48 protein-coding genes, 2 tRNA genes and 1 pseudogene (2 of these 51 cut by a window edge) are annotated in these 57,671 nt (G+C 58.9%); 13 read left to right on the top strand and 38 right to left on the bottom strand.

From position 1 onward, the window contains the following. The 7 genes from ACI5GA_RS19365 to ACI5GA_RS19335 form a co-directional block, all read right to left on the bottom strand. Window positions 1–492: the 5' portion of an ABC transporter ATP-binding protein gene (locus tag ACI5GA_RS19365; RefSeq protein ID WP_404636483.1), read on the bottom strand. Its footprint begins 225 nt before the window's first position; only the first 492 of its 717 coding nucleotides appear in the window; it begins with the start codon at window positions 490–492; the stop codon falls past the left edge of the window. After that, a complete protein-coding gene (locus ACI5GA_RS19360) occupies window positions 489–1,364 on the bottom strand; it encodes an ABC transporter ATP-binding protein (protein ID WP_404636482.1) in 876 nt (291 codons plus the stop codon). Before ACI5GA_RS19360 ends, ACI5GA_RS19365 begins: the two co-directional genes overlap by 4 nt. Next, the gene (gene livM / locus ACI5GA_RS19355) at window positions 1,364–2,659 is read right to left on the bottom strand and encodes a high-affinity branched-chain amino acid ABC transporter permease LivM (protein ID WP_404636481.1); all 1,296 of its coding nucleotides are present in this window, start codon (window positions 2,657–2,659) and stop codon (window positions 1,364–1,366) included. The genes ACI5GA_RS19360 and livM overlap by 1 nt, the downstream gene beginning before the upstream one ends. 2 nt (window positions 2,660–2,661) lie before the next feature. Beyond that, the gene (locus ACI5GA_RS19350; protein WP_404636480.1) at window positions 2,662–3,576 is read right to left on the bottom strand and encodes an ABC transporter permease subunit; all 915 of its coding nucleotides are present in this window, start codon (window positions 3,574–3,576) and stop codon (window positions 2,662–2,664) included. Between the two features lie 184 nt (window positions 3,577–3,760). After that, window positions 3,761–4,894 (bottom strand): ABC transporter substrate-binding protein, encoded by a 1,134-nt coding sequence (locus ACI5GA_RS19345; RefSeq protein WP_404636479.1) that lies wholly within the window; start codon window positions 4,892–4,894, stop codon window positions 3,761–3,763. A 357-nt stretch (window positions 4,895–5,251) separates the two neighbouring features. Beyond that, window positions 5,252–6,535: an NAD(P)/FAD-dependent oxidoreductase gene (locus ACI5GA_RS19340; protein WP_421423850.1), complete on the bottom strand. Its 1,284-nt coding sequence runs from the start codon at window positions 6,533–6,535 to the stop codon at window positions 5,252–5,254. A 192-nt stretch (window positions 6,536–6,727) separates the two neighbouring features. After that, window positions 6,728–8,218: an aldehyde dehydrogenase family protein gene (locus tag ACI5GA_RS19335; protein WP_404636477.1), complete on the bottom strand. Its 1,491-nt coding sequence runs from the start codon at window positions 8,216–8,218 to the stop codon at window positions 6,728–6,730. A 163-nt stretch (window positions 8,219–8,381) separates the two neighbouring features. Between ACI5GA_RS19335 and ACI5GA_RS19330 the strand changes: the two genes are divergently transcribed. The 4 genes from ACI5GA_RS19330 (at window position 8,382) to ACI5GA_RS19315 (ending at window position 12,975) form a co-directional block, all read left to right on the top strand. Then, entirely contained in the window at window positions 8,382–9,287 is a 906-nt protein-coding gene (locus ACI5GA_RS19330; protein ID WP_421423849.1) for a LysR family transcriptional regulator, read from the top strand. 361 nt (window positions 9,288–9,648) lie between these two features. After that, window positions 9,649–10,848: a nicotinate phosphoribosyltransferase gene (gene pncB, locus ACI5GA_RS19325; protein ID WP_404636475.1), complete on the top strand. Its 1,200-nt coding sequence runs from the start codon at window positions 9,649–9,651 to the stop codon at window positions 10,846–10,848. A gap of 63 nt (window positions 10,849–10,911) precedes the next feature. Then, window positions 10,912–11,739, top strand: a complete 828-nt coding sequence (gene nadE / locus ACI5GA_RS19320; RefSeq protein WP_404636474.1) for an ammonia-dependent NAD(+) synthetase — start codon at window positions 10,912–10,914, stop codon at window positions 11,737–11,739. A gap of 219 nt (window positions 11,740–11,958) precedes the next feature. Continuing rightward, the gene (locus ACI5GA_RS19315; RefSeq protein WP_404636473.1) at window positions 11,959–12,975 is read left to right on the top strand and encodes a DUF1338 domain-containing protein; all 1,017 of its coding nucleotides are present in this window, start codon (window positions 11,959–11,961) and stop codon (window positions 12,973–12,975) included. A 153-nt stretch (window positions 12,976–13,128) separates the two neighbouring features. Here ACI5GA_RS19315 and azu read toward each other — a convergent pair whose 3' ends face one another. Continuing rightward, window positions 13,129–13,575 carry an azurin gene (gene azu / locus ACI5GA_RS19310; protein WP_404636472.1) on the bottom strand — a complete coding sequence of 149 codons (447 nt, stop codon included), beginning with the start codon at window positions 13,573–13,575 and terminating at the stop codon, window positions 13,129–13,131. A gap of 193 nt (window positions 13,576–13,768) precedes the next feature. On the opposite strand from azu, the gene ACI5GA_RS19305 reads away from it, so the two are divergent. Further along, complete coding sequence (locus ACI5GA_RS19305; RefSeq protein ID WP_404636471.1) at window positions 13,769–13,894, top strand: hypothetical protein; 126 nt, start codon at window positions 13,769–13,771, stop codon at window positions 13,892–13,894. Here the strand turns inward: ACI5GA_RS19305 and ACI5GA_RS19300 are convergent. The 5 genes from ACI5GA_RS19300 to ACI5GA_RS19280 all read right to left on the bottom strand — a co-directional run bounded on the left by ACI5GA_RS19300 (window position 13,875) and on the right by ACI5GA_RS19280 (window position 22,649). Continuing rightward, entirely contained in the window at window positions 13,875–14,771 is an 897-nt protein-coding gene (locus ACI5GA_RS19300; RefSeq protein WP_421423848.1) for a transglutaminase family protein, read from the bottom strand. The two genes, ACI5GA_RS19305 and ACI5GA_RS19300, sit on opposite strands and share 20 nt — an antisense overlap. Beyond that, window positions 14,771–17,272 carry a circularly permuted type 2 ATP-grasp protein gene (locus ACI5GA_RS19295; RefSeq protein ID WP_404636469.1) on the bottom strand — a complete coding sequence of 834 codons (2,502 nt, stop codon included), beginning with the start codon at window positions 17,270–17,272 and terminating at the stop codon, window positions 14,771–14,773. The genes ACI5GA_RS19300 and ACI5GA_RS19295 overlap by 1 nt, the downstream gene beginning before the upstream one ends. A 135-nt stretch (window positions 17,273–17,407) precedes the next feature. After that, window positions 17,408–20,698 (bottom strand): DUF2126 domain-containing protein, encoded by a 3,291-nt coding sequence (locus ACI5GA_RS19290; protein ID WP_421423847.1) that lies wholly within the window; start codon window positions 20,696–20,698, stop codon window positions 17,408–17,410. Window positions 20,699–20,905: 207 nt separating this feature from the next. Next, on the bottom strand, window positions 20,906–21,736 hold the full coding sequence (locus tag ACI5GA_RS19285) for a hypothetical protein (protein WP_421423846.1): 831 nt from the start codon (window positions 21,734–21,736) through the stop codon (window positions 20,906–20,908). Next, the gene (locus ACI5GA_RS19280; protein ID WP_421423845.1) at window positions 21,729–22,649 is read right to left on the bottom strand and encodes an NAD synthetase; all 921 of its coding nucleotides are present in this window, start codon (window positions 22,647–22,649) and stop codon (window positions 21,729–21,731) included. Before ACI5GA_RS19280 ends, ACI5GA_RS19285 begins: the two co-directional genes overlap by 8 nt. 184 nt (window positions 22,650–22,833) lie before the next feature. Between ACI5GA_RS19280 and ACI5GA_RS19275 the strand changes: the two genes are divergently transcribed. After that, a complete protein-coding gene (locus tag ACI5GA_RS19275) occupies window positions 22,834–23,322 on the top strand; it encodes an Hcp family type VI secretion system effector (RefSeq protein WP_421423844.1) in 489 nt (162 codons plus the stop codon). Window positions 23,323–23,373: 51 nt separating this feature from the next. Here the strand turns inward: ACI5GA_RS19275 and ACI5GA_RS19270 are convergent, their stop codons facing one another. The 8 genes from ACI5GA_RS19270 to rnr all read right to left on the bottom strand — a co-directional run bounded on the left by ACI5GA_RS19270 (window position 23,374) and on the right by rnr (window position 33,146). Further along, a complete protein-coding gene (locus ACI5GA_RS19270; RefSeq protein WP_421423843.1) occupies window positions 23,374–25,680 on the bottom strand; it encodes a YgiQ family radical SAM protein in 2,307 nt (768 codons plus the stop codon). 129 nt (window positions 25,681–25,809) lie between these two features. Next, window positions 25,810–27,207: a replicative DNA helicase gene (gene dnaB, locus ACI5GA_RS19265; protein ID WP_404636462.1), complete on the bottom strand. Its 1,398-nt coding sequence runs from the start codon at window positions 27,205–27,207 to the stop codon at window positions 25,810–25,812. Window positions 27,208–27,367: 160 nt separating this feature from the next. Then, complete coding sequence (gene rplI / locus ACI5GA_RS19260) at window positions 27,368–27,814, bottom strand: 50S ribosomal protein L9 (RefSeq protein ID WP_108239442.1); 447 nt, start codon at window positions 27,812–27,814, stop codon at window positions 27,368–27,370. Between the two features lie 20 nt (window positions 27,815–27,834). Continuing rightward, complete coding sequence (locus ACI5GA_RS19255) at window positions 27,835–28,731, bottom strand: hypothetical protein (RefSeq protein WP_421423842.1); 897 nt, start codon at window positions 28,729–28,731, stop codon at window positions 27,835–27,837. A gap of 41 nt (window positions 28,732–28,772) precedes the next feature. Beyond that, a complete protein-coding gene (gene rpsR, locus ACI5GA_RS19250; RefSeq protein WP_037015707.1) occupies window positions 28,773–29,003 on the bottom strand; it encodes a 30S ribosomal protein S18 in 231 nt (76 codons plus the stop codon). Between the two features lie 28 nt (window positions 29,004–29,031). Beyond that, entirely contained in the window at window positions 29,032–29,454 is a 423-nt protein-coding gene (gene rpsF / locus ACI5GA_RS19245) for a 30S ribosomal protein S6 (RefSeq protein ID WP_108239440.1), read from the bottom strand. A gap of 336 nt (window positions 29,455–29,790) precedes the next feature. Next, window positions 29,791–30,549 carry a 23S rRNA (guanosine(2251)-2'-O)-methyltransferase RlmB gene (rlmB, locus tag ACI5GA_RS19240; RefSeq protein ID WP_421423841.1) on the bottom strand — a complete coding sequence of 253 codons (759 nt, stop codon included), beginning with the start codon at window positions 30,547–30,549 and terminating at the stop codon, window positions 29,791–29,793. Then, window positions 30,546–33,146 carry a ribonuclease R gene (rnr, locus tag ACI5GA_RS19235; protein WP_421423840.1) on the bottom strand — a complete coding sequence of 867 codons (2,601 nt, stop codon included), beginning with the start codon at window positions 33,144–33,146 and terminating at the stop codon, window positions 30,546–30,548. Before rnr ends, rlmB begins: the two co-directional genes overlap by 4 nt. A 216-nt stretch (window positions 33,147–33,362) precedes the next feature. Between rnr and ACI5GA_RS19230 the strand changes: the two genes are divergently transcribed. Further along, window positions 33,363–33,449, top strand: a tRNA-Leu gene (locus ACI5GA_RS19230). Between the two features lie 220 nt (window positions 33,450–33,669). Beyond that, window positions 33,670–33,756, top strand: a tRNA-Leu gene (locus tag ACI5GA_RS19225). 155 nt (window positions 33,757–33,911) lie between these two features. Here the strand turns inward: ACI5GA_RS19225 and ACI5GA_RS19220 are convergent. From ACI5GA_RS19220 to ACI5GA_RS19160, 13 genes and pseudogenes are all read right to left on the bottom strand, one after another. Next, window positions 33,912–34,616 (bottom strand): methyl-accepting chemotaxis protein, encoded by a 705-nt coding sequence (locus tag ACI5GA_RS19220; RefSeq protein ID WP_404636563.1) that lies wholly within the window; start codon window positions 34,614–34,616, stop codon window positions 33,912–33,914. A gap of 201 nt (window positions 34,617–34,817) precedes the next feature. Then, a pseudogene (locus tag ACI5GA_RS19215) lies at window positions 34,818–35,030 on the bottom strand (methyl-accepting chemotaxis protein); the annotation flags it as partial. Between the two features lie 967 nt (window positions 35,031–35,997). Next, entirely contained in the window at window positions 35,998–37,290 is a 1,293-nt protein-coding gene (locus ACI5GA_RS19210) for an adenylosuccinate synthase (protein WP_404636458.1), read from the bottom strand. A 55-nt stretch (window positions 37,291–37,345) separates the two neighbouring features. Continuing rightward, entirely contained in the window at window positions 37,346–38,533 is a 1,188-nt protein-coding gene (locus tag ACI5GA_RS19205; protein ID WP_404636457.1) for an ATP phosphoribosyltransferase regulatory subunit, read from the bottom strand. Window positions 38,534–38,814: 281 nt separating this feature from the next. Continuing rightward, the gene (hflC, locus tag ACI5GA_RS19200; protein ID WP_404636456.1) at window positions 38,815–39,684 is read right to left on the bottom strand and encodes a protease modulator HflC; all 870 of its coding nucleotides are present in this window, start codon (window positions 39,682–39,684) and stop codon (window positions 38,815–38,817) included. After that, complete coding sequence (gene hflK / locus ACI5GA_RS19195; protein WP_404636455.1) at window positions 39,684–40,859, bottom strand: FtsH protease activity modulator HflK; 1,176 nt, start codon at window positions 40,857–40,859, stop codon at window positions 39,684–39,686. The genes hflC and hflK overlap by 1 nt, the downstream gene beginning before the upstream one ends. A gap of 96 nt (window positions 40,860–40,955) precedes the next feature. Further along, window positions 40,956–42,257 (bottom strand): ribosome rescue GTPase HflX, encoded by a 1,302-nt coding sequence (gene hflX, locus ACI5GA_RS19190; protein ID WP_421423839.1) that lies wholly within the window; start codon window positions 42,255–42,257, stop codon window positions 40,956–40,958. A 12-nt stretch (window positions 42,258–42,269) separates the two neighbouring features. Then, window positions 42,270–42,530 carry an RNA chaperone Hfq gene (gene hfq / locus ACI5GA_RS19185; RefSeq protein ID WP_404636453.1) on the bottom strand — a complete coding sequence of 87 codons (261 nt, stop codon included), beginning with the start codon at window positions 42,528–42,530 and terminating at the stop codon, window positions 42,270–42,272. 90 nt (window positions 42,531–42,620) lie between these two features. Further along, complete coding sequence (miaA, locus tag ACI5GA_RS19180; protein WP_404636452.1) at window positions 42,621–43,592, bottom strand: tRNA (adenosine(37)-N6)-dimethylallyltransferase MiaA; 972 nt, start codon at window positions 43,590–43,592, stop codon at window positions 42,621–42,623. Then, window positions 43,592–45,550, bottom strand: a complete 1,959-nt coding sequence (gene mutL / locus ACI5GA_RS19175) for a DNA mismatch repair endonuclease MutL (protein ID WP_404636562.1) — start codon at window positions 45,548–45,550, stop codon at window positions 43,592–43,594. The genes miaA and mutL overlap by 1 nt, the downstream gene beginning before the upstream one ends. Before the next feature lie 38 nt (window positions 45,551–45,588). Beyond that, on the bottom strand, window positions 45,589–47,028 hold the full coding sequence (locus tag ACI5GA_RS19170; protein ID WP_421423838.1) for an N-acetylmuramoyl-L-alanine amidase: 1,440 nt from the start codon (window positions 47,026–47,028) through the stop codon (window positions 45,589–45,591). A 2-nt stretch (window positions 47,029–47,030) separates the two neighbouring features. Further along, entirely contained in the window at window positions 47,031–47,501 is a 471-nt protein-coding gene (gene tsaE, locus ACI5GA_RS19165) for a tRNA (adenosine(37)-N6)-threonylcarbamoyltransferase complex ATPase subunit type 1 TsaE (protein WP_404636450.1), read from the bottom strand. Further along, complete coding sequence (locus tag ACI5GA_RS19160; protein WP_421423837.1) at window positions 47,489–48,985, bottom strand: NAD(P)H-hydrate dehydratase; 1,497 nt, start codon at window positions 48,983–48,985, stop codon at window positions 47,489–47,491. The genes tsaE and ACI5GA_RS19160 overlap by 13 nt, the downstream gene beginning before the upstream one ends. A gap of 62 nt (window positions 48,986–49,047) precedes the next feature. On the opposite strand from ACI5GA_RS19160, the gene queG reads away from it, so the two are divergent. Further along, window positions 49,048–50,145, top strand: coding sequence for a tRNA epoxyqueuosine(34) reductase QueG (gene queG, locus ACI5GA_RS19155; protein ID WP_421423836.1), 1,098 nt, complete (start codon window positions 49,048–49,050; stop codon window positions 50,143–50,145). Between the two features lie 40 nt (window positions 50,146–50,185). Here the strand turns inward: queG and ACI5GA_RS19150 are convergent, their stop codons facing one another. Then, window positions 50,186–50,797, bottom strand: coding sequence for a trimeric intracellular cation channel family protein (locus ACI5GA_RS19150; protein WP_404636447.1), 612 nt, complete (start codon window positions 50,795–50,797; stop codon window positions 50,186–50,188). 9 nt (window positions 50,798–50,806) lie between these two features. Beyond that, window positions 50,807–51,343, bottom strand: coding sequence for an oligoribonuclease (gene orn / locus ACI5GA_RS19145; protein WP_404636446.1), 537 nt, complete (start codon window positions 51,341–51,343; stop codon window positions 50,807–50,809). A gap of 112 nt (window positions 51,344–51,455) precedes the next feature. Here orn and rsgA point away from each other — a divergent pair, with 112 nt between their 5' ends. Continuing rightward, window positions 51,456–52,487, top strand: a complete 1,032-nt coding sequence (gene rsgA, locus ACI5GA_RS19140) for a small ribosomal subunit biogenesis GTPase RsgA (RefSeq protein WP_404636445.1) — start codon at window positions 51,456–51,458, stop codon at window positions 52,485–52,487. 193 nt (window positions 52,488–52,680) lie between these two features. Here rsgA and motB read toward each other — a convergent pair whose 3' ends face one another. After that, on the bottom strand, window positions 52,681–53,706 hold the full coding sequence (motB, locus tag ACI5GA_RS19135; RefSeq protein WP_404636444.1) for a flagellar motor protein MotB: 1,026 nt from the start codon (window positions 53,704–53,706) through the stop codon (window positions 52,681–52,683). Between the two features lie 3 nt (window positions 53,707–53,709). Beyond that, on the bottom strand, window positions 53,710–54,561 hold the full coding sequence (gene motA, locus ACI5GA_RS19130; RefSeq protein WP_404636443.1) for a flagellar motor stator protein MotA: 852 nt from the start codon (window positions 54,559–54,561) through the stop codon (window positions 53,710–53,712). Window positions 54,562–54,772: 211 nt separating this feature from the next. On the opposite strand from motA, the gene ACI5GA_RS19125 reads away from it, so the two are divergent. The 3 genes in view from ACI5GA_RS19125 to asd are tightly spaced (at most 47 nt apart) and all read left to right on the top strand, a layout consistent with a single transcriptional unit that may run on beyond the window. Beyond that, window positions 54,773–56,308: an HDOD domain-containing protein gene (locus ACI5GA_RS19125; protein ID WP_421423835.1), complete on the top strand. Its 1,536-nt coding sequence runs from the start codon at window positions 54,773–54,775 to the stop codon at window positions 56,306–56,308. 47 nt (window positions 56,309–56,355) lie between these two features. Further along, on the top strand, window positions 56,356–57,171 hold the full coding sequence (rhdA, locus tag ACI5GA_RS19120) for a thiosulfate sulfurtransferase (protein WP_421423834.1): 816 nt from the start codon (window positions 56,356–56,358) through the stop codon (window positions 57,169–57,171). A gap of 45 nt (window positions 57,172–57,216) precedes the next feature. Then, window positions 57,217–57,671: the 5' portion of an archaetidylserine decarboxylase gene (gene asd, locus ACI5GA_RS19115; protein ID WP_404636561.1), read on the top strand. Its footprint extends 415 nt past the window's final position; only the first 455 of its 870 coding nucleotides appear in the window; it begins with the start codon at window positions 57,217–57,219; its stop codon lies off the right edge, out of view.

Genomic DNA, 57,671 nt, shown 5'->3' with positions numbered 1-57,671 from the left:
CGGCTCGTCCAGCAGCAACAGCTTGGGACGGCTCATCAGGGCGCGGGCGATGGCGAGCATTTGTTGCTCGCCACCGGACATGGTCATTGCCCGCTGGTTGCGACGCTCCTTGAGGCGCGGAAACAGGTCGAACATGCGCTGCATGTCTTCGCTGGCGTACTTATCCCCAATCGGGATGGTGCCCATCATCAGGTTTTCTTCCACCGACATGTCAGGGAACACGCGGCGGCCTTCCGGCGACTGCGCAATGCCGTTGGAGGCGATGTAGTGCGACGACTTCTGGGTGATGTCGGTGCCCTGATAGATGATCTGCCCGCTAGCGGCTCGGGGCTGGCCGAAGATCGACATCAGCAGCGTGGATTTGCCCGCGCCGTTGGAGCCGATCAGGCTGACGGTTTCACCTTCGTTGATTTCCAGTGAGACCTTTTTCAGGGCCTGAATCGGCCCGTAGTACACGTCGATCTCTTTCATTTCGAGGATCGGCTTACTCATACCAACTCCTCTTCATCAGCACCCAGGTACGCGGCGATCACTTTCGGATCGTTGCGGATCTGCTCCGGCTTGCCCTTGGCAATCACGTTGCCATGGTCGAGCACGACGATATCGTCAGAAATGCCCATGACCATGCCCATGTCGTGCTCGATCAGCACGATGGTCATGTCGTGTTCGTCTCGCAGGTGGCGAATCATGCCGCTCAGCGCTTCGGTTTCCTGTGGGTTGAGGCCTGCGGCGGGCTCGTCCAGGCAGATCACCTGCGGACGGGTGCACATGGCGCGAGCGATTTCCAGACGGCGCTGCTGGCCGTAGGAAAGTTCACCAGCCAGGCGGTTGGCGCAGTCCACCAGATCGACCACTTCCAGCCAGTAGAAGGCCGTGTTCATGGCGTCTTCTTCGGCCTTGCGATAGCCCTTGGTGTTGAGGATGCCCGCGATCATGTTGCGGTTGACCCACATGTGCTGGGCCACCAGCAGGTTTTCGACGACGGACATTTCTTTGAACAGGCGAATGTTCTGGAACGTTCGCGCCAGACCTGCGCGGTTCACCAAGTGCGTGCCGCCAAACATTTTGTAGTACAGGCGGCTGCCGAAGCTTTTCGGCGAAGCGAAGTCGCTGACGCGGAACTGCTCGCCAAGCAGTTTGATCACGTTGGTTTTCTTGCCACGGGCGTTCAGCTCGATCTTGCCGCCGGTGGCTTTATAGAAGCCGGTCAGGCAGTTGAACACGGTGGTCTTGCCTGCGCCGTTCGGGCCGATCAGGGCGAATATCGAGTTGCGGCGCACTTCAAGGCTGACGTCGCTGAGGGCTTTGATGCCGCCAAAGTGCATCATCAGGTTTTCGACGGACAGAACGATTTCGTCGCTCATCACGCGCCCTCCACTTTGGCCAGCACGCCTTTGCGTGGTTGTACGCCGGTACGGCTGATGCGGATCAGGCCGCGAGGGCGCCAGATCATCATCAACACCATCAGGATGCCGAACAGCAATACGCGGTATTCGGCAAAGCTGCGCAGCATTTCCGGGGCGACGGTCAGCACGAACGCTGCGATCACCACGCCCACAGTCGAGCCCATGCCGCCCAATACAACAATGGCGAGGATCAACGCGGATTCAAAGAAGGTGAACGACGTCGGGTTGACGAAGCCTTGGTAGCTGGCGAAGAACACCCCCGCCAGACCTGCGGTCGATGCACCGATGGTGAACGCCGAGAGCTTGACCAGTACGTGGTTCAGGCCCATGGAGCGGCAGGCAATTTCGTCTTCACGCAGGGCTTCCCAGGCGCGACCGACCGGCATGCGGGTCAGGCGGTGCTTGATGTACAGCACGGCCAGCACGACGAGGAACAGCACGGCGTAGATAAAGATGAATTTCAGGTCCGGGTTGTATTCGAAGCCGAAATACTCGTGGATCGGAACGCCGCCATCTTTGGCACGACGGCCGAATTCCAAACCGAAGAAGGTCGGCGAAGGCACGGCCACACCGTTCGGACCACCGGTGAACGACAGCCAGTTATTGAGCACCAGACGAATGATTTCACCGAAGCCCAACGTCACGATGGCCAGATAGTCGCCGTGCATACGCAGGACCGGGAAGCCCAGAATGCAACCGGCAAACGCCGCTGCAATCGCCGCCAGCGGCAGCGCGGACCAGAAGCCCAGGCCCAGATACTGATAACCCAGTGCCAGGCCGTAGGCACCGATGGCGTAGAACGCCACGTAACCCAGATCGAGCAGACCGGCCAGACCGACCACGATGTTCAGGCCAAGGCCCAGCAGCACGTAGATCAGGCCAAGGATCACCACGGTCAGCACGTACTTGTCAGCGAACACCGGGAAGATCACCGCGATCAGGATCATCAGCGGAATGATGAAGCGCAGGCGTGTCTTGTAACCCGGCGGCAGTACATGCACGCCAGAACCCGGGCTTTCGAAGCTCTGAGCGATGGCCAGGCCTTTCGGGGTTTGCAGGAACAGGCTCATGAGGAAGCGACCGACCACCACCACGCCAACCAGCGCGGCAACGCGGCCTGGTTGCATGTTGAAGCCGTAGCCATCCAGCACGATGCCGACGATGGGACCGAACACGATCAGCGCCAGCAACCCGGCCAGCACGGCGTCGATCACGCTTTGTTTGATATCGATGGGTTTGACAGGAGCAGACATGGTTACACCTTCGCCACGAGTGGGCGACCCAGCAGGCCTTGAGGACGGAAGATCAGAATCACGACCAGCAGGCCAAAACTGAACACGTCTTTGTAGTCGGAGTTGATCAGACCGGAGAATTGCGACTCGGCCACCCCCAGGATCAATCCACCGAGCATGGCGCCCGGCAACGAACCGATGCCGCCCAGCACCGCAGCGGTGAAGGCTTTGATGCCGATGACGAACCCGGCGAAGAAGTCGAAGGTGCCGTAGTTCATGGTGATCAGCACGCCCGCCAGTGCTGCCATGGCCGCGCCGATGACGAACACGTAGGAAATGATCCGGTCAGTGTTGATACCCAGGATCGACGCCATTTTGCGGTCTTGCTGAGTAGCGCGGCACATACGGCCCAGCTTGGTGTACTTGATGATGTAGGTCAGCACGCCCATGCCGATGAAGGCCGCCACGAGAATGAAGATCTTGGTGTAGGTGATCTGCACGAAGCCTGAGCCGACGTCGAAGCGCATGGCGCCTTCGAGCAGGGTCGGTACGCCTTGCTGGCGTGGGCCTTGGGCGATCTGCGCGTAGTTTTGCAGGATCAGGGAAATACCGATGGCACTGATCAGCGGTGCCAGCCGGGTCGAGTTACGCAGCGGTTTGTAGGCCACGCGCTCGATGACGAAGCCGTATACGCCGGTCACCACGATGGTGAAGATCAGCGTGCCAAGAATCAGGAAAGGGAAAGATTGGATACCGAAAAAAGACAGCACGGCTAGGCCGATGGCTGCGAGGTAGGCGGAGATCATATACACGTCGCCGTGGGCGAAGTTGATCATGCCAATGATGCCGTAAACCATCGTGTAACCGATGGCGATCAGGCCGTAAACCGACCCGAGGGTCAGGCCGTTGACCATTTGCTGCAGGAAAATACCATCCATCACGCACGCTCACGAACTTGAAGGCCAACCTGGTGCGGACCGGCTACCCCCTCGTGAGGAGCAGCGGGACGCACACGATGGCAACAGAAGAAATCCGGCGCCGCGCGAGACAGCGCCGATTACCGGGTGAAGCGGCTCTGAGGTTCCAAGCCCGCAGCGCCGCCCATCCGACTAGAGGCTCAACTCACTTCTGCTTTTCGAGCTGGTGATATTTGCCGTCCTTGTCCCACTGATAGACCACGTAGTCGGAGACCTTCAGGTCGCCTTTGGCGTCCCAGGCTTTCTCGCCCATGACGGTTTTGACCGGGTGGGCTTTCAGGAACTTGGCAGCGTCTTCGCCTTTGTTCGACTTGGCGCCGTTGAAGCCAGCGGCCAAGGCCTGAACCGAAGCGTACGCGTACAGGGTGTAACCTTCAGGCTCGTAACCGGACTTGCGGAACTCTTCGACCACTGCCTTGCTGTCAGGCAGCAGGCGCGGGTCGGCGCCGAAGGTCATGTACACGCCGTCGACGTATTGCGCGCCGCCAGCGGTGGTCACCAGTTCGTCGGTCACAACGCCGTCGTCGGACATGAACTTGACGTCCTTCAGGCCTTGCTCACGCAGTTGGCGAACCAGAGGACCGGCTTCCGGGTGCAGGCCGCCGAAGTAGACAACGTCGGCGCCCACGGAACGGATTTTGGTGACCAGGGCGCTGAAGTCTTTCTCGCCGCGGGTCAGACCTTCTTCCAGCACGGGCTTCACGCCACGGGCGGTCAGCTGTTTGGCGGTGGCATCAGCCAGGCCTTTGCCGTAGGTGTCTTTGTCGTTGATTACGGCGACTTTCTTGCCTTTCAGCACGTCGACGATGTAGTCACCCGCCACGACGCCTTGCTGGTCGTCACGGCCGCACATACGGAACATGGCGCTCAGGCCGCGTTCGGTAACGGTCGGGTTGGTGGAACCTGGGGTGATCGCGATGATACCGGCTTCGTCATAGACTTCCGAAGCGGGGATGGTGGAGGAAGAGCAGAAGTGGCCAACGACGCCAGCGACTTTCTCTTGAGACATCTTGTTGGCGACGGCTACGGCCTGTTTCGGCTCGCACGCGTCATCGCCCTGAACCAGAACGATCTTCTCGCCGTTCACACCGCCCGCAGCGTTGATGGCATCAGCCGCTGCCTGAGCGCCTTTCATGTACTGCAGGCCGAACGAGGCGTTGGCGCCGGTCATCGGGCCTGCAACGCCGATCTTGACGTCAGCCTGCGCAAAAGTAGCCGCACCCATTGCAGTAGCGACTGCGAGTGCCAGAAAGCCTTTCCTGTAAAACGTCTGCGACATGAGTTGGTGCTCCTAGGTTTTTTAATTAGCACTGCGACCACAGAGATGCTCTGAGCAAGGGGCGTGCCATCGGTTTTTTATTCTGAAAAAAGTCGTCGTTTTGTTGTTATCCGACTGATTCGGGCCCTTTTTTACTGGGCGTGCAACCGTCTAAACCGCGCAAGGTGCAACCCTGCGACCTATAAAGAGCAACCCTCCTGAATAAAATGCGCAACCACGCCAACCTGACCTGTACAACCCTGTTGTTACAGCCTGCGTCACCGAACTGCACACCGCCGGTGCGGGGTCGCTACGGGACGCACCATTTCAGGTTAGTGGATGCGCGAAAAAGCGCTGATTTATGACAGACATTTCGCCTCAGATCACAATTCTGAGGCACTGCCCTGCATGGTATAGCGAAAAGCCAGCCTCATATAAAGAGCTGCGCAAACCAATGGCCGAGAGCGGCTGCATAGGTGCAAACGGAATCGGCAGTACGCTCGCGTTACCGCTGCACAGGTAATCAGCGAACGCCTTGCCCACCACTGTGCCCGTCGTATTGCCACGGCCGTTATACCCGGTCACCGCGACCAGTCCTGGTGCAGGTTCGAACATGCGTAGCAGATGATCGGGCGTAAACGCGATGCAACCGGTCCAGGTGCACTCCCATTCAACCTTTCTCAGATACGGGAAATAGTGCTGCTGCACGCGATCCGCCCAGGCTTTGAGGAACCATGCCGGCTTCTGATTGCCGTTGCCCAGACTGCCCAGCAACAAGCGGCCATCAGCATCGCGACGAATGCTGCTCAGTACCTGGCGGGTGTCCCACGAGCCTTGGCCACCGGGCAAAATTTGCTGCGCAGCCTCTTCGGTGAGCGGTGCCGAAGCGACCTGATAGTAGTAGCCGGGGAAGAAGTTGCGGCGCAGTTCGGTCCATTCGCCTTCGGTGTAGGCGTTGGAGGCGATGACCACCTGATCGGCGATGACCGAGCCGTTTTCGGTGATCACGCACCAGCGCTGGCCCTGACGTTCGAGGCGTTTGACCGGCGAATGATCGAAACGCTGACCACCGAGTTTCGTGACGGCAGCAGCGAGGCCACTGGTGTAAGCCATCGGGTTGATGGTGCCCGCACGATGGTCGAGCAAGGCAGAAGTAATCTCCTTGGTGCCGGTCGCTTCCTGACAGGCCTTGCCGGTGAGCAACTCAATCGGTGCGCCACGGCGTTTCCACTGTTCTTCACGACTGCGCAAATCCAGCTCGCCTTTGGCGTTGTGCGCCATGTGCAGCGTGCCTTTGCGCGTGGCCTGGCAGTCGATGCCGTATTTTTCGATCAGGCTGAACACCAATGACGGCGCGTTGCCGAGCATGGTGTTGAGCTGGCTGCCGATTTTCTCGCCGAAACCGGCTTCGATCTCGTCGGGAGGAATCCACAGCCCGGCGTTGACCAATCCCACGTTACGCCCCGAACCGCCCTGCCCAGTGCGATGGGCTTCGACGATGGCGACTGTCTTGCCCTGCTCCAGCAGGTGAATCGCCGCCGACAACCCCGTGATGCCTGCGCCGATCACGCACACATCGACGGTCACCTCCCCTTTCAACGCTGGCGCCTCAGGCCTCTGCGGCGTCAGCGTTTCCCACAGACATTCTTCGCGTAGCGGCATCGCAAAACCTCGGAAAGGACAAACGATGATTCAAGTTATACCGATCGTTACTGATCGTTCCCATGCTCCGCGTGGGAACGCCGTTGGTGGCGCTCTGCGTCACACAAAAACGGACGCAGAGCGTCCATCAAGGCATGCCCACGCAGAGCGTGGGCACGATCATCACAAAGGAACAGCGCTTACCTTACGGCATCAATCAAACGTAATCCCCTGCGCCAACGGCAGCTCGCGGGAGTAGTTCACGGTCGCCGTCTGGCGACGCATGTAGCCTTTCCACGAATCCGAACCGGATTCACGGCCACCGCCGGTTTCCTTCTCGCCACCGAACGCGCCGCCAATCTCTGCACCGCTCGGGCCAATATTGACGTTGGCGATGCCGCAGTCGCTGCCCAATGCCGAAATGAACTGCTCAGCCTCACGCACATCGGTGGTGAAAATGCACGACGACAAACCTTGCGGCACATCGTTGTTCAGGCGCACGGCCTCGCTGAATTCGTCGTAACCGACCACGTACAGAATCGGCGCGAAGGTCTCGCTACGCACCACATCGCTTTGCTCCGGCATCTCGACGATCGCAGGCGACACATAGAACGCATTCGGGAATTTGTCAGCCAGTTGGCGCTTGCCGCCGAACACCTTGCCGCCTTCGCTTTGGGCCTGCTCCAGCGCTTCCTGCATGTTTTCGAAGCTTTGTTTGTCGATCAGCGGGCCGACCAGGTTGCCTTCCAGCGGATGGCCGATGCGCACTTTGGCGTAGGCCGCTTTCAAGCGCTCGACGAACTCGGCCTTGACCGAGTTGTGTGCGATCAAACGGCGGAGCGTGGTGCAACGCTGACCCGCCGTGCCGACGGCGCTGAACAACACAGCGCGAACGGCCAGGTCCAGATCGGCACTCGGCGCCAGAATCATCGCGTTGTTGCCGCCCAGTTCCAGAATGCTGCGAGCGAAACGCGCGGCGATCTTCGGCGCCACTTCACGACCCATGCGGGTGCTGCCGGTGGCGCTGACCAAGGCAACGCGAGCGTCGTCGACCAGCGCCTCGCCTGCATCGCGACCGCCCACTACGCACTGCGCAAGGAACTGCGGGGCATCCGCAAATTCAGCCGCCACGCGGTCGAACAACGCCTGACAGGCCAGCGCGGTCAGCGGGGTCTTTTCCGAAGGCTTCCAGATCACCGAGTTGCCGCACACCAGCGCCAGCGCGGTGTTCCACGACCAGACGGCCACCGGGAAGTTGAACGCGCTGATCACGCCCACGACACCCAGCGGGTGCCAGGTTTCACGCATGTGGTGACCCGGACGCTCGGAAGCGATGGTCAGGCCGTACATCTGGCGCGACAAGCCAACAGCGAAGTCGCAGATGTCGATCATCTCCTGCACTTCACCCAGACCTTCCTGAGTGATTTTCCCGGCTTCCCACGACACCAGTTCGCCCAGATCGGCCTTGTGCTTGCGCAGCGCTTCGCCGAACAGACGAATCAGCTCGCCACGACGCGGCGCGGGCACTTTGCGCCATGCCTCGAACGCGTGCTCGGCGCGGGTGATGCGTTGCTCGACTTCAGCGGCACTTTCCCAGTTCACCGAAGCGACCTGGCTGCCATCGATCGGGGTATGAACAGGCTTGTCGCCCTTCTGATAAAGCGCAGGGTCGACACCGAGGCGAGTGAGCAGGTCGTTAAGCATGATTTCTCCTGGATTCTGTGGAATCGAAAAGCGCGAACGCGGAATGCTGAAATTCAGTTCTTTCGTCAGCTTCTAGTAATAGCTGGCGTTGCGTCGCGCAACAAACGACGATTAAGCGAGATATCATTCCGTTTTTTCATGCTGATGCTGAGCACGTCTGAATATGCTGAACCGACGCCACCTGCCGTCCATCACCGCCCTGCAATGTTTCGAAGCAGTGACCCGACACCTGAGCTTCACCCGCGCCGCCGAAGAGCTGAACCTGACCCAAAGCGCCGTCAGCAAACAGGTGGCGCAGCTTGAGGAATTGGTCCAGCACCTGTTGTTCAGACGCGTGCGTCGTAGGCTGCAACTTACGCCCGCCGGGGCGTTGTATCTGGGAGAGGTGCGAAAAGTCCTCACGCAGATGGAGATGTCCACCCACTTTCTACGTTCCTACGGCGGTGAAACTGAGGTCCTACGCGTGTCGACGCCTTCGACCTTCGGCGCCCGCTGGCTGGTCCCGCGCCTGAAAGGCTGGCGTCTGCGCCATCCGCACATCCATCTGGACCTGGTAAACGAGCAGGAAAGCGACGATCTGGCGCAAAGCCGCTGCGATCTGTCGTTCTATTTCGGCCAAGGCGCGCGTCCCGGTGCAGAGAGCGTGAAACTGTTTGGCGAAGAACTGGTGCCCGTGTGTGCGCCGGACATCCTCCCGGAAAAGCCCTTTACCCACCCCACGCAACTCACCGACTTGGTGTTGCTGCAATGCGCCCATCGCCCTCAAGGCTGGCACGAGTGGTTCGAGAGTCAGGGCTACCAGACCGAACACAGCTACCATGGCCCGCGTTTCGAGACGTTCTACATGTGCATTCGCGCCGCGCAGGTCGGTTGTGGCGTGGCGCTGCTGCCGCGCTTTCTGGTGGAGGAAGAACTGGCCGACGGCAAGCTGGTCATTCCATGGGCTCATGCACTGCCCAGCCACGACGCCTACTACCTGGCCTATCCGGAGCATGCCGCGGAGGTGCCCAAGATTCGGGTGTTCGTGGAGTGGATGTTGGAGCAGTTGGATAACCCAACGCCGCAGTAAATGATCTGAATCACGATCACCCTGTGGGAGATTCCATGTTGCGTGGCCAAACACAAGTCCATGGTTAGACACACATCAATGTGGGAACCGGCTTGCTGGCGAAAGGGATGCGTCATTCAGCGTAACGGTAACTGGCGTGCCGCATTCGCCAGCAACCGGCTCCAACAATCGACGGTTGAGCCATCGGCGCTGAAACATTTCTGCCCCAACCCCGCGTCGACTGGCATTATGTCGCTCTTCGTCAATAACAAACCGGACGTAGTGGCATGGAGCCAATACCAGGCGCTACCGCAAGGTTGTATGCGACACCTATTTTTTCATGGGCCGCAACGTGGCGGCCTCTGCTGGCTGGAGCGACACAATGAGTGAGAGCGCTTTCGCAGATCGCATCGTTCAGAACCTGCTCGATACCGACCTCTACAAACTGAGCATGATGCAGGCAGTGCTGCACAACTACCCCAACGTCGACGTTGAGTGGGAGTTCCGCTGCCGAAACAGTGAAGACTTGCGGCCGTACCTGACGGAAATTCGCCATCAGATCGAGCAATTGTGCGACCTGTCCCTGAGCGTCGAAGAAACCGGATTTCTGGAACGTATCAACTTCATGAAGCCGGATTTTCTGCGCTTCCTAGGCCTGTTCCGCTTCAACCTGCGTTACGTCTACACCGGCATCGAAAACGATGAGCTGTGCATTCGCCTGTCCGGCCCTTGGCTGCACGTGATCCTGTTCGAAGTGCCGATCCTTGCCATCGTCAGCGAAGTCCGAAACCGCCATCGCAACCCGGACACCCTGCTGATCCAGGCCCGCGACCAGCTCTATCGCAAGTTCGACTGGCTGCATGAGGCCGCGACACCCGAGGAGTTGGCCGAATTGAAAGTCGCGGATTTCGGCACCCGTCGGCGGTTCTCGTACGCGGTTCAGGAAGATGTCGTGTCCGTGCTGAAAAAGGATTTCCCCGGTCAGTTCGTGGGCACCAGCAACGTCCACCTGGCACGCAAATTCGACCTCAAACCCCTTGGCACCATGGCCCACGAATGGATCATGGCGCACCAGCAACTGGGACCTCGACTGATCGACAGTCAGATTGCCGCCCTCGATTGCTGGGTCCGGGAATACCGTGGTCTGCTGGGCATCGCGCTGACCGACTGCATCACCACCGACGCTTTCCTTGGCGACTTCGACCTGTTCTTCGCCAAGCTGTTCGACGGCTTGCGCCATGACTCAGGCGATCCCGTGCAGTGGGCCGAAAAGTGCATCACCCACTACCAGAAACTGGGCATCGACCCGATGAGCAAGACGCTGGTGTTCTCCGACGGTCTGAACCTGCCCAAGGCGCTGGACATCTTCCGTGCCTTGCGCGGTCGCATCAATGTCAGCTTCGGCATCGGCACCAACCTGACCGCCGACGTACCGGGCGTTCAGCCGATGAGCATCGTGCTTAAAATGACCGCTTGCGCCGGTCAGCCCGTCGCCAAGATTTCCGACGAGCCCGGCAAGACCCAGTGCAAGGACCCGGAATTCGTGTCCTACCTGCGTCACGTATTCAAGGTGCCAGCCTGAAACGAGCACCGTAGCGCCTCACTTTTTTACATGCCTCTTTTTCTTCTTCATAAGGAGTCAATCATGCAAGCCGTACAACTCGAGATCGCCAGGGAGCTCAAGGTCCAGCCGCCCTTCGCCAATCAGGGTGAGCTTGAAACCGAGGTTGCGCGCCGAATCCAGTTCATCAAGGACTGCCTGCAAAACGCCCGTCTGAAAGTGCTGGTACTGGGCATCAGCGGCGGTGTGGACTCGCTGACCGCTGGCCTGCTGGCGCAGCGTGCCGTGAAGGAATTGCGCGAGAGTACTGGCGACAACGCCTACCAGTTCATCGCCGTACGCCTGCCGTACCACATTCAGCACGATGAGCACGAAGCCACCGCTTCGGTAGACTTCATCAACCCGGACGAGCGCCACACCGTAGACATCGCGCCGTCGGTCAAAGGCCTGGTCGAGCAGGTGAAAGCATTCGAAGGTCAGTCCGATTCGGCTGTGGACTTCGTCAAAGGCAACGTCAAGGCACGCACGCGCATGGTCGCGCAATACACCATCGCGGGCGTTCGTGGTGGTTTGGTGATTGGCACTGACCACGCGGCGGAAGCCGTGATGGGCTTCTTCACCAAGTTCGGTGACGGCGCCTGCGACTTGGCGCCATTGAGCGGCCTGGTGAAAAATCAGGTTCGCGCCATCGCCCGCAGCTTCGGCGCGCCAGAGTTTCTGGTCGAGAAAATTCCGACTGCTGACCTGGAAGATCTGGTGCCGGGCAAGCCCGACGAAGCCTCTCACGGCGTAACCTACGTCGAGATCGACGCCTTCCTGCACGGCCAGCCGCTGCGTCAGGAAGCGTTCGACATCATTGTGAACACCTACCGCAAAACCCAGCACAAGCGCGACCTTCCCTACGCCCCTTGATGCTCGCTCTTCGTAGGAGCGCGCTTGCCCGCGATGAGGGAATGTCAGATACAAGCAGGTGTCTGACGGATTGCATTCGCGGGCAAGCGCGCGCCTACAAAATCACGTTTGGCGTCGTTCAATAGAAAACGGAATGAATCCGCAGTTTTTTTTCGCTTGTCCCACCCGCCCAACGGGGCTTACATAGCGTCCTGACTTTCTCGCTCAGAGCCGCTACCCATGACCGCATTCCAAGGCCTCTTCTCCCTCGTCGCGTCCACCGTCGGCCAGCCCGCTGCCGAATGGCTTGAACGCCGTGTCGACGTCCCGCAGGCGCTGCAGAACTTCTCCTGGTCAAACGACGCGATCCATCGCGTCTGGCTCGCAGAAGCACTGAACCTGTGCCTGTTCCACAAGTTGGTAGAAGCGGTGCCGGATGGCCTGCGCTATGTCGATGAACAGTTCGAATCTGGCCGTAAAGTGGTGTTCGATCATGGCGCCATTCGCACCGTCGATTGGGCAGAGAACGGCGAGCTGCCGCGGGGGCGTCTGGCCTTCTCTCGTCTGCTGGAGCCTCTGGGCTTCACCGACGTCCGCACTTATCCACTGACCAAGCTGAACATGACCGGCTGGGGCTATCGTCAAATGGACCTGCCGGAAGACATCGCGCAGTTCTTCGTCTCTGAGCTGCATCCGGGGCGTTTGAGCCAGGCGTTCCAGAACGCAGTCGGCCGCGTGGTGGCGTCGAGTCGTGATCCGTTGAGCGCCGAGGACTTGAGCATCCTCAAACGTCTGCACACCACCCGCCATTGCAGCCTGGAAGAGGCCACGCGGCTGCTGCCGGGGCTGTATCGCGCGTTCGGTCGTCAGCATGGTGTTGTGCAGGAAGCGGACTATCGCCAATTGCTCAGCGAAAGCGCAGAGATGGCGTGGATTTCCACCGAGGGCAACAGCTTCAACCACCTGACGGACCGGGTCGATCATCTGGAAGCTACGGTGGAGGAACAGATTCGTCGCGAGCGCCCGATGAAGGACAGCATTGAGGTATCAGCGTCGGGCCGTGTGATGCAGACGGCCTACAAGGCCTGCATCGTAAGCCGGGAATTGCTGGACGCAGAGGGCGTGGCCAGAGCGCATCAGGTGCCAGGGTCGTTCGTGGAGTTCATTCAGCGCAAGATCGACCCGGAAAACGGCAAGCTCGATCTGAATTTCGACAGCAGCAATGCGCAGGGGATTTTCAAGATGACGGCGTCTTGATCGCGCAGGCCCTTACAAACCTTCGACGCAGCTCTCACGGCTAGACCTCCGTCATGGTGGGAGCCGGCTTGCTGGCGAAAGCGGTGTGTCATTCAACGCATCGGTGTCTGACTTGACGCTTTCGCCAGCAAGCCGGCCCCCACAACTGTACGCTTACTTCAGGGTAACGACGCCCTTCATCATGCTGATATGACCTGGGAACGAGCAGAAGAAACCATACTTCTGCGCCGGGTCCAGCTTCGACACATCGATCTTCAGCGAAGCTTTCTCACCCGCACCGATGATCTTGGTGTGGGCGATGATGCGTGCATCGCCTTCTTTCAGATAATCCTTGTCGATGCCAACGCTCAGGCCGTCGGTGGCGATGGGCTGCATGTCAGCCTCTTTACTGATCACCAGGTTATGACCCATGACATTCTTCGGCAGGCTGCCGGAGTGCTCCAGGTTGACGGTGAATTCCTTGCAGCTCTTGTCGATTTCGATGGCTTTGGTGTTGAAAGACATCTGATCGGTGGAGTCCACCGTCACCGAGCATTCAGCGGCCAACAGATGCCCGCTGGCCAGGGTCAGCAGGGATGCAGCAACGAGCTTGCGAATCATGTACGAGTCTCCTGAATGGGGTTGCTCTTGTTTTTTGTATACAAAGAGTGCCTCAACTTTAAACAAGTTATCAACCACAGATTATGAAACATGTCTGGGTGGCCTCTATCAGGGCCATGGAGACAATCAAGCAGCGAGCGCTACAGTGCCGCTTTAAGATCAGCTTGTCACTTACTCGTTCAGGATGACCGCCATGAACCTCAACGCCCTCTTCCGTAGTTTGCTCGCGGCCTATGCTTGTGGCGCCAGCGGCAGTTACGACAGTGCCACTCAGGATTACAGCGACTATCGCCGCGCTGTCACTCCGACAGCGGCATGACCGTCACCCGTACTTCCGGGTCATGATTGCCGCCACCGAGGATCACGCCGCGCAGCGGCGAGACGTCGGAAAAGTCACGCCCCCACGCGAGACTGATGTGCTCCAGAGCAGGCTGGATGTTGTTGGTGGGGTCGAAATCCACCCAGCCCAGCGTCGGACAAAACACTGACACCCAGGCGTGAGAGGCATCGGCGCCGATCAGTCGTGGCTGGCCGGGTGGCGGCTGAGTCAGCAGATAGCCGCTGACATAACGCGCTGCCAACCCGCGAGAGCGCAGGCAAGCGAGCATCAGATGGGCGAAGTCCTGGCAGACGCCCCGACGGCGCTCCAGCACTTCCACCAAGGGTGTGGCCACTTGCGTCGCTTCACCATCGAAGGTGAATTCGTCGAAGATTTTTTCCATCAACGCCTGCGCGCAAAGCAGCAGCGGTTTTCCGATCGGGAAACAGTCAGCGGAAAATTCCACGAACGACTGCTTCAGATGCACGTAAGGCGATTCGAAGCGGTAACGGCAAGCGTCGAGAATGTCTGGCGACATCTTCGAAGCGCTGTACGTCAGGGTGCTACGGGCGAGGTCCCACGGCATCGACTGTTGGAACTCCAGCACTGGGCGCGCCAGCACTTCAATCAGCAACCGTGCGTTGACCTGCAACTCATCGTGAGGGCGCTCGAACGCCAACCGGGTCAGCGGGTTACCGAACACGTCCTGCTCGTCGCGCCGAGTGGTCGGCTCCGGGCTGATTTCCAGTCGCTGTTCGATACAGCGCTGCCAAGGACTGACCCTCGGCCACAAATGCGCCAGTTGCTGCGCCAGAGAGACCGGGCTGTCGTACTTGTAGTGGGTATCGTGAAGAATTTCGTAATGGGCGCTGTTCATCAGACGGACACCGTGCGCTGGCTGACATCATCGACATGGGCAAAGTGGCGCAGAGACAGGCGATCAGACACCTGCCCGCTGATCTCGCCCACGCTTTGCAACAGGTCCGCCAGCCCGTGCAGCGCGGACTTGACGCTGCTCTCGCCAAACAGTCCGTTTTCCAGACAACCCAGATCGAAGGTGGCCAGACGCTGGGTCAGCAACGTAAGGCTGTTTTCGTGGGGCACGCCAAAATCGTCGTTCAAACGCCTGACAGAGCGCCTGACCACTTTGAGCTGAAACAGCACCGCATGGGGGTTTTGCTCGTCGAGCAACAGCAGGTCGAGCACCGGGATCAACTGCGGCAACGCCAGATAACGCGAGCGGTAGGTGATGCTGCTGTTACCCAACTCCAACAGCCAGTCCAGCGCATCCTGATCAAACACGGCATCGCTGCGCAGAAACGCCGCCAGGCTGGCACTCAGAAACTGCAAACGCTCGATGCGTCGACCAATCATCAGGAAACGCCAACCGTCGTCGCGGGTCATGTCGTCCAGCGCAAAGCCTGACAAGGCCGCCAACGACATCACCAGCCGGTTGAGAAAATCCAGCAACTCGCCGAAGTCTGGCGTGTCGGTATCCAGATTCGCCGCTTCACGCTGCAATTCCACCAATGCCTGCCAGTTTTCTCGCGACAGCTTGCCGCGCACTTGCGACGCCGCCCACTGCAAGCGTTGCAGGTTCGAGCGCAGGCTGAACGGCCACTCTTCACCCAACAGTGCATCGAGCAGGCGCTCGTGCAATTCGCGAGGCTCGTCTTCGTCCTCTCTGGGCACCAGATTCAGGCGTTCCCCCAATTCCACGGCCGCTTGCAGCGCCATTGGATCATCGCCATCGACATAGCGGGCGAGCATGATCCGCAGCAAGCGGGCGCTGTCGTCGCAACGTTCGCAATAGCGACCAAACCAGAACAGGTTTTCCACCACCCGCGACGGCAGATAAGGATCGCGGCGAATCAGGTCATGGACGCCGAGCGAATGGCGATTGCGCCAAGGCTCGCTGCCCACTGTGCGTTCGCCGAGAATCCAGGTGTCCTTACTCGCACCACCGCGTTGCATCGACACCACATCGGCGTCGGCCTCTGCGGCCACGCGGGTCAGGCCGCCCGGTAAAACACGATAACCATCGGCGGCGGCGACGGCATACACCCGCATGCCGATGGCACGCGGCTGCAATTGCGCCTGTTCACCCTGCCAAACCGGCGCATGGGACAGTTGCGCCAACTCCTGCGCGACGTAAGCGTAAGGCCGCGCCTGCATACGAGCGGCCAGCGCCTGACGCTGTTCTTCGTTCAAATCACGGCCGAAAACCGGCGCAAAACTCTGCGAAGGAAACGCGGGTTTGATCAGCAATTCAGGCATCTTTTCCAATGCCTGAGCGAGCACCGGAGGTTCGCCGCACCACCAAGTCGCAATCGACGGCAGGATCAGTTCTTCGCCAAACAGGTACTCATTGATTTTCGGCAGAAAGCCCAACAGGCCCGGCGACTCCAACACACCACTGCCCAGTGCGTTAGCCACCACAACACGCCCTTGGCGAACCGCTTCCAGCAGGCCCGGCACGCCGAGCGCGGAATCGGTGCGCAGCTCCAGTGGATCGCAGAAGTCATCATCGAGGCGACGCATGATCGCGTGCACACGGCGCAGGCCACTGAGGGTTTTCAAATAAACCGTGGCGTCGCGCACCGTGAGGTCGCTGCCCTCTACCAATGGATAGCCCAACTGCCCCGCAAGGTAGAGGTGTTCAAAATAGCTTTCGTTGAAACGGCCCGGCGTCAACAGCACGATTAACGGCACCTCCATGCCACTCGGCGCCTGACGGGCGAGGGTTTCCTGCAAGGAGCGGAAGAATCCGGACAGGTGCTGCACCTCCAGATCGCGATACAACTCGGGAAACGCCCGAGACACGATCAGGCGGTTTTCCAGGGCGTAACCGGCACCCGACGGCGCCTGCGTACGGTCTGCTGTAACCCACCAACGGCCATCGGGGGTGCGCGCCAAGTCCACGGCGTACACATGCAAAAAGGTGTTTTCTGGCGGCGTGACGCCCTGACACGGCCAAAGAAAATTGTTGTGCCCGAACACCAGTTCAGCAGGAAGCAGGCCCTCGGCAATCAGTTTTTGCGGGCCGTATAGGTCGGCGAGCACTGCATTGAGCAAACGGGCTCGTTGGGCAATACCGGCGGCGACCTGCTGCCATTCCTCGACCGGAATCAAATGCGGCAGCAAATCCAGCTCCCACGGGCGATCCGCACCCTTGGGGTCGGCGTACACATTGTACGTCACGCCATTTTCTTGAATCTGCCGAGCCAGCAGCGCCTGACGCTGAATCAACTGCGCAGGCGTGCTGCGTTGCAAATGCTCATAGAAACGCTGCCAATGGGGCCGGACAGCGCCGCTGGCGTCGAGCATTTCGTGATAACTACCCGCAGAGAGCGGATATCGGTCAAGCAGGTCGGGCATGGAAGGCTCGGCAGACAACTAAAGGAGTCAGATTAGCGCAGACAAAGTGACACGCAGTGGCTCGCTTCCCTGCGGCCACTTTTCTCGCCAGAAGGCCTGACGCATCGCATCAGGCCGTCTGTCCGGGCCGTACCTCTATCGATGCAGACGCAAATCCAGCGTCATGGGCATTTCATCGTTGATGGACAGCGCAGGCACCGCCAGTTTGCCGGGGGTATGGCCGACGCGGAAGAACCGCGCCAGACGTCGACTTTCGGCTTCGTTGGCGTTCACCGGCAGGGTTTCGTAATTGCGACCACCAGGATGGGCGACATGATACTCGCAGCCACCCAGTGAACGCTGCATCCAGGTATCAACGATGTCGAAAACCAGCGGCGCGTGCACCGGAATCGTCGGCTGCAACGCGTTGTACGGCTGCCATGCGCGATAACGCACGCCTGCAACGAACTCACCAATACGGCCAGTGGGTTGCAGCGGAACGGGTACGCCGTTGCAGGTCAACACGTAGCGCTGAGGCGGCAGGCCGCTGACTTTCAACTGCAAACGCTCCAGCGACGAGTCCACGTAACGGACCGCACCGCCCCCCGATCCCTCTTCGCCCAGCACATGCCAAGGCTCCAGCGCCTGACGCAGCTCCAGCTCAATACCGCTGACCGCGTAATCGCCCACCTTCGGAAAGCGGAACTCCAGATGCGCCGCGAACCACTCGGCGCGAACCGGATACCCGGCAGCGTTGAGTTCGACGATCACATCGGCAAAGTCCTGCTCAATGAAGTGCGGCAGCATAAAGCGGTCGTGCAGTTCATTCCCCCAGCGCGCCAGCTTGGCCGGGGCATAAGGCTCACGCCAGAAACGGGCGACCAGTGCACGCAGCAACAACTGCTGCGCCAGGCTCATCTGCGCATGAGGAGGCATCTCGAAAGCGCGCAGTTCCAGCAGGCCCAGACGCCCTGTCGCACCATCCGGCGAATACAGTTTGTCGATGCAGAACTCGGCGCGATGGGTGTTACCCGTGACGTCGATCAACAGGTTGCGCAGCAAGCGATCAACCAGCCAAGGCGGACATTCTTCGCCCGGTTCGGGCATTTGTGAGAAGGCGATCTCAAGCTCATACAACGAGTCATTGCGAGCCTCATCGACACGCGGCGCCTGCGAGGTCGGACCAATGAACAGGCCGGAAAACAGATACGACAGCGAGGGGTGGTTGTGCCAGTAACTCAACAGACTGCGCAGCAAATCGGGCCTGCGCAGAAATGGCGAGTCCCCTGGCGTCGCGCCGCCAAGCACGAAGTGGTTCCCCCCGCCGGTGCCGGTATGGCGCCCGTCGATCATGAATTTTTCGGTGGTCAGGCGTGTCAATCGAGCCTGTTCGTACAGAAACTCGGTGCGCTCGACCAACTCGTCCCAACTGGACGATGGCTGAACGTTGACCTCGATCACGCCCGGGTCCGGCGTGATACGGAAGTTGGCCATACGTGGATCGAACGGTGGCTCATAGCCCTCCAGCAGCAACGGGCAACGCAGTTCCTCTGCGGTCGCTTCGATGGCCGCGACCAATTCCAGATACGCCTCAAGGGACTGTAACGGCGGCATGAACAGGTACAACCGACCGCCGCGCACCTCGGCGCTCAAGGCTGTGCGGGTGAGCCAGTCTGCGGATTGATCGATGACAGGAGCGCGCTCTGCCTGATCATCAGCCGTCTTGAGACCCTTGAGCTTCGAGTCGATCTCGTCACGATCCGCCAGCTCCGGGAAGTCCTGGTTAGGATCGTTGGGATGGATATACGGGTATTCCGCGGCCTTGACCCAAGGCTGCGAGGCCAACGGCAGGCGATAACCCAGTGGGGAATCGCCCGGCACCAGTCGACAATGTTCACCACGCAAGTACCAGCGTCCGCTCTGCCAGCGATCATCCGCTGCTGTACGTGCGAGTGGCAGGACGTGACCGATGACCTTGTCCAGCCCTTGAGAAAAGACTTTGCTCAAGCGCGCCCGCTCCATTTCGTCGCTCAAGCGGGGATCTTCGGCGCTGACGTTCTGCGGTAGCGACCCTTCGCGCCACAGGTAGTAGAAATTGTCTTCGTACGCGGGGAAGACATAGCGGGCAGGCAACTTCAGGCGCTCGGCGACACTGCGCAAAAAGCGTCCGGCGGTCTCGCTGTCCGTGCCGTAGTCTTCGGTCTCATCGGCGATCAACGCATTGTTGCGCCACACCGGCTCGCCATCGCGACGCCAGAAGCAGTTCAGCGACCAACGCGGCAATTGCTCGCCCGGATACCACTTGCCCTGGCCAAAATGCACGATCCCCTGCGGCGCATAATGCGCGCGCATGCGCTGAAACAGCTCAGCCGACAGCACGCGCTTTTTCGGCCCCAACGCGGCAGTGTTCCATTCGCTGCCATCCCGATCATCGATGGACACGAAGGTCGGCTCACCGCCCATGGTCAGGCGCACGTCATCCTTGATCAGATCGGCGTCGATCTGTCGGCCCAGCGCTTGGATCTCCAACCATTGCGCTTCGGTATAAGGCTTTGTGACGCGCGGCGCCTCCCAGATGCGCTCCACCGACATGTCGTGGCTGAAGTCGGTTTCGCAGGGTTCGACCAACCCGCTGATCGGCGCCGCAGAAGAAGGATCCGGGCTGCACGCCAACGGAATATGCCCTTCCCCGGCAAACAACCCCGACGTGGCGTCCAGACCAATCCAGCCAGCGCCCGGCAGATACACCTCGCACCAGGCGTGAAGATCAGTGAAATCAACGTCAGTGCCCGACGGCCCGTCCAGCGCCTCGACATCCGCCTTGAGCTGAATCAGATAACCCGACACAAACCGTGCTGCCAGCCCCAAATGACGCAGCAACTGCACCAACAACCACGCGGAGTCTCGGCAGGACCCGGAGGCACTGTCCAGCGTGTACTCCGGCGTCTGAATGCCCGGCTCCATGCGGATCAGGTAATTGATGTCGTGCGCCAAACGCTGATTGAGGCTCACCAGAAAATCGATGGAAGGCACGGGTGTGCGGTCGATGCTCTCCAGATACGCCTGAAATTTCGGCGTCAGCGGCAACTTTTCCAGATACGGCAGCAGTTCATGGTGCTCTTCCTTGGCGTAGGCGAACGGAATCTTCTCGGCATAAGGCTCAAGGAAAAAATCGAATGGATTGAACACCGCCATCTCGGCGACCAGATCCACCTCGATGCGCAATTCGTCAGTCTTCTCGGGGAACACCAGACGCGCCAGGTAATTACCCTGCGGGTCCTGCTGCCAGTTGATGAAGTGATTCTCAGGCAACACTTTCAGCGAATACGACAACACCCGCGTACGGCTATGAGCCGCCGGGCGCAACCGCACAATCTGCGGGCCTAGCTCGACCGCACGTTCGTAGCGGTAATGCGTGACATGGTGCAAGGCAATGTGAATCGACACGGCGTGCCTCCTGCGAGCCTGGACGGTAGCGGAACCGCGCAAGACTTATGCCATCCAGGCAAGTCCGGCGCCTTCGGCGTTGAGGGTGCCCGCACAGCTAAGCACAGCACCAAAATTGCGCCAACCCTGATGGATGGTGCAGGGGTGTGCACGGGGATGGGGCGACAGCTGAAAGGCTTTGCGCCGCTACGCGCATAAAAATAGCGATTACTTTCGGGCTTCCATTTTGTACATCAAATGCATAAGCCATAAACCTGCTATTGAAAGCATGATACATATGGTGTACATCGTTATCCCGAACCAAAATCCACCCGGCTGCTCGCTCAGTGTATAACGCGTGTACGGTTGCCCTCTTCCACCTAACAATATATAGCCGCTCGCGAATCCGTCATAAATCAGATACCCCATTGCCCCAATAAAAAAAAGCACGAGTGATGCACCTATAGGATAGGTGACTTTGTTCCTCGTTTGCCTTTTTCGAGCAGCAACTTTCTCCTCCAAGTCTCGACGCCTATTACTCTCAGCAATTTCTCGTCTTGAAATTCCCCTACCACCCACCCTTGTAGAGTTGGTACCATAGCCAAACTTCCCCCCTACAACACGTCCAACGCTTGCCTGAGCACGGAGCATGCGAAACTCTCTAAAGCCGCTGTAAAATCTTCTATGCAAGCGACTATTAAATGAAATCAGCCCCAGCAACGGTAGAATGATTGAAATAGAGTATGTAAGCAACCCCACGCCCCCCCCTTTTGAGGGAATGACAATCACAAGACACAACACCAACAATCCCACTGACACCCTCAACCACAGCGCATGGCCTGTCGCAATCATGAAATTACAGAGCAATACAAGAAGAACACCAGAACCGCTAAGCCAAACCGCCATGCGTTCGTTGTTTAATGCTACTGCTCCAGGAAAATAAACAAACAAAACAGTCCAGACCGCGATACCAACAGAAAAACAAGAGACAACTGAATTATACATACACAGGGAAATGTAGCCTCTGCGGAATGTCTCAAACTCAAAATAATCAGTCATTGGAGAATTCCTGATACAGTGCCACAGCCACAGTATTCAGAATCCCTGAAATCGAGCTACCGACTACATCAGGAATGGTGCTCACGCAATCTGCTATCTGAATTCTCGTACTATTTCTGAACTGAACTGGAGTGAATCTCTTTGGTAGCTCGCCCGCAGCCTGTCTAAGCTTCATCAGTTTCGGAGTAATCCGCGGATCCTTGATTAAAAGAAGCTCCCTAGTAAGCGCTTTTCGCTGATGGCTGTTTAGGGTCTTTAGTGATTGCATAGTGCCTCTCCCTGTGGACGACTTTAGCACCCCAAGCAACTTGAACGTTGTTCCCCACGTAACAGCCACTCCAGCGAGGGAAATGGCGTCTAACACAAATAACGTTTCTTTGTACCACTCTTCAGTATCAAGCTCGTCTTTCCTTAGAGGATTGTGCACTTCTAGGTGGGTTCTATACATACCATTGAAACATTGCGCAGTCGTGGCAAGCGCTGCAGCAAGTCCCATGTAAGCAACGACTGTGCTCGCTCCTGCGCTAAAAGGAATTAGGACCATGCCCGTGGTAGCTATCACACTCCAACTGATGATAGCTCCAACACACGCGATTCCCATTCCAACAACCTCAGAGGTCAATTCAGATTCTCGCGGTTCAGTCTCTAAAATCTTAGAGAACTGATATCCATTCAATCCCCTAGGAGGCTCGCGCAAAATAACCCTTTTCAGTCCGACGCTACAAACCGGCTGAAACTCCCTCAATGTCACAACGTTGAAATCTCTGTCAATGAAAACCACCCCCGCCCCAATGATCGCAGGATCTGAATCAATGATCCGAAATAGTTTCCGAAGATCAACAGCACTCTCCACTCGCTCTCGCGCAATGCTACGCGCCACTGAAAATCCATCTCTGAGACGTATCCCGTTCATTCTCTTATCTCTGTTTTTTATGAGAGCAAGTGAGAGTAAGCCGTATTTTTTGGCAACGATGTAGGATTTTTTTCTTTTTCATGTATGAACGCTCTCTTTCTGTTCCACACCTATTGTCATTGGATTCAGAGTGAGAAAAGGTGCGCATCGACATCACGTCAATCATCATTTTCAGGGAGTGCTCATGGCAATTGACATGTTTTTGAAGCTGGGCGACATCAAAGGCGAATCCAAAGACAGCATCCATAAAGAAGAGATAGATATCCATACGATTAACTGGTCCATGTCGCAGTCCGGATCCAATCATCAAGGCGGAGGTGGTGGGGCAGGCAAGGTGAATATCACTGACTTGAGTCTCACCAAATCATTGGACAAGTCTTCGCCCAACCTTATGATGGCTTGCTCTAGCGGAAAACATTACCCAGAGGCAACGCTTACGGTTCGCAAGGCTGGGGGAGCCAGCCCAGTTGAATATATGATCATTAAGTTGAGCGAGGTAATGGTTGCGCATTATCAGACAGACGCTGGAAACTCTGATGAAACATTAAAAGAAACTTTCTCTCTAAACTTCGGCAAAGTCGAAGTCTCCTACCAACCTCAAAAAGCCGACGGCAGCAAAGATGGTGGAGCCATCAAGTACGGCTGGAACATCCGCGAAAACGTGAAGATGTAAAACGCAAAACGCCAGCTCGAAAGCTGGCGTTTTTGTTTACGGCACGATCATTCAGCGTGGGAACACAGGCTGACGTGACGGTTTCTTCTTGCCGCCCTTCCCGCCTTTCGCAGCATCCGCACGATCTTTCGCGGCTTGTTTGTTGCGCGCGGCAGCGGCTGCTTTCGCTTCTTCACGCTTATCCCAAGGCTTGCTGCCGTCACTGGCGCGCGGTGGCAGGCCGGTGTGTTGCGTGAGAATCTTCGTGGTCTTGGCGACCTTGTGGCTACCAGCCGGCGTCGAGTTCTTGCGACGGGCGCTTTGGTAGCTATCGGTGTCCGGCTGATGCAGTGGAATTAACTGGTGCTTGCCAGGGCCGATCAGGTCGGCACGGCCCATACGCTCAAGCGCTTCACGCAGCATCGGCCAGCCTTTCGGGTCGTGGTAGCGCAGGAAGGCCTTGTGCAGACGGCGCTGCTCTTCGCTCTTGACGATGGTAACCGGGTCGCTCTTGTAGGTGACCTTGCGCAGCGGGTTCTTGCCCGAGTGGTACATGGCGGTCGCACTGGCCATCGGCGACGGGTAGAACGCCTGCACCTGGTCCGCACGGAAGCCGTTGCCCTTGAGCCACAGCGCAAGATTCATCATGTCTTCGTCGGTGGTGCCCGGGTGAGCAGCGATGAAGTAGGGAATCAGGTACTGCTCTTTGCCCGCTTCTTTCGAGAACCTCTCGAACATGCGCTTGAACTTGTCATAGCTGCCAATACCCGGCTTCATCATCTGATTGAGTGGGCCTTCCTCGGTGTGCTCCGGGGCGATTTTCAGGTAGCCGCCGACGTGGTGGGTCACCAGTTCCTTCACGTACTCCGGCGACTCAACTGCCAGGTCATAACGCAGACCGGAGGCGATCAGAATCTTCTTCACTCCCGGCAGCTCACGGGCACTGCGGTAGAGCTGGATCAGCGACGAATGGTCGGTGTTCAAGTTCGGGCAGATGCCTGGGAACACGCATGAGGGCTTACGGCAGGCGGATTCGATTTCCGGGCTCTTACAGGCGATGCGGTACATGTTCGCGGTTGGACCACCGAGGTCGGAAATGACGCCAGTGAAGCCGGGCACCTTGTCGCGAATCTCTTCGATCTCACGAATGATCGAATCGTGAGATCGGTTCTGGATGATGCGGCCTTCGTGCTCGGTGATCGAACAGAAAGTGCAGCCACCGAAGCAGCCACGCATGATGTTCACCGAGAAGCGAATCATGTCGTAGGCCGGGATTTTCTCCTTGCCGTACGCAGGATGGGGGATACGTGCGTACGGCATGCCGAACACGTAGTCCATTTCTTCAGTGGTCATCGGAATGGGCGGAGGGTTGAACCAGACGTCAACGTCACCATGCTTCTGAACCAGCGCGCGAGCGTTACCCGGGTTGGTTTCCAGGTGCAGCACACGGTTGGCGTGGGCATACAACACCGGGTCGTTACGCACTTTCTCCATCGACGGCAAGCGAATGACCGTCTTGTCACGAGTCATACGTGGGCTGGCCAGAATCTGCACGACCTTGGCTTCGTTCGGGTCTTCAACCTCGCCCTTTTCCTGCTCGATGGCGCAAGCCTGGGTGTCCTGGGTGTTGACGTACGGGTTGATGATCTTGTCGACTTTGCCCGGCCGGTCGATGCGTGTGGAGTCGACTTCGTACCAGCCTTCAGGCGTGTCGCGACGAATAAACGCGGTTCCCCGCACATCGGTGATGGTTTCGATCTGCTCGCCATAGGACAGGCGGTTGGCAACCTCGACAATTGCCCGCTCGGCGTTGCCGTACAGCAAGATATCGGCGCAAGCGTCGATCAGGATCGAGTTGCGAACCTTGTCCTGCCAGTAGTCGTAATGCGCGATGCGGCGCAACGAAGCCTCAATGCCACCGAGGATGATCGGCACATCCTTATAGGCTTCCTTGCAGCGCTGGCTGTAGACCAAGCTGGCACGATCCGGACGCTTGCCCGCCATTCCGCCGGGTGTATAGGCATCATCGGAACGGATCTTCTTGTCGGCGGTGTAGCGGTTGATCATCGAGTCCATGTTGCCCGCTGCAACGCCGAAGAACAGATTCGGCTTGCCGAGCTTCATGAAGTCGTCTTTGGACTTCCAGTCTGGCTGCGCAATGATCCCGACGCGGAAGCCCTGCGACTCCAGCAGTCGGCCAATGATTGCCATGCCAAACGACGGGTGATCGACATAGGCATCGCCGGTCACGATGATGATGTCGCAGGAATCCCAGCCAAGCTGATCCATCTCTTCCCGGCTCATTGGCAGGAAAGGCGCTGGCCCGAAACATTCGGCCCAGTACTTCGGATAGTCAAATAACGGCTTGGCTGCTTGCATGTCGATGACCAGGGTTCGTAATCAGGGGAGGCGATTCCTCTACGGGAATTCGCGGGCGCGGAGAATAGCACAAATTTTGATCAAATCCGACGGAGTTGGTCGGGTTTGTACCGCCAACCTCAACCCAACCTACTCATCATCATCAAAGTTATAACTACCCGGCGCCAGGTTTTCGAACCGGGTGTACTTGCCGATGAAGGCCAGCCTAACGAAACCGATCGGGCCGTTCCGCTGTTTACCGATGATGATTTCCGCAACGCCTTTATGCTCGGTTTCCGGGTGATACACCTCGTCCCGGTACACGAACATGATGACGTCGGCGTCCTGCTCGATCGCTCCGGACTCCCGCAAGTCGGAGTTAACCGGCCGCTTGTTCGGGCGTTGTTCCAAGGAGCGGTTGAGCTGGGACAGTGCGACCACCGGGCAATTGAACTCCTTGGCCAGCGCTTTCAGGGAACGGGAGATCTCAGAAATCTCGTTGGTCCGGTTGTCGCCGCTGGAGCCCGGAATCTGCATCAACTGCAAGTAGTCGATCATGATCAGGGCGATGTCGCCGTGCTCGCGCACCAGACGCCGGGTACGGGCGCGCATTTCTGACGGGCTGATGCCGGCGGTGTCGTCAATGAACAGCTTGCGGTCATTGAGCAGGTTGACCGCCGAGGTCAGGCGTGGCCAGTCATCGTCGTCCAGTTGACCGGAACGCACCTTGGTCTGATCGATACGCCCGAGCGAAGACAGCATACGCATCATCAGCGATTCGCCTGGCATCTCAAGCGAGTAGACCAGCACTGCCTTGTCGCTGCGCAACACCGCGTTTTCGACCAGGTTCATGGCGAAGGTGGTTTTGCCCATCGACGGACGGCCCGCGACGATGATCAAGTCCGCTGGCTGCAGGCCGCTGGTCTTTTCGTCCAGATCGGTATACCCCGTGGACAGACCGGTAATGCCCTCGCCCATGTTGAACAGGGTATCGATGCGGTCGATGGCCTTAGTCAGCAGGTCGTTGACGCCCACAGGGCCGCCGGTCTTTGGCCGGGCTTCGGCAATCTGGAAGATCTGCCGTTCGGCCTCATCGAGAATTTCTTCGGCAGTGCGACCTTCAGGATTGAAGGCACTGTCGGCAATTTCGTTACTGATGCCAATCAACTGACGCAAGGTGGCCCGCTGCCGAACGATCTGGGCGTACGCCTTGATGTTCGCAACCGACGGGATGTTTTTTGCCAGCTCCGACAAGTAGCCCAGGCCACCCACTTGTGAGGTCTGACCTTCCTTGTCCAATTGCTCGGAAAGGGTCACGACGTCGATGGGCAGGTTCTGATCGGCCAATTTTGCAATGGCCCGAAAGATCAGGCGGTGGTCGTGGCGGTAGAAATCGCCATCCGACACCTGATCCAGTACCCGTTCCCAAGCATTGTTATCCAGCATCAAACCACCGAGCACGGCCTGTTCGGCCTCGATGGAATGCGGCGGCACCTTCAGTGCAGCGGTTTGCAGGTCGTATTGCTCGGGAGCGGAAATATCGTTCATGGCCACACTGAATCAGGATTTGTATCAGGAGTTAACTAACAATACCTAGAAATGACAAAGGGCACGACCTGTAAAACAGGTACGCGCCCTTTGCTGATGAATTGGCGAGGTTATCGCCAACTCATCGAATTTCAGCACCGAAGCACCGAAATCAAGCAGCTTACGCAGCCACCACGACAACGCGAACGGTCGCTTCAACGTCGCTGTGCAGGTGCACGGCAACGTCGTACTCGCCGACGTTACGGATGGTGCCGTTCGGCAGACGAACTTCGGACTTGGCCACTTCAACGCCAGAGGCGGTCAGTGCGTCAGCGATGTCGTGAGTACCGATCGAACCGAACAGCTTGCCTTCGTCACCGGCAGTGGCAGTGATGGTCACTTCCAGCTCGCCCAGTTGAGCAGCACGCGCTTCAGCCGAAGCTTTCTTCTCGGCAGCTGCTTTTTCCAGCTCAGCGCGACGCTCTTCGAACGCAGCCAGGTTGGCAGCGGTCGCAGCGGTGGCTTTGCCGAAAGGCAGCAGGTAGTTACGGCCGTAACCAGCCTTAACGTTTACTTTGTCGCCCAGGTTGCCCAGGTTGGCGATTTTTTCCAGCAGGATCAGTTCCATTTGGTAATAACCTCTTAACTTTAACCTTCACCGTTCGCAGAGCCGTTATCGGCGTCCTTCGACACCAGACGGCCGCGAAAATCAATCAGGCTGTCGACAATGGCAAACACCACCAGCAACGGATAAATCAACTGCATGAACAGCACCAGGGTGACGTACAACCCCACCAGCCAAAACCGTGTCAGGTGCTTTGCAGCCACCAGACCGTGAATCAAGGCCAGACCCGCGAACGCCAGCGGCACGCTGCACAACGGTGTCAACATCGCCAGTTGCGGACCGAAATTCGGCGCCACCAACATGCACACCAGCAGCACCAGCATCGGTGCCCGCGGGAGCTTCAAGCTGCGAAATTCGCGCCCGAAACCGCCTGGGTTATACAACAACCCCTGCCAGTACCGCCCAAGGATCAGGCATACCACGCTGAGGATCTGGAGCACCGCTGCTATCAGGCCGTTGAGGACCGGTGTAATCAATGCTCCCAGACGCGCTCGCTCTTCTACCGACATCTGTTGGTAGACCTCACCGAAGACGTGGGGTAGGAGTTTCTGCAACTCCCCCGCCATGGCTTCGATGGGTTCGCGGAAAACCGCCCCCAGGATCACGCCATACAACAATCCAAGCCCTACGCTGACCAGCAGCACGCGAACCCAGGATTCGCTGGCACGCAAAAGCGCTGCCAACCCCCATGAACCCAGCAACACCATCAGGGTGCGAGGATCACCGAAATACCACCAGACAACCGCTGGCAGCAGACCCCAGGCGAGGACACTCGTGGCATCACTCAACCCGCGTCGCAGAAGCACAAGGCATCCCGCGGCAGCACTCAACCAGAACAACAGCGGCAATGCCGCACATCCAGCCACTACCAGAGTGGCCTGCACGCGACCGCGCATGATGAAGTCAGCCATGGCGCGCATGCGATTTATCCCTTACTGCGTTTTGTCGACTGAACCTGGACTCAGCGGCCGTGGCTGTCGGTGTAGGCCAGCAGGGCCAGGAAGCGGGCGCGCTTGATAGCGGTAGCCAGCTGACGCTGATAACGAGCTTTGGTACCGGTAATGCGGCTAGGAACGATCTTGCCGGTTTCGGATACGTAGGCTTTCAGGGTGTTTAGATCTTTGTAATCGATCTCTTTAACGTTTTCTGCGGTGAAACGGCAGAATTTACGACGACGGAAGAAACGTGCCATGTAATTGGCTCCTCAAAAGGTCCGTGGATTACTCGTCAGCGTTATCGCTGTTGTCGCTGTCATCACTGTCAACGCCTTCTGCGTCGGAGTGCTCAGGACGGTCGCGACGCTCACGGCGCTCACTGCGGTTCTCTTCAGCCTTGAGCATCTCGGACTGGCCAGTGATGGCTTCGTCGCGACGGATGACCAGGTTACGGATCACGGCATCGTTGTAACGGAAGTTGTCTTCCAGCTCGGCCAGAGCCTTGCCAGTGCACTCAACGTTCAGCATCACGTAGTGAGCCTTGTGAACATTGTTGATTGCGTAGGCCAGTTGACGACGGCCCCAGTCTTCCAGGCGGTGGATCTTGCCGCCATCTTCTTCGATCAGCTTGGTGTAACGCTCAACCATGCCGCCGACTTGCTCGCTCTGGTCCGGGTGAACCAGAAAGATGATTTCGTAATGACGCATGAATGCTCCTTACGGGTTGTAGCCTGCCGCCAGAGCGGTCAGACAAGGAGTGAAAAACACTGGTTTATCTTGCACAAGGGCAGGCACATCTGCGCCTGCCATAACAGCAAGGGGCGCAATTGTAGAGAAGGGCCTGAGTCGGCGCAAGGAAATTGGTGAATATTTGAACAGCGGAGTTGTAACATGCCAACCGCGATACGGGCGCGCAGCCTGTGGGAGCGAATTCATTCGCGAGAGGGCGGGAACGACAACGCAGATGGATCGAATGTACCGCCGCATCGTCGGAATGCCGCCCAGAATGAATCCGCTCCCACAGCACGGGGCAGCAGACCTCGCTTACTTCTTCAAAGCCGCTTTGGCAGCACGCTGACGCATGGCTTCGAACAGGCAAACGCCTGTTGCCACCGAAACGTTCAGACTGCTGACACTGCCCGCCATCGGCAATCGCACCAGATAGTCGCAATGCTCGCGCGTCAGGCGACGCATGCCTTTGCCTTCCGCGCCCATGATCATGATCAGCGGGCCGGTCAGGTCTTGTTGATACAGCTCCTGCTCAGCCTCCCCCGCCGTACCCACGACCCACAATCCGCGTTGCTGGAGTTTTTCCAAGGTGCGCGCCAGGTTAGTGACGGCAACCAGCGGGATCACTTCAGCCGCACCGCAGGCGACTTTTCGTACCGTTGGCGTCAGCGTGGCCGACTTGTCCTTCGGCACAATCACCGCCAGCGCACCGGCTGCATCCGCCGTACGCAGACAAGCACCGAGGTTGTGCGGATCAGTGACGCCATCGAGTACCAGAATCAGCGGTGCACCTTCCGTACGATCGAGCAACTCGTCGAGCATCGCCTCGCCCCAGACCTGGCTCGGGCTCACCTCGGCCACGACGCCTTGGTGCACGCCTTCAACCCAGGCGTCCATTTCACGGCGCTCGGCTTGACCAACCTGCACGCGATTCTGCGCAGCAAGATCGATCAACACCTGCATGCGCGGCTCGCTGCGCCCTTCAGCCAGCCAGATTTGCTTGACCCGCTTCGGGTGATGGCGCAACAGCGCTTCCACGGCATGCACGCCGTAGATTTTTTCCAACTGACTCATGACTTGGCCTTAGGTTTCTTCGCCGCAGGGGACGACTTCGATGGTCCCTTACGGTGCTTGGTCGGCTTTGACGCCTTGCCTGACGATCCGGAATCACCTTTGGCAGATTTGCCGCCGCTCTTGGCTTCAGCCAGCAATGCCTTTTTCATTTCGCGACTTTTGCGAACTTCAGCATTCTTGGCCGCAGCATCACTGGCGCGGTACGCCTCGACCGGTTCTTTGGCAGGACGACGGCTCGGCTTGGAAAGCGTGAGCTTTTCCTTCTCTTTCTCAGGCTTTTGTGCAGTTTTTTGCACAGGCGCAGGTTCGGCTGCCTTACGTTTGCGACCTGTTGGCGCAACGGCTGGCTTGTCCGACATTTCGAAGTCGATCTTGCGCTCGTCGAGATCGACGCGCATGACGCGCACTTCAACGGTGTCACCCAGGCGGAAGCTACGGCCGGTACGCTCGCCCGCCAGGCGGTGATGGACCGGATCGAAGTGGTAGTAGTCATTCGGCAGCGCAGTAACGTGCACCAGACCTTCGACATAGATGTCGGTCAGCTCGACGAACAGCCCAAAGCCCGTCACGGCAGTGATCACACCCGGGAACGACTCGCCTACGCGATCCTTCATGAACTCGCACTTGAGCCAGTTCACCACGTCGCGGGTCGCTTCGTCGGCGCGGCGTTCGCTCATCGAGCACTGTTCGCCCAACTGCTCCAACGCGGCTTCGTCGTACGGATAGATACGCGCTTTCGGAATCGAGGCCGCACCGGCACGACGAACGTGCGGAGTGTCCTGCTTCGAGCGAATCACACTGCGAATGGCGCGGTGGGTCAACAAGTCCGGATAACGGCGAATCGGCGACGTAAAGTGGGTGTACGCCTCATAATTCAGGCCGAAGTGGCCGTTGTTGTCGGACGTGTACACCGCCTGACTCAACGAACGCAGCATCACGGTCTGGATCAGGTGATAATCTGGACGATCCTTGATCGACTCCAGCAACGCCTGATAATCCTTCGGCGACGGGCCGTCCTTGCCTTTGTGCAGAGACAGGCCGAGCTCACCCAGGAAGGCGCGCAGCTTTTCCAGGCGCTCAGGCGGCGGGCCGTCGTGAACGCGATACAGTGCCGGGATTTCGTGCTTTTTGAGGAATTCCGCCGTGGCCACGTTGGCCGCCAGCATGCACTCCTCGATCAGTTTGTGAGCATCGTTACGCTGGGTCGGACGAATTTCCGCGATTTTGCGCTCGGAGCCGAAGATGATGCGAGTTTCCTGAGTTTCAAAATCAATGGCACCGCGAGCGTGACGTGCGCCCAGCAGCGCTTTGTACAATGCATAGAGCTGCTTGAGATCAGGGACGACCTCGCTGTACTCACCACGCAGCTTCTTCGCTTCGGACGTCTTCGAGTGCTCAAGAATCGTACTGACTTTGTTGTAAGTCAGGCGCGCATGGGAATGGATGACCGCTTCGTAGAAGACGTAATCCGTCATTTCACCGGTTTTGGAAATGGTCATTTCGCAGACCATCGCCAAGCGATCCACCAGAGGATTCAGCGAGCAAAGGCCGTTGGAAAGCTGCTCTGGCAGCATCGGCACCACGCGTTCGGGAAAGTACACCGAGTTGCCGCGCACCTGTGCTTCGGCGTCCAGCGCCGAACCGATTTTCACGTAACTGGAGACGTCGGCGATGGCAACGTACAGCTTCCAGCCACCAGAGAACAGCCGCAGCTTGCCGGGTTTGGCCTCACAGTAAACGGCGTCGTCGAAGTCGCGGGCGTCTTCACCGTCGATGGTGACGAACGGCAAATGACGCAGATCGACGCGATGCTCTTTGTCTCGTTCCAGCACTTCAGGCTTCAGACGGCCTGCTTCCTTGAGCACACCTTCCGGCCAGACGTGGGGAATATCGTAAGTACGTAGCGCGACATCGATTTCCATGCCTGGCGCCATGTAGTTACCGACGACTTCGATCACATCGCCCTGTGGCTGAAAGCGCGGCGTTGGCCAGTGGGTGATTTTCACCTCCACGAACTGGCCAATCCTGGCGTCGGCATTACGGCCCGGCGTAACCAGCACTTCCTGCTGGATCTTGGGGTTGTCAGCGACGACAAAACCAATGCCCTGCTCTTCGAAATAGCGGCCAACGATGGTTTCGTGTGCACGAGAAACGACTTCGACGATCACACCTTCACGACGACCACGACGATCCACACCCGATACGCGGGCCAAAGCGCGGTCGCCATCGAACACCAGACGCATCTGCGCCGGACTCATGAACAGGTCTTCGGAGCCGTCGTCAGGGACGAGGAAACCAAAACCATCGCGGTGACCGCTGATGCGACCCAGGATCAGGTCGAGCTTATCCACCGGCGCATACGTACCACGACGGGTGTAGATCAGTTGCGCGTCGCGCTCCATGGCTCGAAGGCGGCGGCGCAAGGCTTCGATCTGGTCTTCCGTCGTGAGACCGAACTCTGCCACCAGCTCTTCACGGGCAGCGGGAGACCCACGCTCGGAAAGGTGCTGGAGAATCAGCTCGCGGCTAGGGATGGGGTTTTCGTATTTTTCCGCTTCACGAGCGGCCTCGGGATCGAGGGACTGCCAATCGGCCATTAGAATGAATTCACCTTATCTGTATGCAATTAGTTTGGCATATACCCGATTGAAACGCGAAGCCAGCATTCATTGAGACTTTTCGCTATTTCAAAAAAAATTTCACGACAGGGGGTTTACAGCCCCGAATCTCATCCGTAAGATGCGCCCCACAACGACGGCACAGGCCACGTTGTAGTTGAAATCGAAAGAAATATCCTTCGAAATCAACGACTTGCCCAGATGGTGAAATTGGTAGACACGCCAGCTTCAGGTGCTGGTGACCTTACGGTCGTGGAAGTTCGAGTCTTCTTCTGGGCACCAATTCAACGAAACCGAGCCAAGTGCTCGGTTTTGTGCTTTTCGGGGTTTGAAAATATCGCGCTACAGAACAACCCAGAGCGTAGATCACTTACTCCCCCCTTTCCTCAACGGCCATCTTGCCCGTTCTTTTCTACATTTCTTCGAACGACCACACCCTCCGATCAAAAAAATTAAAAATTCAGTTGCATCAAAACGAAAAATCTAATTAAATCAGCGCCATGCCCAGGTGGTGAAATTGGTAGACACGCCAGCTTCAGGTGCTGGTGACCTTACGGTCGTGGAAGTTCGAGTCTTCTCCTGGGCACCAGACAAAACGAAACCGAGCCAAGTGCTCGGTTTTGTGCTTTCTGGGGTTTGTGAATTTAATGCCCCCCTATAGCAACACGGCTTGCGGACGGCGACGTCACAAAATTCGCTGCCGCCGGCAAGCCGGACTGCTACAGATACATAGCCACTCACTCGCTAAGCCCGGAACTGCCCCAAGCTCGCCTTCAATTGCGCCGCCAGCTTATCCAGCGTCTTGCCGCTGGCCGTGGTTTCGACCACCGCCTGCGCCGCCTTCTCTGCTTGAGCATGAATCACTTCAACGCGCCCTCTGACTGCTTGCGCACCTTTCGCCTGGTGCTCAGCGGCACGCGTCGCCAATCCGATTGCCGCATGCACCTGCTCAACCGAGGATTGAACGGTCTGTTGTAAGCGTGCGCTGTCGCGCAACACCTCAAGCCCCTCTTTCGCTTGGCGCCCAGCGATACCGATGGTTGCCACGGCCTCTTTGGCACCGGATTGCAGCTTGGTGATGTGCTCTTGAATATCGCCCGTCGAGCTTTGGGTCTTGCTGGCCAATGCACGCACCTCATCTGCCACCACCGCAAACCCACGCCCGGTCTCCCCCGCCCGCGCCGCTTCAATCGCTGCGTTGAGCGCCAGCAAATTAGTCTGCTCGGCGATGCCATGAATCACTTCCAGCACCACTTCAATTTGCTCACTTTGCTGAGCCAGACGTTCAATTACCTGCGCACCGGCATCAACCTGCCCGGCCAGCGCCTCGATCAGATTGCCGACCTGATTGGAGGTGCGGGTGTTTTCATCCGTAGCATGACGAATGTCCACCACTTGCTGAAGAGCAGCCTGCATTGCCTGACTTTCAGCCTGAGCCTCATCGGCCATTTGCGACAGCGCTTGCAGGCTGGCCGCCACTTCATCCCGCTGCAACTCAGCTGCCGCATCGGCGCCCGCATTGCGCTTGCTCATGGCACCGATCTCAACGCCGGTCTGCTGCGCCACATCGCCCGCTTCACGTACGATGGGTTGCAGCTTGTCGACGAAGCGATTGACCGCGGACGCCATATCACCGATTTCGTCATTACTGTTAAGTTTGACCCGCTTGGTCAGATCGCCCTCGCCCGCAGCCAGATCATCCAGTGCCCGATTGAGCAGTTGCAGACGCAGGACAACACGGCGCCCCAAGACCACCGCCAACGCCAGTAAGACGCCCAGCCCCACCAACGCAAGGCCCACACCGATTCTCCAGCGCAACGTCGTCGCCGCATCCTGCACCGCAGCACTGGTATTGGTGGCCATCGCCGAAGCAGAGGACTGCGCGGTTTGCAGGCGCGAACGCAACGCTGTCGAGCTTTCGGCAGCAGCGCTGCCCAGGCTGTCGGAGACCAGTTGCTCGCCATTGCCGATCAGCGCCGTAAATCGCTTATCCAGCGCAGCCAAGTCGGCCTCTACCAAAGCCGTCGACACGCCCATGCGCACCTTACCAATCTCAACGCCATTCGGACTGATGGACGCCTCGACGTAATACACCGACGGATCTTTCTGTGCCGCATTCAGCACCTTATCCATCGCCCGCTCGCCCTCACCTTTGGCCAGTAGGTTCTTGATAGATTCGTTGTCGCGATTCAGGTAGCGCGTCAGGTGCTCGCCTTGAGCGTCGTCATATACCACGAACAGCACGTTCGGATTACGCTGAGCGCGGCGTGCGAATTCGGAAAGCGTCGGCGTGTCGTTGTCCCACATGGCGCGCGGCGCTACAGCGGCGAGTAATTCAGCCATGTCACCTGCTGAATCCTTGAGGGCCTTTTCCAGCGTGCCCCGCAGTTGTTTCTGCTCATCCTTCAGCCGAGCCGACAAGCCCGCACTAAGGCGCTGCCGGGTATTTTGCGAGAGGCTGTCCAGACTGGCGGTAACGTCACGACTCGCCTGCTCAAGCTCGCCCGACAAGTGTTGCGAATCTACACCCAGGCGCGCAGCCAGATCAGCTTCGAGCGCCGTCACGGTGCTCCGGGTAAGGGCGACCGCTACCAGCACCTGCACCAAAAGGGCGATGCCGAGGGCAATGAATACGGGACGCAGCAAGCGGCTGCGCAAAAGCGAAAGGACGGCTGACACTGGAGACTCCCCCAACAACAAACGCCATTAAAATGATGGCATCTTTTCTGACGGTATTTACAGCAAGGGGCGTGCCGTTCTCATGATCAGGATCATACGCGCATAAAAAAGGGGTCGCAGTTGCGACCCCTTCTTGTATTTCAACGACTTATCAACCGAACGGATGACGCAGAACGATGGTCTCGTTGCGATCAGGGCCTGTCGAAATAATGTCGATCGGCGCACCCACCAGCTCTTCCAGACGCTTGATGTACGCCACAGCGTTGGCTGGCAGCTCTTCCAGGGTTTTGGCACCCAGGGTCGATTCAGACCAGCCTGGCATTTGCTCGTAAACAGGCTTCAGGCCCACATAGCTGTCGGCATCGGTCGGCGCGTCGATCACTGCGCCGTTTTCGTTCTCGTAGCCCACGCAGATGTTGATGGTTTCCAGACCGTCCAGCACGTCCAGCTTGGTCAGGCACAGACCCGAGATGCTGTTGACGTCGATGGCGCGACGCAGGATGACGGCATCGAACCAGCCGCAACGACGCGCACGACCAGTAGTCGCACCGAATTCATGACCGCGCTTGGCCAGGAACGCACCGACATCGTCGAACAGTTCAGTCGGGAAAGGACCGGAACCGACGCGCGTGGTGTAGGCCTTGGTAATGCCGAGGATGTAGTCGATGAACATTGGACCAACGCCCGAACCGGTGGCGATGCCGCCTGCGGTGGTGTTGGAACTGGTGACGTACGGGTAGGTGCCGTGGTCGATGTCCAGCAGCGAACCTTGAGCGCCTTCGAACATGATGTCCTTGCCGTCGCGACGCATTTCATGCAACGCAGCGGTCACGTCCAGCATCATTGGCTTGAGCTGCTCGGCGTATTCCATGCACTCGTCGAGTGTTTTCTGGAAGTCGATCGCAGGTTCTTTGTAGTAATTGACCAGCACGAAGTTGTGGTAGTCCAGCAGCTCACCCAGCTTGGCGGCGAAACGCTCGCGATGGAACAGGTCACCGATGCGCAGGCCACGACGTGCAACCTTGTCTTCGTACGCGGGGCCAATGCCGCGACCGGTGGTGCCGATCTTCTGCTCGCCACGGGCCTTTTCACGGGCCTGATCCAGCGCAACGTGGTAGGACAGAATCAGCGGACAGGACGGGCTGATGCGCAGACGCTCGCGCACCGGAATGCCTTTCTCTTCCAGCTTGGTGATTTCACGCATGAGCGCGTCAGGCGCTACGACCACACCGTTACCGATCAGGCACTGCACGCCTTCGCGCAGTACACCGGACGGAATCAGGTGCAGAACGGTTTTCTCGCCATCGATCACCAGAGTGTGACCGGCGTTGTGGCCGCCTTGATAGCGAACTACCGCGGTAGCATGTTCGGTCAGCAGATCAACGATCTTGCCTTTGCCCTCATCACCCCACTGGGTGCCCAGGACTACGACATTCTTACCCATAACACTTGTCCTCATTCACGCAAACTTGGGTGCCGGCTGTGCCGACTGGAAAAACTCAAGAGGCCAGCGGCATCACCTGCCAAAGCTCGCCCTGCTGAACCAATTGCCGATCGCAGTCGGCTTCTTTCGCTGCCGAGACCTGCTGGCCTGGCAATGCCTGAACCACGCGCTGACCTTCGCCGCGCAACTGGCAGACTTTCTGCCAGAGTGCCGCATCGGTGCTATCAGGCATCCAGATACCGCCAGACGGTAGCTCGATCTGCGCCTGCCCCAGCGTGACCAGGGTTTTCAAATCGGTGGAAAAGCCCGTTGCCGGACGCGCTCGACCAAAGTCGGCACCGATATCATCGTAACGACCGCCCTGAGCGATCGACTGCCCCACGCCCGGTACGAACACCGCGAACACCACACCGGTATGGTAGTGATAGCCGCGAAGCTCGCCGAGGTCGAAGTACAGCGGCAGATCCGGGAAACGCGCCGACAGACGCTCGGCGATTTCCACCAGATCATTCAAGGCGTCGATAACCGGCGCAGGCGCCTTGGCCAGACGCTCGCGGGCAGCCACCAGCACTTCACGACCGCCACACAGATCAACCAGTGCGCGCAGCATGGCGGCCAGGTCGGCTGGCAAGCCTTCGGTCAGGGCGACGACTTCATCGATCGCCTTGCGCTGCAACGCATCAAACAGTTGTTGCTCGACCTCACCGGAAAGGCCGGCCGCACGGGCCAGACCGCGGTAGATGCCGACATGGCCCAGATCCATGTGAACGTCAGGCACCTGGGCCAGTTGCAACATGGCCAGCATCAAGCTGATGACTTCCACGTCACTGCTCGGGCTGGCATCGCCGTACAATTCGGCGCCCAGTTGAATCGGGCTGCGCGAGGACGACAGCGCGCGAGGCTGCGCATGCAATACGCTACCGGCATAGCACAAGCGGCTCGGGCCTTCCCGGCGCAGTGTATGCGCGTCGATACGGGCGACCTGCGGCGTGATGTCCGCACGGAAGCCCATCTGCCGACCCGATTGCGGATCGACCACCTTGAAGGTGCGCAGATCCAGATCCTGGCCCGCACCCGTGAGCAGAGACTCAAGGTATTCGATGTGCGGCGTCACGACGAACTCGTAACCCCAGCTTTGAAACAGATCCAGCACCTGACGACGCGCCACTTCTATGCGCGCAGCTTCCGGCGGCAGTACTTCCTCGATGCCATCCGGCAGCAGCCAGCGGTCAACCGTTGCCATTACGCCTTTCCCCTATGATCCGGGCGGCCAACCCCTTGGGCGAGCCTTGAGTGAAGCAGACAGCATTCGACAGGATGATCCCCGGACGAGTCCGGCCTGAGCGTTGCGAACACTGCCCTCGAAAAAACTGCCGCGCACGACATACGCCACGGCCAATCAATCGTGTAGACGCAAAAAAGCCGGGAATTTCCCGGCTGCCGCATCATACACACGTTTTGCCGTGTGATCACCCCGCCGGACAGTTTTGCCGCCCGGCGGGGGGTATCGATCACGGGGTGCGATTACGGTTTGGCTTTTTCCAGATAGCGGAAGAACTCGCTGTTCGGGTCCAGCACCATCACGTCGCTCTTGTTCGCGAAGCTTTCGCGATAGGCACGCAGACTGCGGTAGAACGCGTAGAACTCCTGATCCTGAGCATACGCCTTGGAGTAGATCGCAGCGGCCTGGGCATCGCCATCACCGCGAGTCTCTTCAGACTCTCGATAGGCTTCGGCCAGCAGTACACGGCGCTGACGATCGGCATCGGCACGAATACCCTCGGCCAGCTCGTTACCTTTGGCGCGGTGCTCACGTGCTTCACGTTCACGCTCGGTGCTCATACGCTCGAACACGCTGCGGTTGACTTCTTTCGGCAGATCGATTGCCTTGACCCGAACGTCGATGACTTCGATGCCCAGCTCTTTCTCGGCCATCTTGTTCAACGTCGACGTGATGTCGGCCATCAATGCGTCACGCTCACCAGACACGGCTTCGTGCAAGGTACGCTTACCGAACTGGTCACGCAGCCCCGATTCCAGACGACGGGACAGACGCTCGTCGGCGATCTGCTTCAGGCCCGATGTCGCGGTGTAGAAACGCTCAGCGTCCTTCACGCGCCATTTGGCATAGGCATCCACCATGACGGCTTTCTTTTCCAGGGTCAGGAAGCGCTGGGTGGGTGCATCCAAGGTCAGCAGACGCGCGTCGAACTTGCGCACCTGGTTCACGTAAGGAATCTTGACGTGAAGACCCGGTGGAACATCAGCCTGAACCACACGACCGAATTGCAGCAGCACCGCGCGCTCGGTCTGAGCGACGATGTAGAAGCTATTCCAGGCCACAACGGCCAATACGGCACAGACAATCAGGGCGACCAGAGATTTATTGCTCATCAACGGGTCTCCCTAGTGCGCGTGTCACGTTGCGTTTGCATGTCCGAGGTACGAGCACCCGGATCGACGACAGTGGCCGAAGCGCCGCTCGACGACGAACCGGAACTGCCGCGACTGCTTTCGATCATTTTGTCCAACGGCAAATAAAGCAGGTTGTTCTGACCCTTGTCGCCGGTCACGAGCACCTTGCTGGTGTTGCTGAAGACTTCCTGCATGGTTTCCAGGTACAGACGCTCACGAGTGACCTCCGGCGCCTTGCGATATTCCGCGACCAGTTTGGTGAAGCGATCCGCCTCACCCTTGGCGCGGGAAATCACTTCGTCGCGGTAACCGTTGGCGTCTTCGACAATACGCTGAGCCTGACCACGGGCCTCCGGGATCACGCCATTGGCGTAGGTTTCAGCCTGGTTGCGCGAACGCTGCTCGTCTTCACGGGCGCGAATCACGTCGTCGAAGGCTTCCTGAACTTCACGAGGCGCAGCGGCGCTCTGCACGTTCACTTGAGTAACCGTGATACCGGTGCGATAGGTGTCGAGGAAACGCTGCAGACGCTCCTTGATTTCGCTGGCCATCAACTCACGACCTTCGGTCAGCACCTGATCCATCGCGGTCGAGCCGACGACATGACGCAGGGCACTTTCGGTCGCATGTTGCAGGCTGACCTCAGGCTGGTCGACGTTCAGCACGAAATCCTGCAGGTTGGTGATCTTGTACTGCACGGTCAGCGGCACTTCGACGATGTTTTCGTCTTCGGTGAGCATCTGGCCCTGCTTGCTGTACGCACGTTCGCGGGTCACGTTTTCGAGGTACTTGCGGTCGAACGGCGGGAAATAGATATTCAGACCCGAACCGACGGTTTCGTAGTATTTGCCGAAACGCAGGATGACGGCCTGTTCTTGCTCGTCCACCACGTAGATTGCGTTGTAAAGCCAGATCGCGAGCAGCACGACAAGGCCGATACCGAGCAGGCCAAAACCGCCGCCCTTGCCCGAGCTGCCACTGCCGCCGCCATCACTGCTGCGTTTTTTTCCACCACCGAACAACCCATTCAGGCTTTCCTGCAGCTTTCGGAAGGCCTCGTCGAGATCCGGTGGCCCCTTGCGGTCGCCGCCTTTGCGCTTGCCACCCCAGGGATCCTGATTATTCGAGTTGCCACCCGGCTCATTCCAAGCCATAGCGCTCTCCATCTGATAAAGCAAAGACGCGCCCTCGGCGCGCCGACCAATGCTACAGAATGCCTGTCGAAGCAGCACAACCGCTTCGAAAGGCTTTTATTGCAAAGTGTGTTGCTCGATGAATTCCAGCGGCTGCAGTCCTTCGCGACTCACCAGGCGATTGAATTCAACTCGGGGCAGGCGGACCGCCAACAGACTCTGGCCCTCTTCATCATGGGCCTCGCTCTGCACCGCACCCAATTGGAAAAACTGGGCGCGTAGCCGCGCAAAGCGTTGCGACAGACGCAAGGTGCCAATGAACAGATCGTCCCCCAACAGCTCGGCGATGGCTTGCTTGAGCAAATCCAGGCCACGACCATCATGTGCAGATACCCAGACCCGTTGCGGCTTGCCATCGGCATCGCGCTGAATCTGAGGCTCGACCCCTTCGAGCAAATCGAGTTTGTTATAGACCTCCAGCATCGGCAAGTCTTGCGCACCAATCTCGCGCAGCACCGCCAGCACCTGTTCGATCTGCTCCATGCGGTCAGGCTCATGCGCATCGATCACATGCAGCAACAGGTCCGAGTTGCTCGACTCTTCGAGCGTAGCCCGAAAGGCCTCTACCAGCTTGTGCGGCAGGTGGCGAATGAACCCCACCGTGTCGGCCAGCACGATCGGTCCCAGGTCGTCGAGTTCAAGACGGCGCAAGGTCGGATCGAGGGTGGCGAACAACTGATCAGCAGCGTAGACCTCGGAATGGGTCACCGCATTGAAAAGCGTTGATTTACCGGCGTTGGTATAGCCAACGATGGAAACGGTCGGGATATCGGCGCGGGAACGACCACGACGGGCCTGGTCGCGCTGACTGCGGACCTTCTCCAGACGGCCTTTGATTTGCCGCAGACGAACTCGCAACAGACGACGGTCCGTTTCGAGCTGGGTTTCACCCGGACCGCGCAGGCCGATACCGCCGCCCTGGCGCTCAAGGTGAGTCCACCCTCGGACCAGGCGGGTGCTCATGTGCTCAAGCTGAGCCAGTTCGACTTGCAGCTTACCTTCATGGGTTCGCGCGCGTTGGGCGAAGATGTCGAGAATCAGGCCCGTACGGTCAAGCACGCGACACTCGAAAACACGTTCGAGGTTGCGTTCCTGACTGGGCGTAAGGACATGGTTGAAAATAACCAGATCGGTTTTTTCGGCGTGGACCAGGTCGCGCAATTCCTCGACCTTGCCGCTGCCTACCAGAAACTTGGCGGTTGGCCGATGCCGTGGCACGTTGACGAATGCAACGATATCGGCACCTGCCGAAATAGCCAGCTCCCGGAACTCCTGCGGATCTTCGCGCGCCTCAGGGTCCTGGCCATCCAAATGAACGAGGATTGCCCGCTCACCACCTTCGTGGCGCTCAAAGAACAAGGCAGACTCCTATCAGGCGTTACCTGGCTCAGCGTCACCCTGGTCGGATTCGGACGCGCTAGGCAGACGAATTGGACGAACCGGAACAACGGTCGAGATGGCGTGTTTGTAAACCATTTGGCTGACAGTGTTCTTCAGCAAAATAACGAACTGGTCGAAGGACTCGATCGTGCCTTGCAGCTTGATACCGTTTACCAGATAGATCGAAACCCCAACCTTCTCTTTACGCAAAGTGTTCAGGTAAGGGTCTTGTAGCGAATGCCCTTTTGACATGTGCCGCACTCCTTTAAGGATCAATAGAATAAATTCAAAAACATTGGCTCAGGCCGTTACCCCCCAAGGATAGACGGCTATTGCAAGGACTCAGCCCAATATGGAGACCGATCCCAAGTATTTCAAGGTGCGTGGCAGATTGTCGCAAGCCAGGCTGTCCAACCAGTGTAAATTTTCCCAGCTACGCAACCAGGTGAACTGTCTTTTGGCCAACTGGCGCGTGGCGATGATGCCGCGTTCCTGCATCTCGTCCCAAGTCAGCTTTCCGTCCAGATGGTCCCAGACCTGGCGATACCCTACAGCTCTTATAGACGGTAAATTCGAGTGCAGGTCACCCCTCGAACGTAACGCCACAACTTCTTCAACGAATCCTTCTTCAAGCATTTGCCTGAAACGCAACGCGATTCGGTCGTGCAGTACCTTCCGATCCTGAGGTGCGATCGCAAGATTTGCGACAGTATAGGGCAATTGATGTCGCCCCGAAGCGCCAGCTTGAGCACTTTGCGCACTTTGTTGCTCTCGGTGTGCGGTCATGCTCATCCCGCTCACCCGATACACCTCCAGCGCCCGAACCAGACGTTGCGGATCGTTGGGGTGAATACGCGCCGCCGAGACCGGGTCAATGCTCGCCAATTCATCGTGCAACGCCTGCCAGCCACGGCTCGCCGCCTCGGCTTCAAGCTGCGCACGAACATCGGGGTCCGCCGCGGGCATGTCTGCCAGGCCCTCCAATAGAGCCTTGAAATACAACATGGTGCCGCCGACCAGCAGAGGAATTTTTCCTTTGGCTGTTATTTCAGCCATCGCCTGCAACGCATCGCTACGAAAATCCGCAGCAGAATAGCTTTCAGACGGATCGAGAATATCGATCAAGCGGTGTGGATACTTGTCCAAAAGCGCTTTTGAAGGCTTGGCAGTGCCAATGTCCATGCCGCGATAGACCAGCGCGGAATCGACGCTGATCAACTCGCACGGCAGGACTTTGGTCAGCTCGATGGCCAGATCGGTTTTGCCAGCGGCCGTCGGCCCCATCAGAAAGATGGCCGGGGGATAAGCACTCATCAGCGACCGCGCAGAAACAGTTTGTCGAGATCGTCCATACCCAGTTGAGTCCAGGTTGGCCGCCCGTGGTTGCATTGACCGCTGCGCTCGGTGTTTTCCATGTCGCGCAGCAAGGCGTTCATTTCCGGAATTGCCAGACGCCGGTTGGCGCGCACTGCGCCATGGCAGGCCATGGTCCCGAGCAGTTCGTTCATATGAGCTTGAACCCGGTCGCTGGTGCCGTATTCCATGAGGTCGGCCAGCACGTCATGCACCAGACGATTCGCCTCCGCCTGCTTGAGCAGCGCAGGAATCTGCCGAATCGCCAGGCTCTCAGGCCCCAAACGCTGCAACTCGAAGCCCAGTTGCTGGAATGTCGCCATGTGCTCTTCGGCGCAGTCGGCCTCACGCTGACTGACGGCAATCGATTCTGGCACCAGCAGTGGTTGGCCACTCAGGCCCTCGCTGGCCATGGCAATTTTCAGGCGCTCGTACATGATCCGCTCGTGAGCGGCGTGCATGTCCACCAGCACCATACCGTGGGCGTTTTCGGCGAGGATATAAATGCCCTTGAGCTGCGCGAGGGCATAACCCAGCGGCGGAATGTCGCCTTGAGACTCAGGCAAGGCGACGCCCGTAGCGGTTGTCGGATTGACCGTCGTACCCGGCAATGGGGCGAAAAACGCACTGTAAGCGGCTCGCGCCTCCTCGGCAGGCAGCACAGACGCCGGGCGGGGCGTGTACTGATATTGATAGCCCGCGCCACTGCCGGAACCTGCCGAAGAGACCGAACCTGCGCTGTTTGGCGCATTCCACGCAGAGCCTTGAGGCGTTTCCAGCACATTGTTGGCCAGGCGCATCTCGCCCTGCGGCCCGAACTCGCCCGCCCCCGGCCCGCTCGGGCGCACCAGCGCGGCGACGGACGTCGTGCCCGCCAATTGATCATCAGGACGCACATCGCCCAGTGCGCGATGCAACGTGCCATATAAAAAGTCATGCACCATTCGCCCGTCACGGAAGCGAACTTCGTGTTTGGTCGGGTGAACGTTGACGTCGACCACGGCAGGATCGACCTCGAAAAACAGCACGAACGTCGGATGACGGCCGTTGAACAACACGTCTCGATACGCCTGACGAACCGCATGGGCGACCAGTTTGTCGCGCACCGCACGGCCATTGACGAAGAAATACTGCAAGTCCGCCTGACTGCGAGAGAAGGTCGGCAAACCCACCCAACCCCAGAGTTTCAGGCCATTGCGCTCGACCTCGATCGGCAGCGCCTGCTCCAGGAAGCCGGGACCGCAGACCGCCGAGACACGGCGCGCACGGGCCACGTCATCGCGGGCCTCGTGCAGGCTGAGGATCGTCTTGCCGTTATGGCGCAGGTGGAAAGCCACGTCGAAACGGGCCAGCGCCATGCGTTTGATCACTTCTTGCAGGTGATCGAATTCGGTTTTTTCGGCTTTGAGGAACTTGCGCCGGGCCGGGGTATTGAAGAAAAGGTCGCGCACTTCTACCGATGTGCCCACCGGGTGGGCCGCAGGCTGCACGCGAGAGGCCATGTCGCGACCTTCGGTTTCCACTTGCCAGGCCTGATCGGCGTCGCGGGTGCGAGAGGTCAGCGTCAGGCGCGCGACGGAGCTGATCGACGCCAGCGCCTCACCGCGAAAGCCCAGACTCATGACCCGTTCAAGGTCTTCCAGCTCGCGAATCTTGCTGGTCGCGTGGCGCGCCAGCGCCAGGGGCAGGTCGTCAGAGGAAATGCCACCACCATCGTCGCGCACGCGCAGCAGTTTGATACCCGCTTGCTCGACTTCGACATCGATACGGCGAGCACCGGAGTCCAGGCTGTTCTCCAGCAATTCTTTGATAACCGACGCAGGCCGCTCGACCACCTCGCCCGCTGCAATCTGGTTCGCCAACCGAGGGCTGAGCAACTGAATGCGCGCAGCTTTTGCGGCAGGGCTGTCGTCACTCACGCCAACATTGAGCCCCTGCTCATCCAGCAACAGATCACTCACGGCTCACCCGCCAGTTCCGCGCTCGGAATTCTCAGTTGCTGGCCGATTTTCAACTCATCGGAACTCAATTTGTTCGCACTGCGCAGCGCTTCCATGCTCATGTCGTAGTGCACGGCGATCATGCTCAGCGACTCGCCGGGGCGTACGGTGTGCTCACGCGCACCCATGGCCAGTTTGCCGTTGTCACGCAGCCACGCAATGTAGGTGCCTTGCGGTGGGTTCTGTTGGAAGAACTGTTTTACGCCCGCAGTGATCGAGCGCGCCAGGGCCTGCTGATGGCTGGCGCCTTCAAGCTTGTTGGCTTCAGCGGCGTTGGAGATAAAGCCTGTCTCGACCAGAATCGACGGGATATCCGGCGACTTGAGCACCATGAAACCGGCCTGCTCGACACGGGATTTGTGCAACGGGGTCACGCGACCGATGTTGGTCAGGACTTTTTGGCCAACGTTCAGGCTGGAAGTCAGCGAAGCCGTCATCGACAGGTCCAGCAACACCCCGGCCAGCATGCGGTCCTTGTCATCCAGACTCACCGCCCCCGCGCCACCGATCAGGTCGGAACGGTTTTCACTGTCTGCCAGCCAGCGAGCCGTCTCGGACGTCGCGCCACGATCAGACAAGGCAAACACCGACGCACCGAACGCAGCCGAGGAAGGCGCGGCGTCAGCGTGGATGGAAACGAACAGGTCCGCGCCTTTCGCGCGGGCGATCTCGGTCCGTTTACGCAGCGGGATGAAATAATCCCCGGTACGGGTCAGTTCAGCGCGATAGCCCTTCTCGGAGTTGATCTGCCGCTGCAGCTCTTTGGCGATCGACAACACGACATTCTTTTCTTTCTGCCCACGGCCACCTGAGGCGCCAGGATCTTCCCCGCCATGGCCGGCATCGATGACGACCACGATGTCGCGCTTGCCGTTGGGCACAGGAGGTAGTTTGATTTCAGGCTTGGATGGGCTGACCGGCACGGCAGGCGTCGCCGGGGCAGCCGTGGCCGGGGTATCCGCGACGGTTGGCGTCGGATTGGCGTCTGCGGGGTTGTCATAGAGATCAACCACCAACCGGTTCCCGTACTGTTGGTTCGGCGCGAGCGTGAAGCTCTTCGGCGTCACGGCCTTTTTCAGATCGATGACGACACGTAGATCATCCGGCGTACGCTGGGCCGAACGCATGGCCGTGATCGGGGTGTTGGCGGTCGCGATATTAAGCGAGCCGCCCAACGTGGCGCCGTTGATGTCGATCACCAGACGATCTGGAGACTGCAAGGTAAAGACGCTGTGCTGAACCGGACCGGACAGGTCGAACACCAGCCGGGTGTTATCCGGCGCACGCCATAAGCGGACACTTCGTACCTGTGAGGCGGCAAACGCATCGACAGCCAATGTCGTCAGCAGCAGTCCAATCACAGAAACCAGCGCGCGCATGCGCATACCAAACCCCATATCTATTTGAATTCCAAAGCCAAAGCGGCACACCACGCCTCGCCGCGCGAGCTCTCCGGGCTTAGCGTCAACGCTCGACCTTCCGCGTGCGGCCTAATGGTAATGATCAGGTCAGGCTTTGGCAAAAAGCCTGCACCGAGGTTGGGCCACTCTATGAGGCAAAGCGCTTCGCCTTCGAAGTAGTCGCGTATGCCGAGGAATTCTAGCTCTTCTGGGTCAACAAGTCGGTAAAGATCAAAGTGATACGCGCGATTTCTCCCAATTTCGTAAGGTTCTACGAGGGTAAAAGTCGGGCTTTTTACCGCACCAGTGTGACCAAGACCGCGAATGATGCCCCGCGACAAGGTGGTCTTGCCCGCGCCCAAATCGCCTTCAAGAAAAATAATCCCATTACTTTCAGTGACTTGGGCAATCCGTGCACCAAAGTTGGTCATCGCCTCTTCACCCACCAGGTGCAGGGTTAACTCAGACACGGTTGTTGCTCCTCCAACAGCTTGCGAATTTCAGGAATCAGATCAGCGGCAGCCAGGCCACGCCCGCCCGCCCCACATTTTTCTCCGGCCAGCGCGTGCAGCCAGACACCCAGGCATGCCGCATCGAACGCTGCCATCTTTTGCGCCATCAGCGCGCCAATCACACCCGCCAGCACGTCACCCAGCCCTCCCGTCGCCATAGCTGGGTGGCCGTGATCGGCCAGCGCCAGTTCGCCTGCCGGGCTGGCAATCAAACTGCCACTCCCCTTGAGCACACAAACGGCATTGAACCGCTTCGCCAGAGCGAGCGCAGCAGTCGGACGATCAGCCTGCACCGCCTGCGTGCTGACGCCCAGCAGCCGCGCCGCCTCTCCGGGATGCGGCGTGATCACGCAATCCTTGGGCAATTGCGCAAAACCGGCGGCCAGTTGATTGAGTGCGTCAGCATCCCAGACCTGCGGTCGCTCGGCATTGGCGGCTGCCGATAACAGGCTACGCCCCCAGGCCTGCTGCCCCATGCCCGGCCCGACGACCAGCACCGACGCGGGATCCATCAGCGCCATCAGTTGATTGGCCGAATGTATTCCGACAGTCATGACCTCCGGGAAACGCGCCAGTGCCGCAGCGACATGTTCAGAACGGGTCGCCAGCGTGACCATGCCCGCACCGCAACGCAAGGTGCTCTCAGCAGCCAACAGGGCCGCCCCGCCGAAACCATGATCGCCGCCGATCACCAGCACCCGGCCAAACAGCCCTTTGTGCGCCGTGCGGGGACGAGGTTTGAGCGCAGGCAAATTAGATTTATCGAGACGTTTAATGCTGACGGGGGTCTGCGCCACGATTGCAGGGTCGGCCTGAAGGTCGTCAAAGATCAACTCCCCGACCACCTCAGGCGCATCTGCCGTGAACAGCCCGATCTTGAGGCCGACAAAGGTGACCGTCAGGTCTGCACGAACCGCCGCCCCCAGCGTTCTGCCGGTATCCGCACACAGCCCTGAAGGGATATCCACCGACATGACCGGCAGGCCGCTGTCATTGATGTGTTCGATAGCAGACGCGTAGGGCGCACGAACATTACCCTTCAGCCCGGTCCCCAGAAGCGCGTCTACCACGATTCCCGACAGCGGCTGCTGAATCCACGGTTGAATAACGACTTGCTCAGAAAGCGCTTCTTTATAAGCAGTTTCGGCATCGCCTTGCAGCCCTGAACAATCGCCCACCGCGAAAACAACCACCTGCCACCCTGCCCGTTTGGCCAAGGCGGCAATCAGATAGCCATCTCCTGCGTTATTGCCGTGCCCGGCCAGCACCGCCAATTGCCGCCCCTCGGGCCAGCGCCGACGAATCGCCCGCCACGCTGCATGGGCTGCACGCTGCATCAATTCGAAGCCAGGCGTGCCCGCTGCAACCAGCCGCGCGTCGAGGTCGCGGACCTGCGCGGCGCTGTACAGTGCGTCGGGAAATGGGGGTTTGCTGTGCAACATGAGTCTTTGGGCTCCGATGTCTGGCAGAATTATACGCACCTGCGCCCCGGTGTCCTCTTTGCATGCCCTCGATTACTGTAGATCCATCCACAAACTCAGCGCCGCTCTCGGCTGCCGGGTTGTCCGAGCTTGCCCAATCGATCAAGGACTGGGGGCGCGAACTCGGCTTTCAGCAGGTCGGCATCTCGGGGCTGGATCTGGCGGAACACGAACAGCATCTGGAACGCTGGCTGGAAGCCGGGTACCACGGCGAGATGGACTATATGGCAGCGCATGGCAGCAAACGTTCGCACCCGGACGAACTGGTGCCTGGGACGTTGCGGGTCGTGTCGTTGCGCATGGACTATTTGCCCGGCGACACGCAGATGGCGCAATTGCTGGCCCAACCGGAAAAAGCCTACGTTTCCCGTTATGCCTTGGGCCGCGACTACCACAAGCTGATTCGCAAGCGCGTGCAGCAGTTGGCAGAGCGCATCCAACAGGCCATCGGACCATTCGGATTCCGGGCATTCGTCGACAGCGCACCGGTGCTGGAAAAGGCGATCGCCGAACAGGCCGGGCTGGGCTGGATCGGCAAAAATACGCTGGTGCTCAATCGCAAGGCGGGCAGTTATTTCTTCCTGAGCGAGTTGTTCGTCGATCTGGCGTTGCCAATTGACGAACCCCATGCCACTGAGCATTGCGGCCGTTGCAGCGCGTGTCTGGATGTGTGCCCGACCAACGCTTTCGTCGGCCCTTACGTGCTCGACGCCCGACGCTGCATTTCCTACCTGACCATCGAGCTGAAGACATCGATCCCCGAAGAACTGCGCGCGATGATCGGCAATCGGGTGTTCGGTTGTGATGATTGCCAGATTGTCTGCCCGTGGAACCGCTTCGCCCGGCCTACCGATCAGAACGACTTCAAGCCGCGTCACGGCCTCGACAACGCCGAGCTGACGACGCTGTTTTTGTGGGATGAAGCGACCTTCCTGAGCAACACCGAAGGCTCGCCGCTGCGGCGCGCGGGGTATGAGCGCTGGTTGCGTAATCTGGCGGTGGGATTGGGCAATGCGCCGTCGAGCATTCCGGTGATCGAGGCGTTGAAGTCTCGGCGGGATTATCCGTCAGAGATGGTGCGCGAGCATGTGGAATGGGCGTTGCGGCGGCATAACGCCTGATCGATATCCCACAGTTGAGCGTTACAGGCCAGAGCGACACTCAATGCCCATCCTTGTAAACGAACTTGGGCATTTCCCAGCGAAACCGGATCGCCAACAAACGCAGTAACAACCCGCCCGACAACGTGATCAACGTCCCTTGCTCAATCGGCAACCCTGCCCACTGACACAGCAGAAAGCACCACGCGGCTGCGAACGAAACACTGGCGTACAGCTCGCGGCGGAAGATCAGCGGGATGTCGTTACAGAAAATATCGCGCAGGATGCCGCCAAACGTCCCGGTGATCACCCCACTGACCGCCGCGACCATCATGCCCAGCCCCATCTCCAGCGCCGTCGTGCAGCCGATGATCGTGAACGCCACCAGCCCCAGGGCGTCGAGCACCAGAAACAGCGAACGCAAATGCCGCATCAGGGGCGCGATGAAGATGGTGACCAATGCCGCGGCACTGGTCAGGATCAGATATTCAGGGTGCTTGACCCACGTCAGCGGGTAATGGCCCAACAGCACGTCACGCACCGAACCACCGCCCAAGGCCGTGATGCAGGCGATCAGCACCACACCGAACCAGTCCATTCCGCGCCGCCCGGCAGACAATGCGCCCGTCATCGCTTCGGCGGTGATGGCGATCAGATAAAGCATCAACAGCATGGTGGCAGATTAAACCTTGATGAAGTGCTCGCGATAGAAACGCAGCTCGGCAATGGACTCACGGATGTCGTCCAGCGCCAGGTGGGTGCTGCCTTTCTTGAATTTCAGTTCCGGCGACCAGCGTGCGGCCAACTCCTTGAGCGTCGACACATCGAGATTGCGGTAGTGAAAGTAGTTTTCCAGGGTCGGCATGCGCTTATAAAGGAAGCGACGGTCCTGGCAGATGCTGTTGCCGCAAATCGGAGAACTGCGCTCTGGCACCCATTGCTTGATGAACTCCAGGGTCATGGCTTCAGCCTCGGCGGTGGAGATGTTGCTCTCGCGCACGCGCTGGGTCAGGCCCGAGCCGCCGTGTTGACGGGTGTTCCACTCGTCCATTCCGTTCAGGAGGTCGTCACTTTGATGAATGGCGATGACCGGCCCCTCTGCCAGCGTGTTCAGCTCGCTGTCGGTGATGATTGTGGCCATCTCGATGATGACGTCGTTATCAGGGTCCAGACCGGTCATTTCCAGGTCGATCCAGATCAGATTCTGTTTGTTCTGCATATGTCGGCTCCTTAGCGTAGGCGCGCAGTTTAGCCTAGGTAAGCGTGCTAGACTCCCGGCGTTTTACTCAATCTGCCGCTTTCTGCACCCCGAATTGGAACACTGAACACCCATGGCCAAACGCCAACTCAACCGCCGCCAGAACTGGCGCATCGAAAAGATTCAGGGCGAACGCGCCGCCCGCGCGGCCAAACGCGAGTCTCTGGCCCTGGAAACGCTGGAAGGCGGGGATCTGGGTCCTGAGCAGACAGGGTTGGTCATCGCGCACTTCGGCGTGCAGGTCGAAGTCGAGGCGCAAGAAGGCGAACTGAGCGGGCAGGTGTTTCGCTGCCACTTGCGGGCGAACCTGCCCGCTCTGGTGACGGGTGACAAGGTGGTCTGGCGTCCGGGCAATCAGGGTATCGGTGTGATCGTTGCGCAATTGCCGCGCACCACTGAACTGTGCCGGCCTGATACTCGCGGCCAACTCAAGCCTGTGGCGGCCAACGTCGATTTGATCGTGATCGTCTTCGCCCCCGCGCCGGAGCCTCACGCCAACCTGATCGACCGCTATCTGGTGGCGGCTGAACATTCGGGCATTCGTCCGCTGTTGCTGCTGAACAAGTTCGACCTGATCAACGACCAGAACGCCCCGGCGCTCAATGCACTGCTGGCGGTGTATCGCACGCTGGGTTACCCGGTGCTGGAAGTGTCTGCTCATCACGGCGATGGCATGCAGCAGTTGCAGGATTTGCTGGATCACAACACCAGCGTTTTCGTGGGGCAGTCTGGCGTGGGCAAGTCATCGCTGGTCAACAGCCTGTTGCCTGAGGTAGGGACGCGAGTCGGGCCGCTTTCCGAATACTCCGGTCAAGGCACGCATACCACGACCACTGCGCGGTTGTTCCATTTCCCCCGTGGCGGCGATTTGATCGACTCCCCCGGCATTCGCGAATTCGGCCTGGGGCACGTCAGCCGCGCCGATGTGGAAGCGGGCTTCATCGAGTTCAACGACCTGTTGGGCCGCTGCCGCTTCCGCGATTGCAAACATGATCGCGAGCCGGGCTGCGCACTGCTCAAGGCGCTGGAAGATGGCCGGGTGCAGCAGCAGCGGATGAACAGCTATCGGTCGATCATCGCGAGTTTGCCGGAGAGCAGTTACTGAGCCGATGCACTGTCCTCCTGTGGGAGCCGACTTGCTGGCGAAGGCGCTCGATCAATCAACATCGACGGTGCCTGACCCGACGCTTTCGTCGGAACGCCGCCCGCACCAAGCCGGCTCCCACACGGTTTCCGCTCACCATTGATGGCACACAAAAACGCCGCGATTATCGCGGCGTTTTTGTCAGAACCGTAAATCAGTTCTTGGTCTCGTCGATCTTCAACTGCCCTTGATCGAAGATGTTCAGCTTCTGCCGAATCTCATGAGGCTGGGCGTCAGCCTGTGGATCGACGGCCGGTGCCGCACTGCTCGACGCGCCAGGCTGGCCCGCTGGCGCCGCAGGAGCTGGCGCCGCTTTCGGGGCGCCGCCCGCGTTCTGGTCGCCTTCGATACGCGCCTGTGCCTTTTTGGTCAGCACGGTGATGTCGATACGGCGGTTGATCGGGTTGTTCGGGTTCTCCTTGTCGTACAGCGACGACGAGGCGAAGCCCACGACACGAGCCACTTGCGGATCCGGGTAACCGCCTGCCGTCAGCGCACGACGTGCGGCGTTGGCGCGGTTGGCTGACAGTTCCCAGTTACCGAAACCGTTATTGCCCACGTATGGCGTGGCGTCGGTGTGGCCACTGATGCTCACCTTGTTTGGCACCGTTTTGATGGTGTCGGCCATGGCCAGAAGGATGTCTTCGAAATACGGTTTCAGGCGCGCACTGCCGATGTCGAACATCGGGCGGTTTTCCGCGTCCATGATCTGGATACGCAAGCCGTCCTGAGTAATCTCGAACAGGATCTGGTCCTTGAACTTCGCCAGTTGCGGGTTCTCGTTGACCTTGGTCTGCAACTCTTGCAGGAGCATCTCCAGCCGCTCCTGCTCGACCTGCTCGGCCGCTGCATCCTGCTGATCGGCGTCCACCGGGACTTTGTCGGGCGCGGGGGTGGATTTGACTTCAGGGTTGAGGGTCTGGTCCGGCGACATCTCGGGCGAGCCGCCCAGGTCGATGACGTACGGCGAACCACTGTCAGAGAACCCGACCGGATCCTTGAAGTAACCGGCGATGGCGATCAACTGCTCGGGCGTGGCCGACGACATCAGCCACAGCACCAGGAAGAACGCCATCATCGCCGTCGCGAAGTCGGCGAAGGCGATTTTCCAGGCGCCGCCGTGGTGTCCGCCGCCAAAGCGCTTTACGCGCTTGACGATAATGGGCTGATTATTTTCCATGGATCAACGACCGCGAACAGCTTGTTCCAGCTCGCTGAAGCTGGGGCGGTGAGCCGGGTACAACACCTTGCGACCGAACTCGACAGCCAGTGAAGGCGGCACACCCGAGGCCGATGCCACCAGGGAAGCCTTGATCGATTCGAACACGTTCATTTCTTCTTTGGCGTCGTGGGCCAGGCACTGCGCCAGTGGGCCGAAGAAGCCATAGGCCGCGAGAATACCGAAGAAGGTACCGACCAGCGCCGCACCTACGTGCATACCGATCGCCGCTTTGTCACCGGACCCCAGGGACGCCATGGTCACGACGATACCCAGTACCGCCGCAACGATACCGAAACCGGGCATACCGTCCGCGACGCCGGTCACCGCATGGGAAGGGTGCTCAAGCTCTTCTTTCATGCTCAGCAGTTCCATGTCGAACAGGCCTTCCAGCTCGTGGGGAGCCATGTTGCCCGAGGACATGATGCGCAGGTAATCGCAGATGAACGCGATCATCTTGGTATCTTTCAACACGCTGGGGTACTTGGCGAAGATCGGGCTGTTTTCCGGCTCTTCAATATCGCCTTCGATGGCCATCATGCCTTCACGACGGCTTTTGTTGAGGATTTCGTAGATCAGGCCCAGCACTTCGAGGTAAAAGGCGTGGGTGAAGCGCGAACCAAACATCTTCAGGGACTTCTTGATGACCAGCATGGTCATATATCCCGGGTTCGCCTGGAGGAATGCACCCAGCGCAGCACCGCCGATGATCATCACCTCGAAAGGCTGGATCAACGCAGCAATCTGACCATGGGAAAGTACGTAGCCGCCGAGAACGCTCGCGAAAACGACGATGATGCCGATAATTTTTGCCATAGATAAAAAATACTTACTGAGTCGGGTTCAAGGTCATTGTGCGAGAAGCGGTCGAAACTCTTGTTCTACTTATCGGCATGAGTGCGCCAGACTATAGTCAATTCAGGCGAAAATCCTGTCTGGCGTCTGGCTCGGGCACCACAGCGCAACGGCCAGCATGATGCCACCATTCGACGCCGATCAAAACCTCCCAGCCGTACGGGCCTTGTGAATGCAATCAGAAAAAGCTTCTACGCTCCTCGTTCCGCAGACACTCGACGCTTGGGTCAAGCAGCTCGATGGCATTGCCCTGCCCGTCCCTGCCAACGCTCATGCGAAGGTGCACGCTGCGCTCAACGACAGCCGCCGCTCGTTGCGAGAGATTGCCGACTTCATGCAGGACAGTCCGGCGCTGGTCCTCAGCGTATTGCGCGAAGCGAATTTGAATGCCGGTGGCCTGACCGAACCTGCGGAAAGCCTTGAAGTGGCCTTGAACCGCTTGGGCCTGGCCCGCACCGGCACATTACTGGCGCGCCTGCCCAGCATCGAATTGCAGAACATCCCGGTCGCGTTTCGCCAACTGCAACTCATCAGCCAGCACGCCACGCAACAGGCTTACGGATTGTTCGCCAATCAGCTCGCACGCTTGTGGCAGGACATTCATCTGGGAAGTCTGCTGTTCCTCGCCCCCCTGTGGCCGATGGCATTGGCGCACCCCAAGCTTCTGGAAGAATGGGAGCTGAGGGTCATCCACAAGGGCGAGTGCGCAAAAACTGTCGAAAAATCGTTGTTTGGCGTGCGTCTGGTACAGCTCTGTCAAGCCATGGCCCAGCATTGGCAACTGCCGATCTGGGTGACGCAGGGCTACGATCTGCTGATCCGCGAGCAGCGCAGTCTGGTGAAGGTGCTGCGTATCGCGCATGAAAATGGTGACCCACTGAAACAGCAACAAGCACTGGACGCCGATCTGCCCTTGCGCCGCTGGCTCAACCAACCCGCCAATACGATTCTGCTGGCCAACGGCCTCGCGCTGTCGGCGCAACAATCCTGGGACACCCCACACAATCTGCGCTGGCAACTGCTGACCAGCCTGTACCTGCAACAGCCTTTCGACGAATTACAGCAACAAGTGCATCAAAACGCCGCCGCCAGCGCACGTCAGCATGCCGCGCCCGGCGTCTGGCATCCGGCTGAAGCGTTGCTGTGGCCATGGGACACGCGCCGGGTCCACAAAGGTTTGCTGCCCGCCCCGCCGCCATCGGCCGAAGCGTTGCAAATCTGGCGCAAGCATTGCGGCGACTTGCTCAAAGAGCCCAGCGCGTTCACCAACGCAATGCACCTGACCACTTGTGCGCGGGATGCGCTGCTCGCCTCTGGCATGAAGCGTACCGTGCTGCTCATGATCGACCGCAAGACCGACACTTTGCGCGTACACCAACTGGCAGGGGTAGACCCGACGTCCGCCGCGCTGCTCATCCCTTATCGTGACAGCACCGTGCTGCAACGCTTGATGGCGCAAGCCACCCAATTGCGCCTGACCGCCAGCAATAACGCACAGTTCTCGGCATTGCTTCCTCCTCAGCTGCGCAGCCTGTTTCCGGGGGAAAACCTGCTGATCCGCTCGTTGGCCAGCAACGGCCGCGTGGTGATGGTGATCATGGCCGATCAGGGTGGCGGGCCATTTTCGGAAGTGACGGTCCAGGCATTCGGAAAAACCGGGCAATGTATCGAGAAAGCTCTTACAACCTTTAGCCAACGCAACGGCTGACGGCTGAGCTACAATTCGCCTCTTTTTTCATGATCTGGAGACGTCACATGTCTGCCTTCTCAAGCTTGCCACTGGTGATCGAGCCCGCAGACCTGCAGGCACGCCTCGGCGCTTCAGAACTGATTCTGGTCGACCTGACCAGCGCCGCCCGTTATGAGGCAGGCCATATCCCCGGCGCCCGCTTCGTCGACCCGAAACGCACTCAACTGGGCCAGCCTCCGGCGCCCGGCCTGCTGCCGACCCAGGCGCAACTGGAAACACTGTTCGGCGAACTCGGCCACAACCCTGACGCGGTCTACGTGGTGTACGACGACGAAGGCGGCGGTTGGGCCGGCCGTTTCATCTGGCTGCTGGACGTCATTGGGCACTCGAAGTATCACTACCTGGATGGTGGCGTGCTGTCCTGGCAAGCCGAAGGCCTGCTGCTCTCTACTGAAGTGCCTGCGCCTGCCGGTGGCCCGGTTACAATCACGATCCACGACGAACCCACCGCGACCCGCGAATACCTGCAAAGCCGTCTGGGCGCTGCGGACCTGGCAATCTGGGACGCACGCGGTCCCAGCGAGTATTCGGGTGAAAAAGTCGTCGCAGCCCGAGGAGGGCACATCCCCGGCGCAATCAACTTCGAATGGACGGCCGGCATGGATCAGGCCCGCCAGTTGCGCATCCGCAAAGACATGCCGCAGATCCTCGAAAACCTCGGCATCACCCCCGACAAAGAAGTCATCACCCATTGCCAGACTCACCATCGCTCCGGCTTCACCTATCTGGTGGCCAAGGCGCTGGGCTATCCGCGAATCAAGGGCTACGCCGGTTCGTGGGGCGAATGGGGCAATCATCCGGACACGCCGGTCGAGAAATAACGGGTTGCCACGCGACCTGAATTTCCCTTTTTCAAACGCTTAGGAATCCTGATGAAACAGCGTCTGTTTATCCTTTTCCAATACCTGCTGCCTCACCATCTGCTGTCTCGCCTGGCGGGTTGTGTAGCCGAGTGCCGCGTGCGCTGGTTCAAGAATGCATTCACCCAATGGTTCGTGCGCCGCTATCAGGTCGACATGTCTCAGGCGCTGGTGGAGGACGCCACGGCGTACCCGCACTTCAACGACTTCTTCACCCGGGCGCTGAAGCCGGGCGCTCGCCCCCTGGATGAAACACCGGGCGCAATCCTCTGCCCCGCTGACGGCGCCGTGAGCCAGTTGGGCACTATCGACCATGGCCGCATCTTCCAGGCCAAAGGCCACAGCTTCAGTGCACTGGAATTGCTGGGTGGTGATGCACGCCTGTCCGCGCCGTTCATGGGCGGTGAATTCGCCACCATTTACTTGTCGCCGAAGGACTATCACCGCGTTCACATGCCACT

Origin of the sequence: Pseudomonas sp. Pseu.R1 (assembly GCF_045764065.1) — a bacterium.
Classification (GTDB): Bacteria; Pseudomonadota; Gammaproteobacteria; order Pseudomonadales; family Pseudomonadaceae; genus Aquipseudomonas.
This window is presented reverse-complemented; position numbering and strand designations above follow the sequence as displayed.

Bases quoted from the DNA above. Each gene is read 5' to 3' on its own strand.
- ACI5GA_RS19360 (WP_404636482.1), bottom strand. From the start codon at position 1,364: ATGAGCGACGAAATCGTTCTGTCCGTCGAAAACCTGATGATGCACTTT.
- livM (WP_404636481.1), bottom strand. From the start codon at position 2,659: ATGTCTGCTCCTGTCAAACCCATCGATATCAAACAAAGCGTGATCGAC.
- ACI5GA_RS19350 (WP_404636480.1), bottom strand. From the start codon at position 3,576: ATGGATGGTATTTTCCTGCAGCAAATGGTCAACGGCCTGACCCTCGGG.
- ACI5GA_RS19345 (WP_404636479.1), bottom strand. From the start codon at position 4,894: ATGTCGCAGACGTTTTACAGGAAAGGCTTTCTGGCACTCGCAGTCGCT.
- ACI5GA_RS19340 (WP_421423850.1), bottom strand. From the start codon at position 6,535: ATGCCGCTACGCGAAGAATGTCTGTGGGAAACGCTGACGCCGCAGAGG.
- ACI5GA_RS19335 (WP_404636477.1), bottom strand. From the start codon at position 8,218: ATGCTTAACGACCTGCTCACTCGCCTCGGTGTCGACCCTGCGCTTTAT.
- ACI5GA_RS19330 (WP_421423849.1), top strand. From the start codon at position 8,382: ATGCTGAACCGACGCCACCTGCCGTCCATCACCGCCCTGCAATGTTTC.
- pncB (WP_404636475.1), top strand. From the start codon at position 9,649: ATGAGTGAGAGCGCTTTCGCAGATCGCATCGTTCAGAACCTGCTCGAT.
- nadE (WP_404636474.1), top strand. From the start codon at position 10,912: ATGCAAGCCGTACAACTCGAGATCGCCAGGGAGCTCAAGGTCCAGCCG.
- ACI5GA_RS19315 (WP_404636473.1), top strand. From the start codon at position 11,959: ATGACCGCATTCCAAGGCCTCTTCTCCCTCGTCGCGTCCACCGTCGGC.
- azu (WP_404636472.1), bottom strand. From the start codon at position 13,575: ATGATTCGCAAGCTCGTTGCTGCATCCCTGCTGACCCTGGCCAGCGGG.
- ACI5GA_RS19305 (WP_404636471.1), top strand. From the start codon at position 13,769: ATGAACCTCAACGCCCTCTTCCGTAGTTTGCTCGCGGCCTATGCTTGT.
- ACI5GA_RS19300 (WP_421423848.1), bottom strand. From the start codon at position 14,771: ATGAACAGCGCCCATTACGAAATTCTTCACGATACCCACTACAAGTAC.
- ACI5GA_RS19295 (WP_404636469.1), bottom strand. From the start codon at position 17,272: ATGCCCGACCTGCTTGACCGATATCCGCTCTCTGCGGGTAGTTATCAC.
- ACI5GA_RS19285 (WP_421423846.1), bottom strand. From the start codon at position 21,736: ATGACTGATTATTTTGAGTTTGAGACATTCCGCAGAGGCTACATTTCC.
- ACI5GA_RS19280 (WP_421423845.1), bottom strand. From the start codon at position 22,649: ATGAACGGGATACGTCTCAGAGATGGATTTTCAGTGGCGCGTAGCATT.
- ACI5GA_RS19275 (WP_421423844.1), top strand. From the start codon at position 22,834: ATGGCAATTGACATGTTTTTGAAGCTGGGCGACATCAAAGGCGAATCC.
- ACI5GA_RS19270 (WP_421423843.1), bottom strand. From the start codon at position 25,680: ATGCAAGCAGCCAAGCCGTTATTTGACTATCCGAAGTACTGGGCCGAA.
- dnaB (WP_404636462.1), bottom strand. From the start codon at position 27,207: ATGAACGATATTTCCGCTCCCGAGCAATACGACCTGCAAACCGCTGCA.
- rplI (WP_108239442.1), bottom strand. From the start codon at position 27,814: ATGGAACTGATCCTGCTGGAAAAAATCGCCAACCTGGGCAACCTGGGC.
- ACI5GA_RS19255 (WP_421423842.1), bottom strand. From the start codon at position 28,731: ATGCGCGCCATGGCTGACTTCATCATGCGCGGTCGCGTGCAGGCCACT.
- rpsR (WP_037015707.1), bottom strand. From the start codon at position 29,003: ATGGCACGTTTCTTCCGTCGTCGTAAATTCTGCCGTTTCACCGCAGAA.
- rpsF (WP_108239440.1), bottom strand. From the start codon at position 29,454: ATGCGTCATTACGAAATCATCTTTCTGGTTCACCCGGACCAGAGCGAG.
- rlmB (WP_421423841.1), bottom strand. From the start codon at position 30,549: ATGAGTCAGTTGGAAAAAATCTACGGCGTGCATGCCGTGGAAGCGCTG.
- rnr (WP_421423840.1), bottom strand. From the start codon at position 33,146: ATGGCCGATTGGCAGTCCCTCGATCCCGAGGCCGCTCGTGAAGCGGAA.
- ACI5GA_RS19220 (WP_404636563.1), bottom strand. From the start codon at position 34,616: ATGGCCGATGAGGCTCAGGCTGAAAGTCAGGCAATGCAGGCTGCTCTT.
- ACI5GA_RS19210 (WP_404636458.1), bottom strand. From the start codon at position 37,290: ATGGGTAAGAATGTCGTAGTCCTGGGCACCCAGTGGGGTGATGAGGGC.
- ACI5GA_RS19205 (WP_404636457.1), bottom strand. From the start codon at position 38,533: ATGGCAACGGTTGACCGCTGGCTGCTGCCGGATGGCATCGAGGAAGTA.
- hflC (WP_404636456.1), bottom strand. From the start codon at position 39,684: ATGAGCAATAAATCTCTGGTCGCCCTGATTGTCTGTGCCGTATTGGCC.
- hflK (WP_404636455.1), bottom strand. From the start codon at position 40,859: ATGGCTTGGAATGAGCCGGGTGGCAACTCGAATAATCAGGATCCCTGG.
- hfq (WP_404636453.1), bottom strand. From the start codon at position 42,530: ATGTCAAAAGGGCATTCGCTACAAGACCCTTACCTGAACACTTTGCGT.
- miaA (WP_404636452.1), bottom strand. From the start codon at position 43,592: ATGAGTGCTTATCCCCCGGCCATCTTTCTGATGGGGCCGACGGCCGCT.
- ACI5GA_RS19170 (WP_421423838.1), bottom strand. From the start codon at position 47,028: ATGGGGTTTGGTATGCGCATGCGCGCGCTGGTTTCTGTGATTGGACTG.
- ACI5GA_RS19160 (WP_421423837.1), bottom strand. From the start codon at position 48,985: ATGTTGCACAGCAAACCCCCATTTCCCGACGCACTGTACAGCGCCGCG.
- queG (WP_421423836.1), top strand. From the start codon at position 49,048: ATGCCCTCGATTACTGTAGATCCATCCACAAACTCAGCGCCGCTCTCG.
- ACI5GA_RS19150 (WP_404636447.1), bottom strand. From the start codon at position 50,797: ATGCTGTTGATGCTTTATCTGATCGCCATCACCGCCGAAGCGATGACG.
- orn (WP_404636446.1), bottom strand. From the start codon at position 51,343: ATGCAGAACAAACAGAATCTGATCTGGATCGACCTGGAAATGACCGGT.
- rsgA (WP_404636445.1), top strand. From the start codon at position 51,456: ATGGCCAAACGCCAACTCAACCGCCGCCAGAACTGGCGCATCGAAAAG.
- motB (WP_404636444.1), bottom strand. From the start codon at position 53,706: ATGGAAAATAATCAGCCCATTATCGTCAAGCGCGTAAAGCGCTTTGGC.
- motA (WP_404636443.1), bottom strand. From the start codon at position 54,561: ATGGCAAAAATTATCGGCATCATCGTCGTTTTCGCGAGCGTTCTCGGC.
- ACI5GA_RS19125 (WP_421423835.1), top strand. From the start codon at position 54,773: ATGCAATCAGAAAAAGCTTCTACGCTCCTCGTTCCGCAGACACTCGAC.
- rhdA (WP_421423834.1), top strand. From the start codon at position 56,356: ATGTCTGCCTTCTCAAGCTTGCCACTGGTGATCGAGCCCGCAGACCTG.